The organism is Streptomyces sp. NPDC059897, assembly GCF_042730865.1.
Classification (GTDB): domain Bacteria; phylum Actinomycetota; class Actinomycetes; order Streptomycetales; family Streptomycetaceae; genus Streptomyces.
In genome coordinates this window covers 1-57,671 of the sequence record NZ_JBHWKQ010000011.1, presented here as the reverse complement: position 1 = coordinate 57,671, position 57,671 = coordinate 1, and the positions used below count along the sequence as shown (strand labels likewise).

45 protein-coding genes are annotated in these 57,671 nt (G+C 71.5%); 21 read left to right on the top strand and 24 right to left on the bottom strand.

Features of this window, described 5'->3' with window-relative positions; genetic code table 11:
- Positions 1–18: 18 nt before the first annotated feature.
- The 3 genes from ACFV9W_RS14845 to ACFV9W_RS14835 are packed head-to-tail and all read left to right on the top strand — an operon-like array spanning position 19 to position 4,248.
- On the top strand, positions 19–1,494 hold the full coding sequence (locus ACFV9W_RS14845; RefSeq protein ID WP_385760006.1) for a sodium:solute symporter: 1,476 nt from the start codon (positions 19–21) through the stop codon (positions 1,492–1,494).
- A 55-nt stretch (positions 1,495–1,549) separates the two neighbouring features.
- Entirely contained in the window at positions 1,550–2,542 is a 993-nt protein-coding gene (gene speB, locus ACFV9W_RS14840) for an agmatinase (protein ID WP_385760003.1), read from the top strand.
- Positions 2,543–2,574: 32 nt separating this feature from the next.
- Positions 2,575–4,248 carry a thiamine pyrophosphate-binding protein gene (locus ACFV9W_RS14835; protein ID WP_385760001.1) on the top strand — a complete coding sequence of 558 codons (1,674 nt, stop codon included), beginning with the start codon at positions 2,575–2,577 and terminating at the stop codon, positions 4,246–4,248.
- A gap of 15 nt (positions 4,249–4,263) precedes the next feature.
- Here the strand turns inward: ACFV9W_RS14835 and ACFV9W_RS14830 are convergent, their stop codons facing one another.
- Both ACFV9W_RS14830 and ACFV9W_RS14825 read right to left on the bottom strand, forming a co-directional pair.
- Positions 4,264–5,061, bottom strand: a complete 798-nt coding sequence (locus ACFV9W_RS14830; protein ID WP_385759999.1) for an endonuclease I family protein — start codon at positions 5,059–5,061, stop codon at positions 4,264–4,266.
- 160 nt (positions 5,062–5,221) lie between these two features.
- Complete coding sequence (locus tag ACFV9W_RS14825; RefSeq protein ID WP_385759996.1) at positions 5,222–7,453, bottom strand: ArnT family glycosyltransferase; 2,232 nt, start codon at positions 7,451–7,453, stop codon at positions 5,222–5,224.
- A gap of 170 nt (positions 7,454–7,623) precedes the next feature.
- On the opposite strand from ACFV9W_RS14825, the gene ACFV9W_RS14820 reads away from it, so the two are divergent.
- The 3 genes from ACFV9W_RS14820 to ACFV9W_RS14810 all read left to right on the top strand — a co-directional run bounded on the left by ACFV9W_RS14820 (position 7,624) and on the right by ACFV9W_RS14810 (position 13,241).
- Positions 7,624–8,637, top strand: coding sequence for an esterase-like activity of phytase family protein (locus tag ACFV9W_RS14820; protein WP_385759994.1), 1,014 nt, complete (start codon positions 7,624–7,626; stop codon positions 8,635–8,637).
- Positions 8,638–8,735: 98 nt separating this feature from the next.
- On the top strand, positions 8,736–12,509 hold the full coding sequence (locus tag ACFV9W_RS14815; RefSeq protein WP_385759992.1) for an ABC transporter ATP-binding protein: 3,774 nt from the start codon (positions 8,736–8,738) through the stop codon (positions 12,507–12,509).
- A 315-nt stretch (positions 12,510–12,824) separates the two neighbouring features.
- The gene (locus ACFV9W_RS14810) at positions 12,825–13,241 is read left to right on the top strand and encodes a hypothetical protein (protein WP_385759988.1); all 417 of its coding nucleotides are present in this window, start codon (positions 12,825–12,827) and stop codon (positions 13,239–13,241) included.
- Positions 13,242–13,256: 15 nt separating this feature from the next.
- On the opposite strand, the gene ACFV9W_RS14805 is transcribed toward ACFV9W_RS14810, so the two are convergent.
- The 3 genes from ACFV9W_RS14805 to ACFV9W_RS14795 all read right to left on the bottom strand — a co-directional run bounded on the left by ACFV9W_RS14805 (position 13,257) and on the right by ACFV9W_RS14795 (position 17,080).
- Positions 13,257–13,871, bottom strand: a complete 615-nt coding sequence (locus tag ACFV9W_RS14805) for a hypothetical protein (RefSeq protein WP_385759985.1) — start codon at positions 13,869–13,871, stop codon at positions 13,257–13,259.
- 127 nt (positions 13,872–13,998) lie between these two features.
- On the bottom strand, positions 13,999–15,807 hold the full coding sequence (locus tag ACFV9W_RS14800; protein WP_385760382.1) for a glycoside hydrolase family 3 protein: 1,809 nt from the start codon (positions 15,805–15,807) through the stop codon (positions 13,999–14,001).
- Positions 15,808–16,156: 349 nt separating this feature from the next.
- Positions 16,157–17,080 carry a LysR family transcriptional regulator gene (locus tag ACFV9W_RS14795; RefSeq protein ID WP_385759982.1) on the bottom strand — a complete coding sequence of 308 codons (924 nt, stop codon included), beginning with the start codon at positions 17,078–17,080 and terminating at the stop codon, positions 16,157–16,159.
- A 95-nt stretch (positions 17,081–17,175) separates the two neighbouring features.
- Here ACFV9W_RS14795 and ACFV9W_RS14790 point away from each other — a divergent pair, with 95 nt between their 5' ends.
- Positions 17,176–18,228, top strand: coding sequence for an EamA family transporter (locus ACFV9W_RS14790; protein ID WP_385759980.1), 1,053 nt, complete (start codon positions 17,176–17,178; stop codon positions 18,226–18,228).
- Between the two features lie 64 nt (positions 18,229–18,292).
- Here the strand turns inward: ACFV9W_RS14790 and ACFV9W_RS14785 are convergent, their stop codons facing one another.
- The 3 genes from ACFV9W_RS14785 to ACFV9W_RS14775 all read right to left on the bottom strand — a co-directional run bounded on the left by ACFV9W_RS14785 (position 18,293) and on the right by ACFV9W_RS14775 (position 20,798).
- Positions 18,293–19,093, bottom strand: coding sequence for a sugar phosphate isomerase/epimerase family protein (locus tag ACFV9W_RS14785; RefSeq protein ID WP_385759978.1), 801 nt, complete (start codon positions 19,091–19,093; stop codon positions 18,293–18,295).
- Positions 19,094–19,110: 17 nt separating this feature from the next.
- Positions 19,111–20,046 (bottom strand): GNAT family N-acetyltransferase, encoded by a 936-nt coding sequence (locus tag ACFV9W_RS14780; protein WP_385759975.1) that lies wholly within the window; start codon positions 20,044–20,046, stop codon positions 19,111–19,113.
- Positions 20,047–20,153: 107 nt separating this feature from the next.
- Complete coding sequence (locus ACFV9W_RS14775) at positions 20,154–20,798, bottom strand: TetR/AcrR family transcriptional regulator (protein WP_385759972.1); 645 nt, start codon at positions 20,796–20,798, stop codon at positions 20,154–20,156.
- A 145-nt stretch (positions 20,799–20,943) separates the two neighbouring features.
- On the opposite strand from ACFV9W_RS14775, the gene ACFV9W_RS14770 reads away from it, so the two are divergent.
- Complete coding sequence (locus ACFV9W_RS14770; RefSeq protein WP_385759969.1) at positions 20,944–21,255, top strand: HGxxPAAW family protein; 312 nt, start codon at positions 20,944–20,946, stop codon at positions 21,253–21,255.
- 6 nt (positions 21,256–21,261) lie between these two features.
- Here the strand turns inward: ACFV9W_RS14770 and ACFV9W_RS14765 are convergent, their stop codons facing one another.
- Positions 21,262–22,308 carry a LacI family DNA-binding transcriptional regulator gene (locus tag ACFV9W_RS14765; RefSeq protein WP_385759966.1) on the bottom strand — a complete coding sequence of 349 codons (1,047 nt, stop codon included), beginning with the start codon at positions 22,306–22,308 and terminating at the stop codon, positions 21,262–21,264.
- A gap of 207 nt (positions 22,309–22,515) precedes the next feature.
- Here ACFV9W_RS14765 and ACFV9W_RS14760 point away from each other — a divergent pair, with 207 nt between their 5' ends.
- Genes ACFV9W_RS14760 through ACFV9W_RS14750 form a run of 3 tightly spaced genes read left to right on the top strand, consistent with a single transcriptional unit; the run spans position 22,516 to position 25,666 of the window.
- The gene (locus tag ACFV9W_RS14760; protein ID WP_385759964.1) at positions 22,516–23,673 is read left to right on the top strand and encodes a Gfo/Idh/MocA family protein; all 1,158 of its coding nucleotides are present in this window, start codon (positions 22,516–22,518) and stop codon (positions 23,671–23,673) included.
- Positions 23,670–24,824 (top strand): dihydrodipicolinate synthase family protein, encoded by a 1,155-nt coding sequence (locus ACFV9W_RS14755; RefSeq protein WP_385759961.1) that lies wholly within the window; start codon positions 23,670–23,672, stop codon positions 24,822–24,824. Before ACFV9W_RS14760 ends, ACFV9W_RS14755 begins: the two co-directional genes overlap by 4 nt.
- Positions 24,821–25,666, top strand: coding sequence for a sugar phosphate isomerase/epimerase family protein (locus ACFV9W_RS14750; protein ID WP_385759958.1), 846 nt, complete (start codon positions 24,821–24,823; stop codon positions 25,664–25,666). Before ACFV9W_RS14755 ends, ACFV9W_RS14750 begins: the two co-directional genes overlap by 4 nt.
- 173 nt (positions 25,667–25,839) lie before the next feature.
- On the opposite strand, the gene rbsD is transcribed toward ACFV9W_RS14750, so the two are convergent.
- The 5 genes from rbsD to ACFV9W_RS14725 form a co-directional block, all read right to left on the bottom strand.
- On the bottom strand, positions 25,840–26,229 hold the full coding sequence (rbsD, locus tag ACFV9W_RS14745) for a D-ribose pyranase (protein WP_385759955.1): 390 nt from the start codon (positions 26,227–26,229) through the stop codon (positions 25,840–25,842).
- The gene (gene rbsK, locus ACFV9W_RS14740; RefSeq protein ID WP_385759952.1) at positions 26,226–27,218 is read right to left on the bottom strand and encodes a ribokinase; all 993 of its coding nucleotides are present in this window, start codon (positions 27,216–27,218) and stop codon (positions 26,226–26,228) included. Before rbsK ends, rbsD begins: the two co-directional genes overlap by 4 nt.
- Positions 27,219–27,291: 73 nt before the next feature.
- Complete coding sequence (locus tag ACFV9W_RS14735; RefSeq protein WP_385759949.1) at positions 27,292–29,238, bottom strand: substrate-binding domain-containing protein; 1,947 nt, start codon at positions 29,236–29,238, stop codon at positions 27,292–27,294.
- The gene (locus tag ACFV9W_RS14730; RefSeq protein ID WP_385759945.1) at positions 29,228–30,766 is read right to left on the bottom strand and encodes a sugar ABC transporter ATP-binding protein; all 1,539 of its coding nucleotides are present in this window, start codon (positions 30,764–30,766) and stop codon (positions 29,228–29,230) included. The genes ACFV9W_RS14735 and ACFV9W_RS14730 overlap by 11 nt, the downstream gene beginning before the upstream one ends.
- Positions 30,763–31,791 (bottom strand): LacI family DNA-binding transcriptional regulator, encoded by a 1,029-nt coding sequence (locus ACFV9W_RS14725; protein ID WP_385759942.1) that lies wholly within the window; start codon positions 31,789–31,791, stop codon positions 30,763–30,765. Before ACFV9W_RS14725 ends, ACFV9W_RS14730 begins: the two co-directional genes overlap by 4 nt.
- 342 nt (positions 31,792–32,133) lie before the next feature.
- Here ACFV9W_RS14725 and ACFV9W_RS14720 point away from each other — a divergent pair, with 342 nt between their 5' ends.
- The 3 genes from ACFV9W_RS14720 to ACFV9W_RS14710 all read left to right on the top strand — a co-directional run bounded on the left by ACFV9W_RS14720 (position 32,134) and on the right by ACFV9W_RS14710 (position 36,539).
- Positions 32,134–32,712: a hypothetical protein gene (locus ACFV9W_RS14720; protein WP_385759939.1), complete on the top strand. Its 579-nt coding sequence runs from the start codon at positions 32,134–32,136 to the stop codon at positions 32,710–32,712.
- A gap of 70 nt (positions 32,713–32,782) precedes the next feature.
- Complete coding sequence (locus tag ACFV9W_RS14715) at positions 32,783–35,044, top strand: ATP-dependent RecD-like DNA helicase (RefSeq protein ID WP_385759937.1); 2,262 nt, start codon at positions 32,783–32,785, stop codon at positions 35,042–35,044.
- A gap of 184 nt (positions 35,045–35,228) precedes the next feature.
- Entirely contained in the window at positions 35,229–36,539 is a 1,311-nt protein-coding gene (locus tag ACFV9W_RS14710; protein ID WP_385759934.1) for a citrate synthase, read from the top strand.
- A 672-nt stretch (positions 36,540–37,211) separates the two neighbouring features.
- Here ACFV9W_RS14710 and ACFV9W_RS14705 read toward each other — a convergent pair.
- From ACFV9W_RS14705 to ACFV9W_RS14690, 4 genes are all read right to left on the bottom strand, one after another.
- The gene (locus ACFV9W_RS14705) at positions 37,212–37,511 is read right to left on the bottom strand and encodes a heavy-metal-associated domain-containing protein (RefSeq protein ID WP_385759931.1); all 300 of its coding nucleotides are present in this window, start codon (positions 37,509–37,511) and stop codon (positions 37,212–37,214) included.
- 53 nt (positions 37,512–37,564) lie between these two features.
- Complete coding sequence (locus tag ACFV9W_RS14700) at positions 37,565–38,515, bottom strand: PrsW family intramembrane metalloprotease (RefSeq protein ID WP_385759928.1); 951 nt, start codon at positions 38,513–38,515, stop codon at positions 37,565–37,567.
- A 127-nt stretch (positions 38,516–38,642) separates the two neighbouring features.
- Positions 38,643–38,840: a MerR family transcriptional regulator gene (locus ACFV9W_RS14695; RefSeq protein WP_351343131.1), complete on the bottom strand. Its 198-nt coding sequence runs from the start codon at positions 38,838–38,840 to the stop codon at positions 38,643–38,645.
- Positions 38,841–39,076: 236 nt separating this feature from the next.
- Positions 39,077–39,979: a sugar phosphate isomerase/epimerase family protein gene (locus ACFV9W_RS14690; RefSeq protein WP_385759925.1), complete on the bottom strand. Its 903-nt coding sequence runs from the start codon at positions 39,977–39,979 to the stop codon at positions 39,077–39,079.
- Between the two features lie 144 nt (positions 39,980–40,123).
- On the opposite strand from ACFV9W_RS14690, the gene ACFV9W_RS14685 reads away from it, so the two are divergent.
- From ACFV9W_RS14685 to ACFV9W_RS14665, 5 genes are all read left to right on the top strand, one after another.
- Positions 40,124–41,050 (top strand): deoxyribose-phosphate aldolase, encoded by a 927-nt coding sequence (locus ACFV9W_RS14685; protein WP_385759923.1) that lies wholly within the window; start codon positions 40,124–40,126, stop codon positions 41,048–41,050.
- 15 nt (positions 41,051–41,065) lie between these two features.
- On the top strand, positions 41,066–41,884 hold the full coding sequence (iolB, locus tag ACFV9W_RS14680; RefSeq protein ID WP_385759920.1) for a 5-deoxy-glucuronate isomerase: 819 nt from the start codon (positions 41,066–41,068) through the stop codon (positions 41,882–41,884).
- Positions 41,881–43,764 carry a 3D-(3,5/4)-trihydroxycyclohexane-1,2-dione acylhydrolase (decyclizing) gene (gene iolD / locus ACFV9W_RS14675; protein WP_385759916.1) on the top strand — a complete coding sequence of 628 codons (1,884 nt, stop codon included), beginning with the start codon at positions 41,881–41,883 and terminating at the stop codon, positions 43,762–43,764. Before iolB ends, iolD begins: the two co-directional genes overlap by 4 nt.
- A gap of 31 nt (positions 43,765–43,795) precedes the next feature.
- Entirely contained in the window at positions 43,796–45,304 is a 1,509-nt protein-coding gene (gene mmsA / locus ACFV9W_RS14670; protein ID WP_385759913.1) for a CoA-acylating methylmalonate-semialdehyde dehydrogenase, read from the top strand.
- A 313-nt stretch (positions 45,305–45,617) separates the two neighbouring features.
- Positions 45,618–47,021 carry an APC family permease gene (locus tag ACFV9W_RS14665; RefSeq protein ID WP_385759910.1) on the top strand — a complete coding sequence of 468 codons (1,404 nt, stop codon included), beginning with the start codon at positions 45,618–45,620 and terminating at the stop codon, positions 47,019–47,021.
- A 123-nt stretch (positions 47,022–47,144) separates the two neighbouring features.
- Here the strand turns inward: ACFV9W_RS14665 and ACFV9W_RS14660 are convergent, their stop codons facing one another.
- From ACFV9W_RS14660 to ACFV9W_RS14635, 6 genes are all read right to left on the bottom strand, one after another.
- Positions 47,145–48,464, bottom strand: a complete 1,320-nt coding sequence (locus tag ACFV9W_RS14660) for a Gfo/Idh/MocA family oxidoreductase (RefSeq protein ID WP_385759907.1) — start codon at positions 48,462–48,464, stop codon at positions 47,145–47,147.
- Positions 48,465–48,468: 4 nt separating this feature from the next.
- Positions 48,469–49,488: a LacI family DNA-binding transcriptional regulator gene (locus ACFV9W_RS14655; protein ID WP_385759905.1), complete on the bottom strand. Its 1,020-nt coding sequence runs from the start codon at positions 49,486–49,488 to the stop codon at positions 48,469–48,471.
- A 158-nt stretch (positions 49,489–49,646) separates the two neighbouring features.
- Positions 49,647–50,270 (bottom strand): hypothetical protein, encoded by a 624-nt coding sequence (locus tag ACFV9W_RS14650; protein ID WP_385759902.1) that lies wholly within the window; start codon positions 50,268–50,270, stop codon positions 49,647–49,649.
- 5 nt (positions 50,271–50,275) lie between these two features.
- The gene (locus tag ACFV9W_RS14645) at positions 50,276–51,127 is read right to left on the bottom strand and encodes a carbohydrate ABC transporter permease (protein WP_385759898.1); all 852 of its coding nucleotides are present in this window, start codon (positions 51,125–51,127) and stop codon (positions 50,276–50,278) included.
- Between the two features lie 2 nt (positions 51,128–51,129).
- Positions 51,130–52,098: a carbohydrate ABC transporter permease gene (locus ACFV9W_RS14640; protein ID WP_385759895.1), complete on the bottom strand. Its 969-nt coding sequence runs from the start codon at positions 52,096–52,098 to the stop codon at positions 51,130–51,132.
- A 54-nt stretch (positions 52,099–52,152) separates the two neighbouring features.
- Entirely contained in the window at positions 52,153–53,454 is a 1,302-nt protein-coding gene (locus ACFV9W_RS14635) for an ABC transporter substrate-binding protein (RefSeq protein ID WP_385759892.1), read from the bottom strand.
- A 489-nt stretch (positions 53,455–53,943) separates the two neighbouring features.
- On the opposite strand from ACFV9W_RS14635, the gene ACFV9W_RS14630 reads away from it, so the two are divergent.
- Together ACFV9W_RS14630 and ACFV9W_RS14625 are read left to right on the top strand one after the other, a co-directional pair.
- On the top strand, positions 53,944–56,691 hold the full coding sequence (locus ACFV9W_RS14630) for an alpha/beta fold hydrolase (protein ID WP_385759889.1): 2,748 nt from the start codon (positions 53,944–53,946) through the stop codon (positions 56,689–56,691).
- Entirely contained in the window at positions 56,688–57,581 is an 894-nt protein-coding gene (locus ACFV9W_RS14625; RefSeq protein WP_385759886.1) for an ABC transporter permease, read from the top strand. Before ACFV9W_RS14630 ends, ACFV9W_RS14625 begins: the two co-directional genes overlap by 4 nt.
- Positions 57,582–57,671 lie beyond the last annotated feature (90 nt).

Sequence of the window (57,671 nt, the reverse complement as noted above, 5' to 3'; positions counted from 1 at the left end):
ACGAAGGAGGACAGCCCTATGGCCGTCGACTACATCGTGATCGTCGTCTACCTGGCAGGCATGCTGGCCATGGGCTGGTGGGGCATGCGCCGCGCCAAGTCCAAGAGCGACTTCCTGGTCGCGGGCCGGCGCCTGGGCCCCGCCATGTACTCCGGGACCATGGCCGCTGTCGTGCTCGGCGGCGCCTCCACCATCGGCGGTGTCGGCCTCGGCTACCAGTACGGGCTGTCGGGCGCGTGGTTGGTGTTCACCATCGGCCTCGGCATCCTCGCCCTGTCGCTCTTCTTCTCGGCGCGCATCGCCCGCCTGAAGGTCTACACGGTCTCCGAGATGCTCGACCTGCGCTACGGCGGCGGCAAGGCCGGGATGATCTCCGGCATCGTGATGTGGGCGTACACGCTGATGCTCGTGGTCACGTCCACCATCGCGTACGCGACGATCTTTGATGTCCTCTTCGACGTGCCGCGCACCCTGGCGATCATCGTCGGCGGCACCATCGTCGTCGCCTACTCGACGCTCGGCGGCATGTGGTCGATCACCATCACCGACATGGTGCAGTTCGTCGTGAAGACCATCGGCGTGCTGCTGATCCTGCTGCCGGTCGCCATCGTCAAGGCGGGTGGCTTCAGTGAGATGAAGGCCCAGCTGCCCACCTCGTACTTCGACCCGCTGGGCATCGGCGGCGAGACGATCTTCACGTACGTGCTGATCTATACGTTCGGCCTCCTCATCGGGCAGGACATCTGGCAGCGCGTCTTCACCGCCCGCAACGACAAGGTGGCCCGCTGGGGCGGCACCGTCTCCGGCGTCTACTGCCTGCTCTACGCGATCGGCGGCGCGGTCATCGGCACCGCCGCCAAGGTTCTCTACCCGAAGGGGCTCGGCCAGGCCGACGAGGCGTTCGCGCAGATCGTCAAGGACCAGCTGCCCGTCGGTGTCCGCGGGCTCGTGCTCGCCGCCGCCCTCGCCGCCGTCATGTCGACGTCGTCCGGAGCGCTCATCGCCTGCGCCACCGTCGCCAACAACGACATCTGGAAGCGGCTGCGCGGCGTCAAGACCGAGGCGTCCGAGGAGAGCGAACACGACGAGGTCAAGGGCAACCGGATGTTCATCCTGGGCCTCGGCATCGTCGCGATCGTCATCTCGATCCTCCTCAACGACGTCGTCGAGGCGCTGACCGTCGCGTACAACCTGCTCGTCGGCGGGCTGCTCGTGCCCATCATCGGCGGGCTGATCTGGAAGCGCGGCACGGGCCCTGCCGCCCTCGCCGCCGTCGCCGTCGGCGGCCTCACCGTCATCGGCGCGATGTGGCACTACGGAATCCTCGCCAACGAGCCCGTGTACTACGGCCTCACCGCGTCACTCGTCGTCTACGTCGTCGTGTCCCTGGCCACGAAGCCCACCGACGCCGCCGTCCTCGCCAACTGGCGCGAGCGGCTCGCCGGGCGCGGCGCCGAGGAGCCCGAGCCGGCCGCCGTCGCCGCACCGCAGTAACCCCCCGTACGACACCCGATTCGTACGCACTCGCAGGAAAGAAGGCATGCGCGCAATGAACAGCAACGAGACGCCCCGCGTTCCCAACGGCCCCACGGGCGCCGTCGGACCGGTCGACTCCTCCCGGGTCCCGCGCTACGCGGGTCCGGCGACGTTCGCCCGCCTGCCCCGGCTCGACGAGGTGGGCGCCGCCGACGTGGCGGTCGTCGGCGTCCCCTTCGACACCGGTGTCTCCTACCGGCCCGGCGCCCGCTTCGGCGGCAACGCCATCCGCGAGGCCTCCCGCCTGCTGCGCCCGTACAACCCGGCGCAGGACGCCTCCCCGTTCTCGCTGGCCCAGGTCGCGGACGCCGGTGACATCGCGGCCAACCCGTTCAACATCAACGAGGCCGTCGACACCATCGAGGCCGCCGCCGACGACCTGCTCGGCTCCGGCGCCCGCATGATGACGCTCGGCGGCGACCACACCATCGCGCTGCCGCTCCTGCGGTCCGTCGCCAAGAAGCACGGCCCCGTCGCGCTGCTGCACTTCGACGCGCACCTCGACACGTGGGACACGTACTTCGGCGCCGAGTACACGCACGGCACCCCGTTCCGCCGGGCGGTGGAGGAGGGCATCCTCGATACGTCGGCGTTGTCCCACGTGGGTACGCGCGGCCCGCTCTACGGCCGCTCCGACCTCACCGAGGACGAGAAGCTCGGCTTCGGCATCGTCACCTCCGCCGACGTCTACCGGCGCGGCGCCGACGAGGTCGCCGACCAGCTCCGCCAGCGCATCGGCGACCGCCCGCTGTACATCTCCATCGACATCGACTGCCTCGACCCGGCGCACGCGCCCGGCACCGGCACCCCGGAGGCGGGCGGCATGACCTCCCGCGAGCTCCTCGAGATTCTTCGCGGCCTTTCTTCGTGCAACCTGGTGTCCGCGGACGTCGTCGAGGTGGCGCCCGCGTACGACCACGCGGAGATCACGTCCGTCGCCGCCTCGCACACCGCGTACGAGCTGACGACGATCATGTCCCGCCAGATCGCCGACGCACGCGCGTAAGACCTACGCGCTCAGAAGGAGACGGGCACCAAGTGACGCACGACCACGACCTGGAACTGACGCCCACCCCCGCGCAGACCGAGGCGGCGCTCAACCCGCCGGCCGGCCGCAACGGCGGTGACCTCGTCGTCGAGACCCTGCACGGCCTCGGCGCGTCCACCGTCTTCGGCCTGCCGGGGCAGCACGCGCTCGGCATGTTCGACGCGCTGCGCCGGTCGTCGCTCAGGTACGTGGGGCTGCGTGTCGAGAACAACGCCGGGTTCGCGGCGGACGCGTACGGCCGGGTGACGGGGGAGGTCGCACCGCTGCTGCTGTCGACCGGCCCTGGCTCACTCATGTCGCTCGCCGCGCTCCAGGAGGCGGCCGCCGCCTCCGCCCCGGTGCTCGCGATCGGCAGCCAGATCCCGGTCGCGGGGCTCGGCGGTGGCCGCCACGGCTATCTGCACGAACTCCGAGACCAGCAGGCGTCGTTCCGGGACGTGGTCAAGTCCGTCCACACCGTCCGTACGCAGTCCCAGATCCCGTCGGCGATCGCCGCGGCCTGGGAGTCCGCGCTGAGCGCCCCGCACGGACCGGTGTGGGTGGAGATCCCGCAGGACGTGCTGCTCGCCGAGACGATCCTGCCGGTCGTCACGGCCGTCGACGCGACCCCGCACGACCTCGTGCCGCGGCCCGAACTCACCGCGGTGGCCGCCGACCTGCTCGCTCGCGCCGAACGCCCGGCGATCATCGCGGGCGGCGGCGTCGTCCGCGCGGACGCGACGGGCAAGCTGCGCGCGCTCGCCGAACGGATCAACGCGCCCGTCGTCTCCACCTTCGGCGGCAAGGGCGCCTTCCCGTGGGAGCACCCGCTGTCGCTCCAGTCCTGGATGGAGGACCGGCACACGACGGACTTCCTGGAGGACGCCGACGTCCTGCTCGTCGTCGGCTCGGGGCTCGGCGAACTCTCCTCGAACTACCACACGTTCAAGCCGCGCGGACGCGTCATCCAGATCGAGGCCGACGCCGGCAAGCTGGAGTCCAACCACCCGGCCCTCGGCATCCACGCGGACGCCCGCCTCGCGCTCCAGGCCCTCGCGGAGACGGTCGCCGAGCGCCCGGACGACGGGGCGCCCGCGCGCGTCGCCGCGGTCCTGAAGGCCGTACGGGAACGCATCGACGCGCAGGAACTCACCCTGGAACAGCAGGTGTTGACGTCGGTGCGCGAGGCGCTCCCGGCCGCTTCCCCGTCCTTCTGGGACATGACGATCCTCGCCTACTGGGCATGGTCCGCGTGGCCCGGCGTCATGCACTCGGCGCAGGGCGCGGGCGGCCTCGGCTACGGGTTCCCGGCGGCGCTGGGCGCGGCGGCGGCCGACCCGACGACGCCCGTCCTCGCGGTCTCCGGCGACGGCGGCGCCATGTACTCCATCGCCGAACTCGCCACGGCGAAGCAGTACGACCTGAACGTCACCTGGCTGATCGTCGACGACGGCGGCTACGGCATCCTCCGCGAGTACATGACCGACGCCTTCGGCGAGGCCACCGCGACGGAACTGGCCCGCCCCGACTTCGTCGCCCTCGCCGAGTCCTTCGGCGTCCCCGGCGTCCGCACGACCCCGGAGACCCTCCGCACCGACCTGACCGAGGCGTTCGCGGCGCCGGGACCGCGCGTGGTGGTGCTCCCGGCGCTGCTCAGGATGTTCGCGCCGACCCATCTGGGCTGACGCGGACCATCGCGCCTACCAGATCGACCCGACCCACTCCGGGTGGTCGATGAACGGGTTCCGGTTGTGCTGGTAGGTGTCGAAGATGACCTCGTTGCGGTTCTGCTCGAAGGCGTCCGGCGGGTCCTCGTCGCTCCACTTCTTCAGGACGGAGAGCTTGCCGATGTACGGCGCGCTGCCGTTGTCGACCGAGTCGTTGGGCTCCAGGTCGGCGAAGGAGTCGTTGCCCTCGTAGCGGACCGCCATGTAGAGGATCATCCGCGCGACGTCGCCCTTGACGGCGTCGCGCGGCTCGAACGAGTCGTCGTCCGTGAGGTTGCCGGGGGCGCCGTCGACCGCGCTGCCGCCCGCGTCGAAGTCCTTGTTGCCGCGGATCGAGTTGACCGTGACGTCCTCGGGGCGCAGATGGTGCAGGTCGGTGCCGGGGCCCGTCGCGGTGCCGAAGTCGCCGTGCGACTTGGCCCAGACGTGCTCGCGGTTCCAGTCCCCGCTGTCACCGCCGTTGGCGGACTTCGCGCGTGAGGTGCCGCTGTAGAGCAGGATCACGTTGGAGCTGTTGTCCGGGTCCTGGTCGGTGGCCTTCAGGGCGTCCCAGACGGCGTCGTAGGAGAGCTTCGTCTGGTCGCTGATGATCGTGTGCAGTGCGCTCTTGAGTTCGGCGCCGGTCTTGCCCTCGGCGTCCTGGTAGTACGTGTCGTCGTACGCGGCGGTGGCCACGGGGGCCGGGTTCGCCGTCGCCGCCGTGGGGAGGGCGAGGGCGGCCAGTACGGTCGCGGTGGTGAGGGCGAAGGTGCGTATGTGGATTCCGGGCATGTGGGGTGTCCGTCCGTTCTACGCGGGTTGAGTGGTGGAACGGAGCGTGACATGAACACGTATGGATTGGGTGAATGCCGGGCGTCGGTTCTGTGACGACAAGGGCCCCTGACTGGGTGTCAGGGGCCGTTGGGGTGGGTTGAGTTCTGGTGGTCTTGGGTCAGTTCACGTCGGACGGGTCCAGGCGGTACAGCGACTGGGAGTCGGTCGAGCTGCTGGACTTCTTGCTGTACTCGCTCGACTTCACCGCCGTGCCGTGCTTCTTCACCCACTTCGTGACGGCGGAGCTGACGTCGTTGCCGCCGCCCATGGGGCCGCCCATGCCGCCCTCGCCGACCTGGATGTAGTGCAACTGGCCGCTCTTCACCAGCTTCTTGAGCTTGGCGACGGTCATGCCCTTGTCGGAGCCGGTGAAGCCGTACATGGAGATGACGGGCTTCTTGGTGGACAGGATGAGCTGGGCCGCGGATTGTGAATTGGACACCGCGAGCAGCCACTTGGCGCCGTCCTGGTGCTTCTCCAGGTACGAGACCAGGTCGCTGTCGACGGAGCCGCCCATGCCGCCGCCCATACCGGCGGGGCCGCCGCGCATGGTGCCGCCGCGCTGGCCGGATTCCTGCTTGCCGGAGCCGGAGCCGGAGCCGGATTCCTGGCCGCCGCCCGGCATCTCGCCGCCTCCCGGGAAGCCCCCCTCGGGGGCCTGGCCGCCACCGGGCATCTCGCCACCACCGGGCATCTCGCCACCACCGGGCATCTCGCCGCCGCTCGGCATCTGGCCGCCGCCCTGCTGCGAACCGCCCTGCCGCGAACCGCCGCCGCCCGGCATCTCGCCCCCACCCGGGAAGCCGCCTCGGCCACCGCCGCCGCCCGGTCCGCCCATGCCGCCGCCCGTCGAGGGCCCGGCCGTCGGGTTCGTGCCGCCCATGCCGCCGCCCGCTCCGGAGGAGAACGGCTCCGCGAAGGAGTACGCCGCCGGGCCCGCCACCGACGCGACGACGGCGGCCGCCACGGCCACCGCGAGCAGCCGCAGCCGGCGGCCCGTCGACGTACGGAAGACGAGCAGACCCGCGATGGCCGCCGCCATCACGAGCGCGACCACCGGCCACAGCCAGCCGTTCCAGCCGGAGGCGCGGCGCAGCAGCACGACCGCCCAGATGCCGGTGACGGCGAGCGCCACGGGCAGCACCCACGCCCACCGCTTGTCGTCGCGGAACGCGCGCAGCAGCATCACGCCGCCGCCCCCGCACAGCGCCGCGATGCCGGGGGCGACCGCGGTCGTGTAGTACGGGTGCATGGTGCCCTCGGCGGTGGCGAAGGTGACGTAGTGGAGCAGGAGCCAGCCGCCCCACAGCACCAGCGCAGCGCGCGTGACGTCGGTGCGCGGGGCGCGGCCGCGCAGTACGAGGCCGCCGATCAGGGCGATCACCGCGAACGGGATCAGCCAGGAGATCTGGCCGCCGAGCGTGTCGTTGAAGAGGCGGCCGAGGCCCGCCGTGCCGGAGAAGCCGCCGCCTCCGCCGCCACCGCCCCCGCCGTTGCCCTCGCCGCCGAGGATCCGGCCGAAGCCGTTGTAGCCCGTGATCAGGTCCCAGGCGGAGCCGTCCGTCGAGCCGCCGATGTAGGGGCGCGAGTCGGCCGGGACCAGCGAGACCGCCGTGGCCCACCACAGGCTGGAGACCGCGAGCACCACGGCGGCGAGCGCCAGATTGCGGATCTTCCTGCCCCAGCCCAGGTTCGAGGCGTACACGTACACGACGAAGACCGCGGGCAGCGCGATGTAGCCCTGGAGCATCTTCGTGTTGAACGCGAGGCCGAAGCACGCCGCCGAGGCGAGCAGCGGCAGCAGCTTCCCGTCGCGGGTGGCGCGCAGCGCGAGGGCCGCGCCGCCCACCATCAGCAGGACGAGGAGGGTGTCCGGGTTGTTGTCCCGGTTGATGGCGACGGTGATCGGGGTCAGCGCCAGGACCAGCGCGGCGATCGCGGCGGCCGCGTGCCCCCACACCCGCTTCACGGAGGAGTGCAGGATCCAGATCGTGCCGAGCCCGGCCGCGATCTGCGGCAGCATCATCTGCCAGGTGCCGAAGCCGAGGATCCGGCTGGACAGGGACATCGTCATCAGGGAGAGCGGCGGCTTGTCCACGGTCATGAAGTTGCCCGCGTCGATGGACCCGAAGAACCAGGCCTTCCAGCTCTGCGTGCCGCTGTAGACGGCGGCGCTGTAGAAGCTGTTGAGGCCGGACGAGGACAGGCTCCAGGCGTACAGCACCCCGGCGAGCACGAGGATCGCGAGCAGCGCCGGCAGGGACCAGCGGGGCGCGCGGTGCGCGGTCGCCGGGTCCGCCGGGGGCGGTGGCGCGGGAGCGGGGGAGAGCGGTTCGGTCGCAGTGGTCACCACTGCACCGTGCACGGCCGTCGTGGGCGCACGCTGTGCCGAACCTGGGGGCCACCTGTGGATGCGGCCGATGGCCCGGACCGGCGCCCCGAACCGGCCAGGGGAATCCCGCCCGCATCGTTAAGGAGAAGTCCGCTCGGGCGTCGCCGGGCCCGTCCTACGGTGACCCCATGTCGCGCAGATCAGTACGTTCCGTGCTCGCCCTCGCCGCCCTGTCGGCCGCCTGCCTGACCGTCTCGGGACCGGCCTCCGCCGCCGCCTCGACGGCCACCGGGAACTGCTCCCCGTCCGTCTCGGTCACCGGCTACTCCGACGCCCTCGACAAGACGACGTACGACGGCACCTTCGTCGGCAACATCTCGGCGCTCGCCACCGACCGGGGCGGGCGCCTCGCCGCGCTGTCCGACCGCTCGGCCCTGTTCGGGCTCGACCGGAAGACCCTCGCGCCCCGCTCCGTGGCGCCGCTCGCCGACGAGAAGGGGGCCGCGCTCGACTCCGAGGGCCTGGTCGTCGACCGCGACGGCACGTATCTCGTCACGTCCGAGACCGAGCCCTCGATCCGCCGCTACGACCGCTCGGGCGCCCGGATCCTCGACCGCCTCCCGGTCCCGGCCGCACTCCAGGAAAGGGCCCGGACCAACGCCTCCTTCGAGGGCCTGACCCTGCTGCCCGGCGGCCGCACCCTCCTCGCCTCCATGGAGTCCCCGCTCACCGGCGACGAGGTCAACCGGCTCCAGACCTGGCGGCGCACGCCCACCGGCTCCTTCGCACCCGCCGCCCAATACGGCTACCGCACCGACCCGAACCTCGGCATCTCCGAGGTCACCGCGGCCCCCGACGGCCGCCTCCTCGTCCTGGAACGCGGCTTCACCGCCGGCGTCGGGAACACGGTCCGGCTCTACGCCGCCGATCTCCGCGGCGCCGCGGACACCGCCGGCACGGACACCATCGGTTCCGGCACCCGCCTCGCCCACAAGACGCTCCTCGCCGACCTGGCGCACTGCCCTTCGCTCGGCGCGCCCGCCCACCAGCCGCAGCCCAATCCGCTGCTCGACAACATCGAGGCGATGACGGTCACGGGGCGTGGCCCGCACGGCGCGCTGCGCCTGCTCCTGGCCAGCGATGACAACCAGAGCGCGAACCAGATCACCCGGTTCTGCTCACTGACCGTGTCCGGGCGCTGATCCGGACAGATTGTTACAGCGGGATGAAATCCGCTCCCGGTCGCGTTGGCCCTTCGGCAGCTCAGGGCGAGAGGTCAAGCGAGCGGGAGGCGGCACGAGTGGCGGAACAACGGGGCTGGGCGAAACGGCTTGCGGGATACGCGTGGCGTCATCCCAAGGACGTCGTCCTCGCGCTCGGGGCCTCGCTCGGCGGCATGGGCGTCATGGCGCTCGTACCGCTGATCACGAAGGTGATCATCGACGACGTGATCGGGAACCACTCCCGGTCGATGGCCGTGTGGGCGGGCGCCCTCATAGGTGCGGCCGTGATCGTCTACGTCCTCGCGTTCGTCCGCCGCTACTACGGCGGCCGGCTCGCCCTCGACGTCCAGCACGATCTGCGCACCGAGATGTACGGCTCGATCACCCGGCTCGACGGCAGGCGTCAGGACGAGCTGTCGACCGGCCAGGTCGTCGGGCGCGCCACCAGCGACCTCCAGCTGATCCAGAGCCTGCTCTTCATGCTCCCGATGACCATCGGGAACGTCCTGCTGTTCCTCATCTCCCTGGTGATCATGGCGTGGCTGTCGCCGCCGCTGACCCTGGTCGCGCTCGCCGTCGCCCCCGCCATCTGGTTCATCGCCAAGCGCAGCCGCTCCCGGCTGCACCCCGCCACCTGGTACGCGCAGGCGCAGGCCGCCGCCGTGGCCGGGGTCGTCGACGGGTCGGTGAGCGGCGTCCGCGTCGTCAAGGGCTTCGGGCAGGAGGAGCAGGAGACCGGGAAGCTCAGGACGGTCGGCCGCAGGCTCTTCGCGGGGCGCCTTCGCACCGTCCGGCTGAACTCGAAGTTCACCCCCGCCCTGCAGGCCGTGCCCGCCCTCGGGCAGGTCGCCATGCTGGCCCTCGGCGGCTGGCTCGCGGTGCACGGGCAGGTCACGCTCGGCACGTTCGTCGCGTTCTCCTCGTACCTCGCCCAGCTCGTCGGCCCGGTCCGGATGCTGGCCGTCGTGCTCACCGTCGGGCAGCAGGCCCGCGCCGGTGTCGAGCGCGTCCTCGAACTCATCGACACCGAGCCGAGCCTCGTCGACGGAACCAAGGAACTTCCCGCGGACGCGCCCGCGACCGTCGAGTTCGACGACGTGTCCTTCTCGTACGCGGACGCCGAACACCCCGTCCTCGACGGCCTCTCCTTCGAGATCCGGGCCGGTGAGACCCTCGCCGTCGTCGGCTCCTCCGGCTCCGGCAAGTCCACCGTCTCGCTGCTGCTGCCGCGCTTCTACGACGCCACGCACGGCGCCGTCCTCGTCGGCGGCCACGACGTGCGCGAGCTGACGACGGCGTCCCTGCGCTCCGCGATCGGGCTCGTCCCCGAGGACTCCTTCCTGTTCTCCGACTCCGTGGGCGCCAACATCGCGTACGGGTTCCCAGGGGCGACGCGGGAGCAGATCGAGACGGCCGCGCGTGCCGCGCAGGCCCACGGGTTCATCAGCGCGCTGCCAGAGGGCTACGACACCAAGGTCGGCGAGCACGGCCTCACGCTCTCCGGCGGCCAGCGCCAGCGCGTCGCGCTCGCCCGCGCCATCCTCACCGACCCCCGCCTCCTCGTCCTCGACGACGCGACGTCCGCCGTGGACGCCCGCGTCGAGCACGAGATCCACGAGGCGCTCGCCCACGTGATGGCGGGCCGCACGACGCTGCTCATCGCACACCGCCGCTCCACCCTCGGCCTCGCCGACCGGATCGCCGTGCTCGACGGCGGGCGGCTCGCCGCGATCGGTACGCACGAGGAGCTGGAGGCCGCCTCGCCGCTCTACCGGCGGCTGCTCACCGACCCCGACGAGCTGGGCGGGGTCTCGCCGGGACACACCGCGCCCGCCGCCGGGGAGCCGGTGGAGGACACCTCCGTACGCGCGGAGCTCGACGCCGAGTTCGACGCCGAGCGGGGCGTCACCCCCAGGCTGTGGACGGGCGACCGGGAGCCGCGGGACGCCGCGCTCGCCGGGACGCCCGCGACACCGGAACTCCTCGCGCAGGTCGACGCGCTGCCGCCGGCCACCGACACCCCCGACATCGACGAGACGCGGGCCGTCACGCCCGAGGAGTCGTACGGGCTGCGCCGCCTCCTGCGCGGCTTCGGGGCCCCGCTGCTGATCAGCCTCGCGCTCGTCGCCGTCGACGCGGGCATGGGCCTGCTGCTGCCGATCCTGATCCGGCACGGCATCGACGAGGGCGTCTCGCAGCTCGCGATCGGCGCCGTGTGGGCGGCGTCGGCGCTCGCGCTCGCGGCGGTGCTCGCGCAGTGGGCCGCGCAGTTCGGCGAGACGCGGATGACGGGACGCACCGGCGAGCGGGTCCTCTACTCGCTCCGCCTCAAGATCTTCAGCCAGCTCCAGCGGCTCGGGCTCGACTACTACGAGCGGGAGCTGACGGGTCGCATCATGACCCGCATGACGACGGACGTCGACGCGCTGTCGACGTTCCTGCAGACCGGGCTCGTCACGGCGTTCGTCTCGCTCGTCACGTTCTTCGGCATCATGGTCGCGCTCCTTGTGATCGACGTACAGCTCGCGCTCGTCGTCTTCGCGACGCTGCCGCCGCTGATCATCGGCACGTTCTTCTTCCGCCGCTCCAGCGTCAAGGCGTACGAGCTGGCCCGTGAGCGGATCTCCGTCGTGAACGCAGACCTTCAGGAGTCGGTGGCCGGGCTGCGCATCGTGCAGGCGTTCCGGCGCGAGAAGGACGGCGGCGAGAAGTTCGCGGCGGGCAGCGCCAGTTACCGCGAGGCGCGCGTCCGCGGCCAGTGGCTGATCTCCGTGTACTTCCCGTTCGTGCAGCTCCTGTCGGCGGTGGCGACGGCGGCCGTCCTCGCGGTCGGCGCGCACCGGATCGACGCGGGCACCCTGACGACCGGCGCGCTCGTCGCCTACCTCCTGTACATCGACCTGTTCTTCGCGCCCGTGCAGCAGCTCTCCCAGGTCTTCGACGGCTACCAGCAGGCCACCGTCTCGCTCGGCCGCATCCAGGAACTGCTGCGCGAGCCGACGTCGACGAAGAACGCCGAGCGGCCCCGCGAGGTGCCGTCGCTGCGCGGCGAAATCGCCTTCGAGGACGTGGACTTCGCGTACGGCTCCGCCGACAAGCCGGAAGTCGCCCTGAGCGATGTGGACCTGCGCATTCCCGCGGGCCAGACCGTCGCGTTCGTCGGCGAGACCGGCGCGGGCAAGTCGACGCTGGTCAAGCTCGTCGCCCGGTTCTACGACCCGACGGGCGGCCGCGTCACCGCCGACGGCATCGACCTGCGCGAACTCGACCTCACCGGCTACCGGCACCGCCTCGGCGTCGTCCCGCAGGAGGCGTACCTGTTCCCCGGCACGGTCCGCGACGCCATCGCCTACGGCCGCCCCGACGCGAGCGACGCCGAAGTGGAGGCGGCGGCCCGCGCGGTCGGCGCGCACGAGATGATCGCGACGCTCGACGGCGGCTACCTCCACGAGGTCGCCGAGCGCGGCCGCAACCTCTCCGCCGGGCAGCGGCAGCTGATCGCCCTGGCCCGCGCCGAACTCGTCGACCCGGACATCCTCCTGCTCGACGAGGCGACCGCCGCCCTCGACCTCGCCACCGAGGCCCAGGTCAACCAGGCCACGGACCGCATCTCCGGCAAGCGCACCGCCCACCCGTCGCCCGACCACCGCCCCCCGACGAGCGCTGGCGCGCGCACCACCTTGATCGTCGCCCACCGCCTGACGACGGCGGCCCGCGCGGACCGCGTGATCGTGATGGACCACGGCCGCGTCGCCGAGGACGGCACCCACGACGAACTCCTGGCCCTGAACGGCAAGTACGCCACGTTGTGGCGGACCTTCCTGGGGGAGGCCGCGCCTGCCCGCACCTGACGGCGGTGCCGGACTGCTGCCGAGCCCCGGGCGCCGGACGGAGTCCGGCCAGTCGCCCGAAGCCCGGGAGGCCCGCCAGGGCCGAGCGGTGCGAGGGCGACATCGGGAGGTTCAGCCCACGGCCGCGTCGCCGAGGACGGCACCCACGACGAACTCCTGGCCCTGAACGGCAAGTACGCCACGTTGTGGCGGACCTTCCTGGGGGAGGATGCCGAGGTCGGGTCCTCGGCGTGAGGGGCCGGGGCGCAACCGCCCGGCCGGTCCGGTGCGTCAGTTCAGCAGTACGCTGGTGCCGATGTGACGGGAGGGGCTGCGGTGCGCGGACAGGGGGCTGGGCAGGACGGCATACGCGGGCCGCGCCGGGGGCTCGCGCCAGTGGTGTCGGTCCTGGTCGCGGCGGCTGTTCTGGTTCTCGGCGGGCCCGCCGTCGGCAGCGCGCAGGCCGCCTCGCTGTGCGGCGGCCACCAGGCCCGCACGCTGCGCTTCGAGACGGGCCGCGTCGCCCTCTACAAGAACAACGGCTACGTCTGCGCCGTCACCTACGCCAAGCGCCCCGGCGCCCGCCGCACCATGTCCGTGAGCGTCCAGGCCCGCGGCAACCGGGCCGTCGTCGACAAGGGCCGCTACACCCGGCACGCGGGCCCGATCACCGTGCACGCCGGACACCGCTGCGTCCGGGTGAAGGGTGCCGTGGGCTCGAAGTCGGTGCGCAGCGGCTGGATCCTGTGCTGAACGGGGCACCGCTTCTCACACCGTGACCGCGCACCCCACCGGCCTGCTGCCGCCCAGGGTCACGTAGAGCGTGGTCGACGGCGGGCACGCCGAGCGGGAGAGCACCGCCGTGACCACCCGGTACCGCGGGGCGCGCCCGCCCGTCGCGGCGCAGGCCGTCTCCCGCACCTGGCCCTTGCCCGCCTCCGTGAGGCAGTCGCCGACGATCGTGCGCGGGCCGCCACCGCCGCCCGGGTCGCCGGGGTGCGGCGCGTCCAGGTTGCGCATGCAGGCGTAGCCGCGGTCCACGGACCCGTCGCCGTTCTCGTCGGCCGCGGGCCGGTTCTCGCTGATGTGCAGCACGAAGTCGGTACGGGCCGGGCAGGCGGGCCCCTCCGACGTCTCCCCGTCGTGCCGGGCGAGGACCCGCGCCACCGCCCGCTCGCTGCGGCACGGCACCTCGTTGAACGACGCGCGCCCGCGCGAACTGCATTCGTCCGCCGCGAGGAACACCGCCCCGTACCCGGTGGCGGACGCGCGCGAGGACGGCTCGTCGCCGCTGCCGGCGGAGCCCCGTGAGCCCAGGCAGCCGGCGAGCGCCAACGCCAGCAGCGGCACCGCGCACACCGCACCGACCGACCGCCCAAGCATGGCAGAACCCCCCGATATCCCGACCAGCGTGGCCCGTGGCTGCGGGCGCACGCCAGGTGTGCGGGGGGCTTTGCGCCAGTTGGGGGTGGCGCACGCCGATCATGGCGTACGCCCCCCTACGGACGGGTCAGTACGTCAGCCCGTAGCCGATCGGGTAGAGGACCTGCGCGGGGTCGTCGGCCTTCTGCACGGGCACCGGCAGCTTCCCGCGCGGCTCCGCCTTCCCGGCCAGCACCCGCACGGCCGCCCGCAGTTCGACGTCGATCCACGAGTACGCCGCCACGTGCGCGTCGGCGGCGGACAGCTGCGCGACGTCGTACGGATTGCGCATGGACAGCGTCACGACGGGCACGCCGGTCGCGGCCACCGCGTTCACCAGGGACTGCTGCGCGCTGCCCTTGGCGACGTTGTACGTGCCGATCACCACGGCGTCCTTGCCCTCGGCCGCCGCCACCGCCTGCGCGATCGTCGCCTGGCTGGGCGCCGTGCCGGTCGCGAGGACCGTGGCGGTGAAGCCGAGTTCGGTGAGCGCCGCGCCGATCACGGTGGTCGGCGGCCCGTCGCTGAGGGAGGGGGAGGCCGGATTCGCGCCGAGCACCAGCACGTTCTTGTGCGTGCGGCGGGACAGCGGCAGCAGGCCCTCCTTGTTGACCAGGAGCGTCGTCGTGCGCTCGGCGATCCGGTCGGCGGTGGCGAGGTGCGCGGGCGTGCCGACGGTCTTGTCGACGCCGCCGTGGGAGACGTACGGGTCCTTGAGCAGCCCCAGCTTCGACTTCAGGCGCAGGACGCGCAGGATCGACTCGTCGAGCCGCGCCTCGGTCAGCTCGCCGCCGCGTACCGCTTCGAGTACCGCGTTCCACGAGACCGACAGGTCCGGCGGGTTGAGCAGCTGGTCGACGCCCGCCTTGAGCGCGAGCACGGGGACCCGCTCGTCGCCGTACTTCGTCCGCACGCCCTCCATGCCGAGCGAGTCGGTCACCACGACGCCGTCGTAGCCGAGCTGTTCGCGCAGGATGCCGGTGAGGATGGGGCGGGAGAGCGTCGCCGGGTCCTCGCTCGGGTCGAGTGCGGGGACGACGATGTGCGCCGTCATGATCGAGTCGATGCCGGCCGCGATCGCCGCCCTGAACGGCGGCGCGTCCAGCTGCTCCCACTGCTCGCGGGTGTGCGAGATGTATGGGATGCCGGTGTGGCTGTCCGTCGCTGTGTCGCCGTGCCCGGGGAAGTGCTTGGCCGTCGAGGCGATGCGTGCGGACTCGTAGCCCTTGACCTGCGCCGCCACAAGCCCCGCGACGGCCTTCGGGTCCGCGCCGAACGAGCGCACGCCGATGACGGGGTTGGCCGGGTTGACGTTGACGTCGGCGTCGGGGGCGTAGTCCTGCCGGATGCCGATGGCGCGCAGCTCGGCCCCGGCGATCTGCCCTGCCCTGCGCGCGTCGTCCCGGGAGCCGCCGGCTCCGAACGCCATCGCGCCGGGGAAGAGGGTGGCGGGTTTGCCGACCCGGGCGACGATGCCGTGCTCCTGGTCGGTGGAGATCAACAGCGGGATGCGGGAGGGCTGTTGCAGCCCCGCCTTCTGGATCCCATTGCTGAGATCGGCGATCTGATGCGGGTTGCGCACGTTGTGCGCCCAGGCGAAGTAGATGATGCCGCCGAGCTTGTACTTCTCGATGAGCTCGGCGGCGGTGCGCACGCCGAGCTCCTTGAGGTTGGCGTCGATGTCGGCCTGGTCGGGCTCGGTGGCCGAGTGGCCGTAGACCCGCATGACGAAGAGCTGGCCGACCTTCTCCTCCAGGGACATCCCGGAGATGATCTTCTTGAGGGCCTGGTCGGACGCGGGGGCGCCCGCGGCCCGTGCGGCGGGGGCGGTGAGGCCGACCGCGGCGGCGCCGACGGTGGCGGCGGCGAGCACGGTACGTCTGGACAGTGGCACGATCGCTCCTTCCGGAGGAGGCGCGGACCCTGAAAATAACTTCCGCGCGCAACGAGTATCCGGAAAATTTCTGCCAGTCAAGAGTCCGCGCACGCACGGGAGTTGGCGGACATCCGCCCTGGGGAAGGGGCCGCCACCGGCACTTTGGAGGGGGCGCACCGGTGACGGCGACGCTGCCGGCCGCAGGCGGCGGAGAGGGTTTGTCAGCGTTCGCAGCCAGCAGCGATGCCGACACCGCACTGCGGTGACTCTCCGGCAGCGTGTCCTTCTGACGGAAGCATGCTGGCAGGGGTTCCCGGAATTCGGGGATTTCGTGAAATAGGTGCGCAGGTGGTGAACGAGGCGGCCGTGGTCAGGCCTTCTCCACCGCTCGCACCAGGCAGCCGTCCCCCTGCTCACGCAGCGCCTCCACGACCGCCCGGACCGCCGGACGGCGCGCCGTTCCGCCCCGCCACAGCGCGTACAGCCGCCGCCGCGGCACCGGATCAAGCCGCACCGCCACCACCCCGTCGGGCAGCGGGCCACGCCCGAGCCGGGGCAGCACCGCGACGCCGAGACCCGCCGCCACGAGCGCGGCCAGCGTCGGATTCTCCTCGGCCTGATGCGCGATGAGCGGCTCGAAGCCCGCCGCCCGCATCGTCCGCAGCAGCCAGTCGTGGCACACGCGCCCCGGCGGCTGCGACACCCACCGCTCACCCCCGAGCTCCTCGCGGCGCACCGCCGCCCGCCCGGCCAGCGGATGCCCGGCGGGCACCACGAGATCGCACAAGTCGTCCCCGATGACGGCCTGTTCGACCCCGGCAGGGGCGGGCAGCGGCGCGATGTCCCAGTCGTGCGCGACGGCGAGGTCCACGGCGCCCTTCGCCACGAGGTCCACCGACAGATGCGGGTCGACCTCGCTGAGCCGGGTGTCGAGCGCGGGATGCCGCGCCGCGAGCTCGGCGAGCGCGCCGGGCAGCAACCCCCGCGCGGCCGAGGCGAACGCGGCGATCGTCAGACGCCCCGCAGGCACCCCGCGGCGCTCCTCAAGACCGGTCTCGGCGCGCTCCATGATGGCCATCAACTCGCGCGCGGTATCGGCCAGTTGCAGCGCCTCGTCGGTGAGCCGGACGCCCCGCCCCTCCCGTTCGAGCAGCACCGTGCGGGTCTCCCGCTCCAGCTTCGCGATCTGCTGCGAGACGGCGGACGGCGTATAGCCGAGCGCGGTCGCGGCGGCGCCGACCGTGCCGTGCACGGAGACGGCGTGCAGCGCGCGCAGCCGCTGAAGATCCAGCACCCCGGCCTCACTCTCATTTTCGTTAGCAGTGCTTCATCCAACCATGCAGCAACCTTCGCTGGTGCTAAAGGGTCGTGGTCGGTGATCCTCGAGGCATGAAACCCGCGCACACCGCCCTCGCCGTCCTCGTGGCGGCCCTGTGGGGAGTCAACTTCGTCGTCATCGACATCGGCCTCGACCACTTCCCGCCGCTGCTCTTCTGTGCCCTGCGCTTCCTGCTCGCGGCGCTGCCCGCGATCTTCCTCGTGGGGCGGCCGCGGGTGGCGTGGCGCTGGGTCGTGGGGGTGGGGCTCGCGCTCGGCGTGGGCAAGTTCGGGCTGCTCTTCGTCGGCATGAACGCGGGGATGCCGGCGGGTCTTTCCTCCCTGGTCCTCCAGGTCCAGTCGGTCTTCACGGCGGTCCTCGCCTTCGCCTTCCTGCGCGAACGCCCGGGTCCCGTACGGGTGGTGGGCATGGTGGTGGCGCTCGCGGGCATCGCCGTGGCGGCGGTCGACGAGGGCGGCTCGGGCCCGCTCGGCGCGTTCGCGCTCGTCCTGGTCGCGGCGGCGTTCTGGGGCGTGTCGAACGTCCTGACCCGCAAGGCGTCGCCCGAGGCCCCGTTCGCGTTCATGGTGTGGACGAGCGCGGTCCCGGTCCTGCCGCTGCTCGCGCTGTCGCTGCTGTTCGAGGGCCCGCGGCGCGACGCGGAGGCGCTGGCCGCGCTCGACCTGACCGGGGTCGGGGCGATCCTCTTCGTGGCGCTGGTGACGACGTTGTTCGGTTTCAGCGCGTGGAGCCGGCTGCTGCGCCGCTACCCCGCGTCCACGGTGGCCCCGTACACCCTCCTGGTCCCGGTCTTCGGCATGTCGTCGGCGGCGCTGTTCCTCGCGGAACCGGTGAGCGGGCTTCAGTGGTGCGCGGCTGCGCTCCTGGTGGGCGGAGTGGCGTTGACGTCACGGGGCTCCGCCCCGGACCCCGCTGGCTCTCGTCCAAAAGCGGGGCTCAATTTTGCCCACCCGCCGCGGGGGCTCAATTTTGCGCACCCATCCCAGGGACTCAATTCTGCGCACGCACCCCAGGGGAGCGATGCGCTCGACCCACCCCAGGGGCGTGATGTGCTCCATCCGCCGCGGGCGCGTGTAGGCAAATCAAGCCCCGCCGGCGATTGAGGCGCGGGGGCCGGGGCAGAGCCCCGAGGCGTAGGGGGACGGTGGGCGCAACGAGACGACCGGACTAGGCCGACTCGTTCAGCAGACGCGCGACGTGCTCCCGCCCCCCGCCAAGAATCCCCGGCAGGGGAGCCGCGGACGGATACCACCGCGCCTCGTACTCCCAGCACAACCACCCGTCCCACCCCTCCCGACTCAGCACCTCCACACACTCGGCCAACGGAAGCACCCCGTCCCCGAGCGGCAGCGGCACCGTGTCGTCGGGGCCCGCGATGTCCTTGACCTGTACGTATCCGAGGTAGGGGGAGAGCGCCGCGTACGACACCATCGGCTGCTCGCCGCCGAGCCACGTGTGCATCACGTCCCACAGCGCGCCCACGTTCCGGTGCCCGACGACCCCGAGGATGCGGGACGCCGCCGCCCCGGTCCGATGCGAGTCGTGCGTCTCGACGAGCACCCGCACACCACGGTCGGCCGCGTACTCGGCGGCGACGCCGAGGCGCCGCGCGGCGGTGGCGTCGGCCTCCTCCGGGCCCTGCTCGTCGCCCCCACCGGGGAACACCCGTACGTAGGGAGCGCCGAGGTCACGGGCGAGGTCCACCAGGGCCCGCACCTCGTCGAGCACGGGGCCGTCCTCGCCGGGCGCCGCCACGCGCGCGTACCCGGCCACGCCCAGGACCTCCACGCCCGCCTTCTTGAACCGGGCGGCGACGTCCGCCCGTTGCTCCCGGTCGAGGCCCGGATGCACCGGCTCCTCTGGGTGGGCGCGCAGTTCGACGCCGTGATACCCGTGCGCGGTGGCGAGCGCGAGCACGTCGTCGAGGGGGAGACCGGGGACACCGAGTGTGGAGAACGCCAGCTTCATGGCCCGGACCCTACCCGTCAGTCCGCCGTCCTATGGAGGGCCATTTTCCAGTCCTGGCCGATCAGGTCCGCGCCGAACGAACGGTGCGGTTTCTCGCCGACGAGGACGAACCCGTGCCGCTGGTAGATCGAACGGGCCGACTTCAGCACGTCGTTCGTCCACAGCACCATCTCCCGGTACCCGACCCCGCGCGCGAAATCGACGCAGGCCTGTACGAGGCGGTCCCCGATCCCGAGGCCGCGCGCCTCCGGCTCGACCAGCAACAGCCGCAGCCGCGCCGTGCCCGGGGCCTCGTCGCGTACGCACATCACGCAGCCCACCGGACGGCCGTCCAGCTCGGCGATCCACACCCGCTCCAGATGCGGGTCGTGGTCCTCGGCGAAGTCGGCGACGATGCGGGCGACCAGGCCCTCGTAGTCCGTGTTCCAGCCGAACTCGGCGGCGTACAGCGCCGCGTTGCGCGCCACGATCCAGCCCAGGTCGCCGGGCCCCGGCTCGCGCAGCAGGACGTTCTCGGGGTGCGGGGCGGCTCGGCCGTCGCCGAGCACCTCGCGCACCGTGCGCAGCGCCTCGGAGAGCCGGTCGCGGTCGGCGGCGGGGACGGTGCCGAGGAGCGCGCCGACGGTTTCCCGGGAGCGCTCCTCCAGCAGCTCGGAGGTGGTGCGGCCGCGCGCGGTGAGGGTGATGCGGCGGCGCCGCGAGTCCCGCTCGGAGGAGCCGCGCTCGACGAGCCCGTCCCGCTCGAACTTGCCCAGGATGCGGCTCAAGTACCCGGCGTCCAGGCTGAGCCGGACGCGCAGGTCGGCCGCGTCGACCTTCTCCGTGTGCGCCAGCTCGTACAGCACGCGGGACTCGGTGAGGGTGTACGGGGCGTACAGGTGGCGGCTGTAGTCGAGCGCGCCGATGACGTTCGTGTAGAAGCGGTTGAAGGACCGGATGTCGTGCACGGTCATGGGCCACCTCGCGGCTCGGACAGTTGACTCAGTCAGAGGTTCGGGGTGCTGCCCACAGTACGCCGGGGGTGCGGGCGCGTCCACGCGCTGCGCCCGCCCGGCCGGTGTCAGTCCCGGGCTCCCGGCCACGCCGCCAGCGCGAACTCGGCCACCTGCGCCAGCTCCCGCGCGTCGGCGCCGTCCCGCGCGCGCTGCGACAGCCCCTGCACCACGGCGGCGAAGTACGAGGCGAGCGCGGCCGTGTCGGTGTCCTTCGGCAGCTCGCCCGCCGCCCGCCCCTGGCGCAGCCGCTCGTCGAAGGAGGCGACCCCGGCGTTGCGGACGTCGCGCAGGAAGGCGGCGACCTCGGCGTCCTGCTCCGTCACGTTGGTGGCGGCGCTGTTGGCCAGGCAGCCCGCCGGGTGCGAGGGGTCCGCGTAGAGCTGGGCGGCCTCGCGCAGGATGCGGGCGAACGCCGCGTACGCCGTCGCCTCCTCGGCGAGCGCCACGCCGACGAAGGCGCCGACGGGGGACCGTCCGTAGACCTCGACGGCCTCCTTGAACAGCGACTTCTTGTCGCCGAACGCGGCGTACAGGCTGGCCGGGCGGATGCCCATGGCGGCGGTCAGCTCGCCGACCGATGTCGCCTCGTAGCCCCGCTCCCAGAACAGCCGGACGGCCACGGCCAGCGCGGCGTCGCGGTCGAACGTGCGCGGGCGTCCGCGCGGCCGGGTCCTGCCCTCAGTCGTACCGCCAGTCATGCCGCCAGTCATGCCGTCACTGTACCGACTCTTCTTGAGCGAGCACTCAAGAACAGTGCCAACAGTGCTACGGTCCTCTCGGATTGTTCTTGAGTCATCGCTCAATAAATAATCGCTCGCCAAATATGGGCGACCACAGGATTGGGGGCATGGGCACATGGTTGCTACGGACGAAGGGCACACCCTCGCGGGCTGGACCGGCTGCGCGCTCGCCGCGGTCGGGGCCGCGGCCACGGGCGTGGGGATCATCGGCTGGCGGCCCGGCCTCTGGCTCGGCCCCGCGGTGCTGGCTCTGGCCGCGCTGCTCGTCTGGGCCCTGCATCTCGCGGGCTGGGGAAAGCCGCCGGGGCCGCGGCCGGCGGGCCAACACCCCGTCGGCGTAAGGGACATGACCGCCCGTGAAGGTCACGCGGACTGCGTCGGGTGCCGGCTGGCGGGGCGCCGGCCCCGCGCCGCCGTCTCCGGGTAGCGGTGGCTACGCGCGCGGCTTCCCCGTCGACCCGCGCACCACCAGCTCCCCGCGCACCTCCACGATCCGCCCCTTGGGTGTCGCCTCCCGGCCCATCGCGATCCGGCCCGCCCGCGCGGCGGCCTCGGCGAGCGGGAGGTGGAACGTCGTCAGCGGCGGCGCCGCGTCGATGCTGAAGGGGAGGTCGTCGAAGCCGACCACCGAGACGTCCTCCGGGATGCGCAGGCCCGCCTCCCGCAGGGCCGCGCACGCGCCGAGCGCCACGCTGTCGTTCGCCGCGACGACGGCCGTCAAGTCCGGCTCGCGGCGCAGCAGTTCGGCCGTCGCCTCGTAGCCCGACGTGCGGTCGTACGAGCCGTGCGCCACGAGCCCGTCCGACTCGTCCACCCCGGCCGCGGCCAGCGCCTCGCGGTGGCCCTCCAGGCGGTGGCGGGTCGTCGTGCGCTCCTCGGGGCCGGCGACGTAGCCGATCCTGCGGTGCCCGAGCCCCAGCAGATGCTCCGTCAACTCCCGTGCCCCGCCCCGGTTGTCGAAGGTCAGCGCCACCGCGTCGGTGTCCGGCACAGGCGGCCGCCCGCACAGCACCACCCGTGTCCCGGCCTCCGCGAGCCGCCGCAACTTGCTCGCGACGGCGGCGACATGGGCCTCGTTCTCGATCGCCCCTCCGGTGAGCACGACCGCCGCCGCGCGCTGGCGCTGGAGCAGGGTGAGGTACGTCAGCTCGCGCTCCGGCTCGCCGCCCGTGTTGCAGACCACCGCGAGCCGCTCGCCGCCCGCCCGGCCGCCGGGCCCGACGATCTCCGACTGCACCGCCGAGGCCATGATCCCGAAGAACGGGTCGGCGATGTCGTTGACCAGCACTCCGACCAGGTCGGACGTGGCGGCGGCCAGCGCGCTCGCCGGACCGTTCAGCACGTAGTCCAGGTCGTCCACGGCCTTGAGCACCCGCTCGCGCGTGGTCGCGGCGACGGGGTAGTTCCCGTTCAGCACGCGCGAGACGGTGGCGGGGGACACCTGCGCGCGGGCGGCCACGTCCGCCAGGGTCACGGTCATCGAGTCAGCCTCCGGGAGGGGTCCCGGGTCCGCGGTAAGGCCTCCGTGGACCCCGGTCTCGTATCCGCTCTTGTCCGAGCGGCAGTCCAGAGGCTAGCTTCTTCTTACGTAGAAAGCGCTTGCTACGAAAGATTCGGCGGGCGCCGCCTCGCGTATGCCGCAGTACGTGGGGCACGAGTGGCCGGTCGGCCGGAGGAAGGGACTCACGTGACACGCAAGACGGTGCGCATCGCCATGAACGGTGTGACGGGGCGCATGGGCTACCGCCAGCACCTCGTCCGCTCCATCCTCGCGCTGCGCGAGCAGGGCGGGCTCGACCTCGGCGACGGCACGGTGCTGTGGCCGGAGCCGGTCCTCGTCGGCCGCCGCGAGCACGCCCTGAAGGCGATCGCCGAGCAGCACGGCCTCGACCCGGCCAACATCTCCACCGACATCGACGCCGTCCTCGCCGACGACAGCGTCGACATCTTCTTCGACGCCGCGATGACCCACACCCGCGAGGACTTCCTCAAGAAGGCGATCGCCGCCGGAAAGCACATCTACACCGAGAAGCCGACCGCCACCGGCCTGGAGGGCGCCGTCGAGCTGGCCCGCCTGGCGCGCGAGGCGGGCGTCAAGTCCGGTGTCGTGCAGGACAAGCTGTTCCTGCCGGGCCTGCTCAAGCTGAAGCGGCTCATCGACGGCGGCTTCTTCGGCCGCATCCTGTCCGTGCGCGGCGAGTTCGGCTACTGGGTCTTCGAGGGCGACTGGCAGGAGGCCCAGCGGCCGTCCTGGAACTACCGCTCCGAGGACGGCGGCGGCATCGTCGTCGACATGTTCCCGCACTGGGAGTACGTCCTTCACGAGCTGTTCGGCCGCGTGACCTCGGTCAACGCCCTCGCCTCCACGCACATCCCGACCCGCTGGGACGAGAACGGCAAGCCCTACGAGGCCACCGCCGACGACTCCGCGTACGGCATCTTCCAGATCGAGGGCGGCATCGTCGCGCAGATCAACTCCTCGTGGGACGTGCGGGTCAACCGCGACGAGCTGGTCGAGTTCCAGGTCGACGGCACGGAGGGCTCCGCCGTCGCGGGCCTGCGCAACTGCCGTGTGCAGCACCGCAGTTCGACGCCGAAGCCGGTCTGGAACCCGGACCTCCCGGCGACGTACTCCTTCCGCGACCAGTGGCAGGAGGTGCCGGACAACAGCGAGTTCGACAACGGCTTCAAGGTCCAGTGGGAGCTGTTCCTCAAGCACGTGTACGCGGGCGCCGACTACCACTGGGACCTGCTCGCCGGTGCGCGCGGCGTGCAGATGGCGGAGCTGGGGCTCAAGTCCTCGGCGGAGGGCCGTCGCCTCGACGTTCCGGAGATCTCGCTGTGACCCTTCATCTCCCCAACGCGGCCGGTGAGTTGACGGCCTACGAGCCGCGCGCCGAGCCCCTCACCTTCGACACCGGTGCCCCGCTCGCCTCGCGTGTCGTGTTCTCGGCGGCGCACGTCGTCGCCGACCCGCTCGCCGACACCACCCCGGACTCCGCGGCCGCCGTCGACTGGGACGCCACCCTCGCCTTCCGCCGCCACCTGTGGTCGCACGGCCTCGGCGTCGCGGAGGCCATGGACACCGCGCAGCGCGGCATGGGCCTGGACTGGGCGGGCGCCGCCGAGCTGATCCGCCGCTCGTCCGCCGAGGCCAAGTCGGCCGGCGGCCGGATCGCGGTCGGCGTCGGCACCGACCAGCTCGCGCCCGGCGCATCCCTCGCCGAGGTCAGGGCCGCGTACGAGGAGCAGCTCGCGGTCGCCGAGGAGGCCGGCGCCCAGGTCATCCTCATGGCCTCCCGTGCGCTTGCCGCCGCGGCGTCCGGGCCCGAGGAGTACGCCGAGGTCTACGGCCACCTGCTGCGGCAGGCCGCCGAGCCCGTCGTCCTGCACTGGCTCGGCCCGATGTTCGACCCGGCCCTGGAGGGCTACTGGGGTTCGGTCGACCTCGACGCCGCCACCGACACCTTCGTCGAGATCATCAAGGCGCACTCCGACAAGGTCGACGGCATCAAGGTCTCGCTCCTGGAGGCGCGGCGCGAGATCGACATCCGCCGCCGCCTCCCGAACGGCGTGCGCTGCTACACCGGCGACGACTTCAACTACCCGGAGCTGATCGCGGGCGACGAGCGCGGCTTCAGCCACGCGCTGCTCGGCATCTTCGACCCGCTGGGCCCGCTCGCCGCGAAGGCGGTGCGCGTCCTCGACACGGGCGACGTGGCCGGATTCCGGCAACTCCTCGACCCGACCGTCGAGTTGTCCCGCCACCTCTTCCAGGCGCCGACCCGCTTCTACAAGACCGGCGTCGTGTTCCTCGCCTGGCTCTCCGGCCACCAGGACCACTTCGCGATGGTCGGCGGCCAGCAGTCCTCGCGCTCCCTGCCGCACTTCGCGCGCGCCTATCAACTCGCCGACCAGCTGGGCCTGTTCCCGAAGCCGGAGCTGGCCGAGGCCCGCATGAAGAACCTGCTCGCCCTGTACGGAGTGACCTCATGAGCGCCGAGAAATCCGTCGCGGACCCCCGCTTCTCCATCAACCAGATGACGGTCAAGCAGCTCGGACTCCCCGAACTGGCCGCCGCCTGCCGCGAGTTCGGTGTCCAGCACCTCGGCACCTGGCGGGCGCCCGTCCAGGAGTACGGCGTCGAGGCCGCGGCGAAGCTCCTGCGGGACAACGGCCTGAACGTCACCACGCACTGCCGCGGCGGCTTCCTCACCGCGCTCGACGAGACCGAGCGCAAGGCCGCCGTCGAGGACAACAAGCGGGCCGTCGACGAGTGCGTGACGCTCGGCACCGACGTCCTGGTGCTCGTCTCGGGCGGCCTCCCGGCCGGCTCGTACGATCTGGGCGCAGCCCGTGAGCGCATCGGCGACGCGCTCGTCGAGCTCGCCCCGTACGCCGCCGAGCGCGGCGTCCGGCTCGCGATCGAGCCGCTGCACCCGATGTACGCGTCCGACCGCTGCGTCGTCTCGACGCTCGCGCAGGCCCTCGACATCGCCGAGAACTTCCCGGCGGAGCAGGTCGGCGTCTGCGTCGACACGTACCACATCTGGTGGGACGACCGGGCGCCCGCGCAGATCGAACGGGCCGGGGCCCAGGGCCGTATCGCGACGTTCCAACTCGCCGACTGGACCACGCCGTTGCCCGAGGGCGTCCTCAACGGGCGCGGCCAGATCGGCGACGGCGCCATCGACATGCGGTACTGGCGCGGTCTCGTCGAGGCGCAGGGGTACACGGGGCCGATCGAGGTCGAGCTGTTCAACGACGGTCTGTGGGCCCGCGACGGCCGCGAGGTGCTGGCGGAGACCGCGGAGCGGTTCACGGCTCACGCCGCTTAAAAGTTTTCTTCGCAACCACGTACAACCCTCGGCGCGGGCCGAGTGTCGTACTGGGTGTCGGAACACCCAGGGGGGAGATCTGGGGGGATCGGGGGGTTCCGGCTCAGGAGGGGGAAAGCCCGAGGGGCCCGGTCCGCGGACCGGGCCCCTCGCAGCGCTTCACAGACAGCCGATCAGAAGAAGACCCCGCAGCGCAGCAGCACGTTCGCGTACGGGCGCGCCTCTCCCGTGCGGACGACGAGGCGCGCGTGCGCCGACAGCGCCTTCAGCTCCTCGTGCGTGACGAAGCCGAGCGGCTGCAGCCGGGTCCGGAGCAGCTCGGCGGTGTCCGGGTTCGCGTCCCTGACCTCGCGGGCCGCCGTCGCCGCCTCCACCACCAGCTCGTCGAGCAGCCCGTCGAGGACCTCCGCGAAGGACGGCACCCCGGCCCGGAAGGCCAGGTCGACGACGCGCGGCCCCGCCGGGATCGGCATGCCCGCGTCGCAGACCAGCACCCCGTCGCCGTGCCCCAACTCGGCGAGGGCGCCCGCGAGATGGCGGTTGAGTATTCCGGCTCGCTTCACTGGGACCCACCTCGTCCGGCGTTGCCCTCCAGACCGTCGGGCCCGCTCTTCCGGCCGGGGGTCCGGGGGTTGTCCCCCGGGAAGACACAGCACAGGGCGGCGACCTCCTCGGCGGTCGGGTACGAGGCCTGCGCGCCCTCCTTCGTGACCGCCACGGCGCCCACCTTGGCGGCGTAGGAGGCGGCCTCGGCGAGCGACTCGCCAGTGCCGAGCCGCCACGCGAGCGCCGCCGTGAACGCGTCACCGGCGCCCGTCGTGTCGACGGCCTTCACCTTCACCGCCGCGATCCGCCGCGAGCCCGCCGCGTCCGCGACAAGTGCGCCCTCGGAGCCGAGCGTGACGACGACCGAGCGGGGGCCGAGCGTCAGCAGCTGCCGTGCCCAGTCCTCGGGGGCGTCGCCGAGGTCGGTACCCGCGATGACCTTCGCCTCGTGCTCGTTGACGATCAGCGGGTCGCAGGCCGCGAGGACCTCGTCGGGGAGCGGGGCGGGCGGCGAGGGGTTGAGGACGAGCCGCGCGTCGTCCGACAGGCTGCGCGCGACCTCCGCGACGGTCTCCAGCGGGATCTCCAGCATCATCGAGACGACCCGCGCGTTCGCGAACAGCCCGCCCGCCGCCCGTACGTCCTCGGGCGTGAGCCGCCCGTTCGCCCCCGGCGACACGACGATCGAGTTGTCGCCCGACGGGTCGACGGTGATCAGCGCGACCCCGGTGGGCGCCCCGCCGACCAGCACGCCGGACGTGTCCACGCCCGCCGCCTCCATCGAGTCGCGCAGCAGCCTGCCGTGCCCGTCGTCGCCGACCCGCGCGAGCAGCGCCGTACGGGCCCCCAGCTTGGCGGCGGCGACCGCCTGGTTGGCGCCCTTGCCGCCGGGGTGGGTCGTCAGGTCGGAGCCGAGGACGGTCTCGCCCGCGGCCGGCCGCCGGTCGACGCCGATCACCAGGTCGGCGTTGGCCGACCCCACGACGAGCAGGTCGTACGTGTTCATCCTGTGCCTTTCTTCGTACGTCACGCCAAAGGGTACGAGTGCGTTCAGTACGAGTGCGTCCCGTACGAGTGCGTCACTTGAAGTCGGCGACGTTCTTCGCCGTGACGACCTTCACCGGCACCTTCACGGCCGAGGAGATCTTCTTGTCCTTCGCCGCGGAGATCGCGTTCTGCACGGCCATCTTCCCCAGCTCGCGCGGCTGCTGGGCCACGGAGGCGTACAGCGTGCCCGCCTTGACGGCCTTGAAGCCGTCGGGGGTGCCGTCGAAGCCGATGACGGGGACGGACTTGCCGGCCTTGGAGCCGAGCGCCTTGATCGCGCCGAGCGCCATCTCGTCGTTCTCGGCGAAGACGCCGTCGACGTCGGGGTGCGACTGGAGCATGTTCGTCATGACGTCGAGGCCCTTGGTGCGGTCGAAGTCCGCGGGCTGCTTGGCGACGACCTTGATGCCCGGGTACTTCTTGAGCCCGGCGGCGAAGCCCGCGCCGCGCTCGCGGCTGGCCGACGTACCGGCCTGGCCCTGCAGGACCGCGATCTTCCCCTTGCCGCCCAGCTTGTCGGCCATGACCTTCGCGGCCTGCTTGCCGCCCGCGACGTTGTCGGAGGCGACTAGGGTCGCGGCCTTCGCCTTGTTGACGCCTCGGTCGGCGGCGACGACGGGGATGTCGGCGTCGTTGGCGGTGCGCACGGACGGGCCGACGGCGTCGGAGTCGACCGGGTTCACGATGACGGCGCTCATGCCCTCACTGGTGAAGTTCTGCAGCTGGTTGGCCTGCTGAGAGGCGTCGTTCTGCGCGTCGGTGACGGTCAGCTCGACGCCCTGCTTCTTCGCCTCGGCCTGCGCGCCCGCCCGCATCTCCGTGAAGAACGGGTTGTTGAGCGTGGACACGGCCATGCCGAGCTTGAGGTCCTTACTTCCGCCGGAGCCGCCGGTGTTGTTCCACACCGCGAGGCCGCCGACGATCGCGACGGCGACGACGGCCGCGATCAGGTACTGCATCCGCTGCTTGGGTCCGCCGGTCCCGGCGCCCGCGGCGGCGGGCTGCGCACCGGCCTTGCGGCGCGCGGTGTCGAGCAGCACCGCAAGGGCGATGACGACGCCGATGACGACCTGCTGCCAGAACGCGGACACGGAGAGGAGGTTGAGGCCGTTGCGGAGCACGGCGAGGATCAGCGCGCCGATGAACGTGCCCGACGCCTTGCCCGTGCCGCCCGCGAGGGAGGCGCCGCCGATGACGACGGCGGCGATGGCGTCCAGCTCGTAGCCGTTCGCGGCCTGCGGCTGCGCGGAGGCGAGCCGGGAGGCGAGCACGATGCCCGCGACCGCGGCGAACAGGCCCGACAGGCCGTAGATGACGAGCTTCTGCCGCTTGACGCGCAGACCGGAGAGGCGGGCCGCCTCCTCGTTGCCGCCGATCGCGTACATGGACCGGCCGATGAACGTACGGCCGAGAACGACCGCGGTGATGAGGCCCATCACGATCATCACGATGACCGGCACGGGCAGCCAGCCGCCGAGCGTGTCACCGAGCTTGGAGACCGAGTCGGGGAACGGGATCGGCGAACCCTGCGAGATCACGAGCGAGAGCCCGCGCCCGACCGACAGCATCGCCAGCGTCGCGATGAACGGCGGCAGCTTCCCGTACGAGATGAGCAGGCCGTTGACGAAGCCGCACGCGATGCCGGTGACGACGGCGAGCAGCACGGCTATGACGACCGGCACGCCCTCGCTGGTGGCCGCCCACGCGAGGACGGTCGCGGACAGGGCCGCCACCGACCCGACGGACAGGTCGATGCCCGCCGAGACGATGACGAAGGTGACGCCGAACGCGAGGATCGCGGTGACGGCCGCCTGCACGCCGACGTTCAGCAGGTTCTGCGTGGTCAGGAAGTCGCCGGACATCAGCGACATGGCGATGACCAGGACGACGAGCGCGGTGAGCGCGCCGTTGTCGAGGAGCAGCCGCAGCAGGCCCCCGCTGTTCTTGGCCTGTGTCTTCTTGAGCGTGTCAGTGGTCACGGGAGCCCTCCTCCTCGAAGGCGCTGTGCTGCTGGTTGCTGACGGCGAGTGCCATCACGGAGTCCTGGGTGGCTTCCTCGGCGGTGAGTTCACCGGCGATGCGTCCCTGCGCCATCACAAGGACCCGGTCGCTCATGCCGAGCACTTCGGGCAGATCGCTGGAGATCATGAGCACGGCGTGCCCGGCGGCGGTCAGCTCGTTGATGAGCTGGTAGATCTCGACCTTCGCGCCGACGTCGATGCCGCGCGTCGGCTCGTCGAGGATCAGCACCTTGATGTCGGCGAGCAGCCACTTGCCGATGACGACCTTCTGCTGGTTGCCGCCGGACAGGGTGCGCACGTGCTGGCCGAGCCCGGCCATCCGGACGCCCAGCTGCTTCGCGATCCGCTCGGCGGCCTCGTGCTGGCCCTGCCGGTCGACGAACCCGGCGCGGGTCGCCGTCCGCATCGTGACGAGCCCGAGGTTCTCCTCCACCGACTGGTCGAGGACGAGGCCCTGCCCCTTGCGGTCCTCGGGGACGAGCCCGACCCCGGCGGCCATCGCGGCGATGACGTCGTGCCGGGGGAGCGCGCTGCCCGCGACCTCGACGGTGCCGGAGTCGTACGGGTCGGCGCCGAAGACGGCCCGTACGACCTCGGTACGGCCCGCGCCGACGAGGCCCGCGATGCCGACGACCTCGCCGGCCCGCACCTCGAAGCCGACGTCGTGGAAGACGCCGTCGCGGGTGAGCCCCTCGACCTTCAGGAGCGCGCGGGCCGTGTCCTGTCCGTCGGGTCGCTCGCGCGGGTACTGCTGGTCGATGGAGCGCCCCACCATGAGGCGGACGAGCTCGTCCTCGGGCGTGGAGGCGGGCACCTGCCCGACACTGCGCCCGTCGCGGATCACGGTCACCCGGTCCCCGAGAGCGGCGATCTCCTCCAGGTGATGGGTGATGAAGACGACGCCGACACCGTCCTCACGCAGCTGCCGCACGATCGCGAACAGCTTCTCGACCTCCTCGGAGGTCAGCACGGCGGTCGGCTCGTCCATGATCAGCACGCGCGCGTCAAGGCTGAGCGCCTTCGCGATCTCCACCATCTGGAGCCGGGCGATGCCCAGTTCGCGCACCCGCGCGCGTGGCGACACTCTCACGCCCACGCGCGCGAGGAGCTTCTCGGCGTCGGACTCCATCGTCTTCCGGTCGATGAGCCCGAACCGCCTGGGCTGGCGCCCCAGGAAGATGTTCTCGGCGACCGTCAGATCGGGAACGAGATTGAACTCCTGGTAGATCGTCGCGATCCCGAGCCGTTCGGCGTCCTGCGCACCGCTGATACGGACCTGCTCGCCGCCGACGGTGATCCGGCCCTCGTCGGGCGTATAGGCACCGGAGAGCATCTTGATCAGCGTGCTCTTGCCGGCCCCGTTCTCACCGAGCAGGACGTGCACCTCCCCGCGCCGCAGGTCGAAGTCGACGCTGTCGAGCGCGACCACGCCGGGGAAGGTCTTCCGTATCCCTTCGATTCGCAGCAACTCTTCGGAGCTGCTCATCCGTTGCTCCTCTCCATTGAGGTGGGCGTCTGTGGGGGTTCGCCGCAGGAGCGCCGTACGACGAGGTGGGCGGGGAGGGCGACCGACTCGGGCACCCGCCCCTCGATGCGGTCGACCAGGGCGCGCACGGCGGCCCGGCCGAGATCCTTGGTGGGCTGGGCGATCGCCGTGATCGGCGGATCGGTGTGCACGAACCACGGGATGTCGTCGAACGCGGCGACCGCGATGTCGTCCGGGACGCGCAGCCCGCGCGCGCGGACGGCGTCGAGCGCGCCGAGCGCCATCAGGTTGTCGGCCGCGAAGACGGCCTGCGGCGGCTCCGGCAGATCGAGGAAGGCCTCGGTGACGCGCCGCCCGCTGTCGGCCTGGAAGTCGCCCTGCCCGATGTACGCGTCGGGCAGCTCCAGCTCGTACGAGGCGAGGGCCTCCCGGAAGGCGTCGACGCGCTCGCTGCCGGTCGTCGTGGCGGCGGGCCCCGCGATGATCGCGAGCCGCCGGTGCCCGAGCGCGTGCAGATGCGCGACGAGGTCCCGCACGGCACCGCGCCCGTCGGAGCGCACGACCGGGACGTCCACGCCGGGGATCCACCGGTCGACGAAGACCATGGGCGTCCCGGCCCGCGCCGCGTCCAGCATCAGCGGCGAGGCGCCGTCGGTGGGGGAGACGAGCAGCCCGTCGATGCGCCGGTCGAGCAGCGTGCGTACGTGGTGGTCCTGGAGCTCGGGCCGTTCGTCGGCGTTGCCGATGATCACGCTGTAGCCGAGCCCGCGGGCCTCGTCCTCGACGGCCCGCGTCAGCTCACCGAAGTACGGATTGAGCACGTCACTGATGACGAGCCCGAGCGTCCGCGTCTGCGCGGTGCGCAGCGAACGGGCCACGGCGTTGGGCCGGTACCCGAGCGATTCCACGGCGGCCAGCACCCGGGTGCGGGCGTCCGGGCTGACGGACGGATGGCTGTTCAGGACGCGGGAAACCGTGGCAACGGAAACCCCGGCCGCGGCCGCGACATCCTTGATACTCGCCATCGCGCCACCTCCTTGTGGCTCCATGGAATCGATTACACGGAGGATTGGAATCGATTACACGGGGCTGGGGCAAGAGGGGTCGGGGTGGTCGTAACGGGATCGTGATGGGGGATGGGGCTCTGAGCGCCAGGTGAGCAATTCAAGCCCCGCTCTTGGACGAGAGCCCGCGGGGTACGGGGCAGAGCCCCGATCCTTTGAAGCCCCGCCGGCGATTGAGGCGCGGGGCCCGGGGCGGAGCCCCGCGACCGCAACCACGTCACGGGCCGAACGGAATTGTCGGTGCCGCGTGCGAAGGTGGAGGAACCGCAACGCACCACGGATGACGGAGACGGAGCCCAGGACGTGAACCACGCGCAGCTCACCGCACTCGGCAGAGCCCTCCGCGTACTCGGCGAGCACGGCGAGAAGCTGACCGGCGACACTCCGGACGACGTGCTGCACGAGATCCGCGGCGACCTGACCCGCGCCCTCGACCAGCTCGACGACGCGGTGTCCGGCGACAAGCCGACGACCCGCTGCAAGGAGCACCCCTACGGCCCGGTCGAGGAATCCGCCCCCGACCTGTGCCTGTTCTGCGAGACCCGCCGCCGCAAGGCCCGCCGCTCCCAGATCTCGGGCGAGCCGGGCCCGGCCGCCCGCCCGACCGCGGAGCGCCCCGTGCTCTCCCGCTACGGCACCCGCGAGGACCGCCCGCAGCCCCAGCAGCGCTGGATCCCGGAGATGTGGAACGGGCAGGTGTGGCAGCTCTGCGGCACCCCCCGCCACGACCGCCGCGAGGCGGACCTCTACCTGGCGGCCCAGCGCCGCCGCCCGGACGCGGCGATGGCGTACCGCCTGGTCCACGAGTTCACGGACTACGAGGTCGTCCGGGTCTGGGGCACCCCCGTGCGCGTCGACCCGGAGCCGATGGGCGGCATCTGAGCCCCACCCCCTCGGAGCGGGGCCCGGCGGCCCCTCCCGCGTTGTCGGACCCGCCCGCTAACGTCGGATCATGGCGAACCAGCAGGCGGCTGCCGGCGCGCGGCAGATGGCGCGGCTCGAGGGTGTCCTCGAGCGGATCACGTACGCCAACGAGGAGACGGGGTACACGGTCGGCCGGGTCGACACCGGCAGAGGCGCGGGGGATCTGCTGACCGTCGTCGGCTCGCTGCTCGGGGCGCAGGTGGGGGAGTCGCTGCGGATGGAGGGCCGTTGGGGCTCCCACCCGCAGTACGGCAAGCAGTTCACGGTCGAGAACTACACGACGATCCTCCCGGCCACGATCCAGGGCATCCGCCGCTATCTCGGTTCCGGCCTGGTCAAGGGCATCGGCCCGGTCTTCGCCGACCGCATCACGCAGCACTTCGGGCTCGACACCCTCGACATCATCGAGCAGGAGCCGAAGCGCCTCATCGAGGTGCCGGGCCTCGGCCCCAAGCGGACGAAGAAGATCGCCGACGCCTGGGAGGAACAGAAGGCCATCAAGGAGGTCATGGTCTTCCTCCAGTCGGTCGGCGTCTCGACCTCCATCGCCGTGCGCATCTACAAGAAGTTCGGCGACGCCTCCATCTCCGTCGTGAAGAACCAGCCGTACCGGCTCGCCGCCGACGTCTGGGGCATCGGCTTCCTCACCGCCGACCGCATCGCCCAGTCCGTGGGCATCCCGCACGACAGCCCGGAGCGGGTCAAGGCCGGTCTCCAGTACGCCCTTTCGCAGTCCACCGACCAGGGGCACTGTTTCCTGCCCGAGGAGCGGCTCATCGCGGACGCCGTGAAGCTGCTCCAGGTGGACACCGGCCTCGTCATCGACTGCCTGGCCGAACTGGCCCTGCCCGACGAGGATTCCGGCGAGCCCGGAGTGGTACGCGAGACGGTGCCGGGCGAGGACGGTCAGCCGGTCACCGCGATCTACCTGGTCCCCTTCCACCGGGCCGAACTCTCCCTCTCCGCCCAGCTGCTCAGACTGCTGCGCACTCAGGAGGACCGGATGCCCGCCTTCCAGGACGTGGCGTGGGACAAAGCGCTCGCCTGGCTCGCCGACCGCACGGGCGCGCAGCTCGCGCCCGAGCAGGAGGAGGCGGTCAAGCTCGCGCTCAGCAAGAAGGTGGCCGTGCTCACCGGCGGCCCCGGCTGCGGAAAGTCGTTCACCGTACGGTCCGTCGTGGAGCTGGCCCGCGCCAAGCGCGCCAAGGTCGTGCTGGCCGCGCCCACGGGCCGCGCCGCCAAGCGGCTCGCCGAGCTGACCGGGGCCGAGGCGTCCACGGTCCACCGCCTCCTTGAGCTCAAGCCCGGCGGGGACGCCGCGTACGACAAGGAGCGGCCGCTCGACGCCGATCTTGTCGTGGTCGACGAGGCCTCGATGCTGGACCTGCTGCTGGCCAACAAGCTGGCGAAGGCGGTGCCGCCCGGGGCGCACCTGCTGTTCGTGGGGGACGTGGACCAGCTGCCGAGCGTCGGAGCGGGGGAGGTGCTGCGCGACATGCTGGCCGAGGAGAGCCCCGTGCCGGCCGTGCGGCTGACGCGGATCTTCCGGCAGGCCCAGGAGTCCGGCGTCGTCACGAACGCCCACCGCATCAACTCCGGTACCCAGCCGATCACTTCGGGACTCAAGGACTTCTTCCTGTTCGTCGAGGACGACACGGAGGAGGCGGGCCGGCTGACCGTCGATGTCGCGGCCCGCCGGATCCCCGCCACGTTCGGCCTCGACCCGCGGCGCGACGTCCAGGTGCTCGCGCCGATGCACCGGGGTCCCGCGGGCGCGGGCAATCTCAACGGACTGCTCCAGCAGGCGATCACGCCCGGCCGCCCGGACCTCCCCGAGAAGCGCTTCGGCGGCCGCGTCTTCCGGGTGGGCGACAAGGTCACCCAGATCAGGAACAACTACGAGAAGGGGGCCAACGGCGTCTTCAACGGCACGGTCGGCGTCGTCACGTCCCTCGACTCCGAGGAGCAGAGACTCACCGTCCGCACGGACGAGGACGAGGAAGTCCCCTACGACTTCGACGAGCTGGACGAGCTGGCGCATGCCTACGCTGTGACCATCCACCGCTCCCAGGGCAGCGAGTACCCGTGCGTGGTGATCCCCGTCACGACCGGGGCGTGGATGATGCTCCAGCGCAATCTCCTGTACACGGCGGTCACCCGCGCCAAGAAGCTCGTCGTTCTGGTCGGTTCGCGCAGAGCGATCGGCCAGGCGGTGCGTACGATTTCGGCTGGTAGGCGGTGTACCGCCCTGAATTTCCGGCTGTCAGGCGCTGCCGTTCAAAAGATTTGATCGATCAGATGCGTCACGAAGGTCACAAGCACTTCCGGAACCAGGGCGAAGGGGGCAGGATGAGCAAGTTGGCGGCACTGAGTGCCGTCGATGAGCCCAATGGGCGACCCCGAGTGCACTCTGCTGGGCCAAGTGGGGGAAGGTAGAGACAGTCAGGGCACCTCGAAGAAGAGGCACTACGTCGGTGAGGGATGACGTGAGCGAGCAGAACGAGAAGGCTGTAGTACTCCAGTACGGCGACGACGAGTACACCTACCCGGTGATCGACAGCACCGTGGGCGACCAGGGCTTCGACATCGGGAAGCTGCGGGCCCAGACGGGCCTGGTGACCCTCGACAGCGGATACGGCAACACCGCCGCCTATAAATCCGCGATCACTTATCTCGACGGTGAGCAGGGCATCCTGCGTTACCGCGGCTACCCGATCGAGCAGCTGGCCGAGAGCTCGACCTTCACCGAGGTCGCCTACCTGCTGATCAACGGCGAGCTCCCGACGGTCGACGAGCTCTCCACCTTCAAGAACGAGATCACCGGGCACACGCTCCTGCACGAGGACGTGAAGCGGTTCTTCGACGGCTTCCCGCGGGACGCCCACCCGATGGCCATGCTGTCCTCCGTGGTCTCCGCGCTGTCCACCTTCTACCAGGACAGCCACAACCCGTTCGACGAGCAGCAGCGTCACCTCTCGACGATCCGGCTGCTCGCGAAGCTGCCGACGATCGCGGCGTACGCCTACAAGAAGTCGATCGGCCACCCGTTCGTCTACCCGCGCAACGACCTCGGCTACGTCGAGAACTTCCTGCGCATGACGTTCTCCGTGCCGGCCCAGGAGTACGTGCCGGACCCGGTCGTCGTCTCCGCGCTCGACAAGCTGCTCATCCTGCACGCGGACCACGAGCAGAACTGCTCGACGTCCACGGTGCGCCTGGTGGGCTCGTCGCAGGCCAACATGTTCGCGTCGATCTCCGCCGGTATCTCCGCGCTGTGGGGTCCGCTGCACGGTGGCGCCAACCAGTCGGTGCTCGAGATGCTCGAGGGCATCCAGCGCGACGGCGGCGACGTCGACGCCTTCATCCGCAAGGTGAAGAACAAGGAAGACGGCGTGAAGCTCATGGGCTTCGGGCACCGCGTCTACAAGAACTTCGACCCGCGGGCGAAGATCATCAAGGCGGCGGCGCACGATGTCCTCTCGGCGCTCGGCAAGTCCGACGAGCTGCTCGACATCGCCCTGAAGCTGGAGGAGCACGCGCTCTCCGACGACTACTTCGTCGAGCGCAAGCTCTACCCGAACGTCGACTTCTACACCGGCCTGATCTACCGGGCCATGGGCTTCCCGACCGAGATGTTCACGGTCCTCTTCGCCCTCGGCCGGCTTCCGGGCTGGATCGCCCAGTGGCACGAGATGATCAAGGAGCCGGGCTCCCGCATCGGCCGCCCGCGCCAGATCTACACGGGCGTCGTCGAGCGCGACTTCATCCCGGTCGAGCAGCGCTAGTTGATCTTCACCCGGCGTCGGTTCGGCATATCAAGCCCCTCCGGCGATTGAGGAGCGGGGTCCGGGGCAGCGCCCCGAAACCGTAACCCCGCCCCACCGCAACGAAGCCGGGTCGAGCTGCGCAGCAGAAAGCGCCCCGCTGTCGGTCCCCCCACGGGCCGACAGTCGGGGCGCTTTCCTTTACCCGGGTCGGATTCCCCCCACGGGATCCGGCCTGGGGGTCTGTGATGCGTAGGCCGCCGGAACACGTACCGACGGGCGGGCCGCTCAAGCTTCCCGGCGCACGTGCCCCGGCCAACGCTGTCGGGACCGCCCCCCAAGGCGGGCCCTCCGGTGCGGAAACGTCCCCCAAGACGTTCCTGCATCGCCCCCTTAGACTCACGAGAGCCGCAAAGGGTTACGTCCAGACCAGTGTGATCTGCGTCTCTTGCATATGTCCCGTGCGTGCGCAAGAGGTCCGATATGGGGATATCGGCCTCTGTGGGGGAGTGCTGCAATTGTGCCGTGTGGATTGTGTGGAGGTCCAGAGCTCTCTGGGTCCTCTCTAGGAGTCTCTAGGGCTCTCTAGGTGAATTTGCGTCGCGGTGGGCTGTTTGTCGCCGCAAAGCCCGGCGGAAAGACCAACGCCGCGCCCGCCTCTGAACGGCGGGCGCGGCGATGGGTGCCGAGGGCTCAGACCAGTTCGTAGCCCGCCTCGTCCACCGCCGCGCGGACCGCCTCCTCGTCGAGCGGGGCCGTGGAGGCGACCGTGACCTGGCCCGTCGCGGCGGAGGCCTGGACCGAGGTGACGCCGTCGAGCTCGGAGATCTCGCCGGCGACCGCGCCCTCGCAGTGGCCGCACGTCATGCCCTTCACCTCGTACACGGCCGTGAACGCGCCCTCGGTGGCCGCGGTGTCGCTGTGGCAGGCGCCGCCGCAGCAGGAGCCGGTGGACTCGACGTCGGCCTGGGGGAGTTCGGTGTGGGCGCTCATGGCGTACTCCTTGGTGATGAGGGGCGTCTCTTGATGCGCTCGACCCTATACCCCTAGGGGGTACTTCTCCAAGAAGGATCCCGGCGTGCGAGTGAACGCACCCAGGTGAGTGCCAGGAGCGTGATGACGGCCAGTCCGCCGACCGAGAAGAGCGTGAACAGGTGCTGCTGGGCCTCGGTGGGCTCGGGAATGTAGCCCTCCGCGAAGAGGCTGCGGTCCAGGCCGGAGGTGGTCAGCCTGGCCACCAGCCAGAGCGCGATGCCGTGCATCGAGTCCCAGAGCGCGTGCAGGAGCGCGACGCCCAGGTAGGTGCCGATGACCGGCGCCGCGAGGCGGTAGCGGCCGTCCGGGCGGCGGAAGGAGAGCAGGACCGCTCCGGAGATCGCCGTCCACAGGCCGTGGCCGAAGGGGGCGAGCAGTCCGCGCAGCACCTCCGTCTCCAGGAGGGCCCGCAGGTCGATGCCCTTCATGGTGATCGCCGCGTTGAACGCGTAGCCCGCGCTCTCGAAGGCCGCGAAGCCGAAGCCGACCGTGGCGCCGAGCACCAGGCCCGCGCGCAGCCCGCTGATGCGCGGGTGGCGGTGCAGTACGTAGACGAGGGCGAGCAGCTTGGCCGCCTCCTCGATCAGGCCGACGGCCACGAACATCCAGGCCGAGGGGTGGACGAGGTAGTACTCCATGACCGAAGCGCCGAGCACGCCGAGGATGCCGCCCACCAGGAAGCAGCCCAGGATCAGGCTCACGCCCAGGTCGCGGCCGTGCCGCTCGTACGCCCACAGGACGAAGACCGCCGGCGTGAGGAAGCTGCCCAGCAGGATGAGCGTGGGCAGCAGCGTGGTGTTCTGCGTGGCGTACGTGACAATCGCCGTCAGGACCCACAGTGCCAGGCCGCCCCAGAGGCAGCGCTTCCAGAGGCCGGGGCGGATCTGCGGTCCTGGTGGGGGTGGCTGCTGGGGGATGCGGGCCTGAGGTGCCCCGAAGGGCGGCTGGGGCTGCTGCGTCACTGGGGTCCCTCCGGCGTGCCGGCAACTTTCGGTCACCTTGGGTGATTTGTCCCGAAGTTTATGGCGGGGCCGGAGGTGTCGCAGTGTGAGCGCCGGGCCGCGCGTCCGTACGGCCCGGCGCCCGTGGTCAGTCCTTGCGGCCCCGGTTGCTCGGGCGGGAGGCCACCCAGGCGCGCACCGTGTCGGCGTACCAGTAGGGCTTGCCCGACTCCACGTGGTCCGGCGGGGGCAGCAGACCGTGCTTGCGGTACGAGCGGACGGTGTCGGGCTGCACGCGAATGTGTGCGGCGATGTCCTTGTACGACCAGAGCCTGCGGTCGCTCATCGGTGGCTCCTCCCTGGCGGTGCTCACGGCGGCCGGGGGTGCCGCCCGTGATCAACTCAGCCTGTGCCCGGAGAACGAGGTGACCCGGGATGAAGGGAGGGCCTGTGGGGCCTCTGTGACGCAGAACCCGCGTAGGCCTGACATGTGTGACGCGATGCGGGCGTTTGTGACGCGAATGATGCAAAGGGGGCGCGTCGCAGGCGCATACTCCGGCGTGCGAGTGGACAGGAGGGGCGTCAAACCCCGCAGGAGCGCAGGTAGCGGCGTGTGCGGTCGGCGACCGGGAAGGGGCGGTCGGGTTCGCACGGGTACATGTCCTGCTCGACGATCGCGAACAGGTCGATGTCCAGCCTGCCCGCCGCGGCCAGGACCGGCTCCAGTTCCGGCACGCCGCGCGGGGGCTCCACCATGACGCCCTGCGCCACGGCCGGGCCGAACGGGGTGCCCTGCTCGCGGACCGTGGCGAGGACCGCCGGGTCCACCTGCTTCAGGTGCAGATAGCCGATCCGCTCCCCGTACGTCTCGATGAGCTTGACGCTGTCGCCGCCGCAGTACGCGTAGTGGCCCGTGTCCAGGCACAGCGACACGAGGTCCGGGTCGGTGGCGTCGAGGAGCCGCGTGACGTTCTCCTCCGAGTCGACGTGCGTGTCGGCGTGCGGGTGGAAGACCAGCTTCAGCCCGTAGCGGTCGCCGATCTCGCGGCCGAGGCGTTCGGTCTGGGCCGCCAGGTGGCGCCACTGCTCGGCGGTCAGGCGCGAGTCCTCGAGCACCTCGCCCGTCTTGTCGTCGCGCCAGAAGGACGGGATGACGACCAGGTGCTCGGCGCCCATCGCCCGGGTGAGCTCCGCGATGGACGACACGTGCTCCCACGTCTTCTCCCACACCGCCGGGCCGTGGTGCAGGCCCGTGAACACCGTGCCCGCCGAGACCTTGAGGCCGCGGCTGCCCGTCTCCTCGGCGAGGACGCGCGGGTCCGAGGGCAGATAGCCGTACGGCCCCAGCTCGATCCACTCGTACCCGGCCTCGGCCACCTCGTCGAGAAAACGCCGGTACGGGACCTGCTGCGGGTCGTCGGGAAACCAGACGCCCCAGGAGTCGGGGGCCGAGCCGATGCGGATGCGCGCGGGCGTGGTCGTCATGAAGCCAGCCTCAAGCTGTCCGGAGAGAGGTGTCAAGGCGTCGTCCGAATGTCAGGACAAAGTCTTGACAGGGGGGTCGTGCGGGTCTAGATCTGTCGGGCGACGGACGTTGCGGAGTGTCGCCCCGAAGGGGAGGAGCCGGGCTTGAGTGACGCAGAGGGCGTGGACCTCCGGTGGCTTGCCCGCGTCCGCGCCGAGGAGCCGGAGGCCGTCGCCGAGGCCGCGGGGCGGCGGAAGCGGCGGGCGCTGCTCGGCGCGGGGCGGCGGCTGATGATCGTGGCCGCCGACCATCCGGCCCGGGGCGCGCTCGGCGTCGGGGACCGCGCCTACGCCATGGCCGACCGGGCCGATCTGCTGCGGCGGCTGTGCGTCGCGCTGGCCCGGCCGGGCGTGGACGGCGTGCTGGCCTCCGCCGACGTCGTCGAGGACCTGCTGCTGCTCGGCGTCCTCGACGGCAAGCTCGTCATCGGCTCCATGAACCGGGGCGGGCTCGCCGGGGCCTCCTTCGAGCTCGACGACCGGTTCACCGGATACCGGGCCGAGGACCTGGAGCGCTTCGGCCTCGACGCCGGGAAGCTGCTGCTCCGCCTCGACTACGACGACCCGGGCTCCGGGTCCGTCCGCACGCTTGAGGCCGCCGCCCGCGCCGTCGACGCCATGGCCGCGCGCCGGCTGCCCCTGTTCGTCGAGCCGTTCCTCAGCCACCGCGACCCCGAAACCGGTCTGCTGCGCGCCGACTTGAGCCCCGGGAGCGTCACCACGTCGATCGCCGTCGCCTCGGGCCTCGGCGGCACCTCCGCGTACACCTGGCTGAAGCTCCCGGTCACCGACGACCCCGACGACATGGCCCGGGTCATGGAGACCTCCGCCCTGCCCGCCGTGCTGCTCGGCGGCGACATCAAGGACGGCGACCAGGACGCCACGTACGAGAAGTGGCGGGCCGCGCTGCGACTGCCCACCGTTCAGGGGCTCGTGGTGGGCCGCTCGCTGCTCTACCCGGCCGACGGCGACGTGGCCGGCGCCGTCGACACGGCCGTCGGCCTGCTGCGCAGCACACGTACGGACGCCTAGGAGGAGAGTAGAGGGATGACGCACCTTCCACGCGGCAGCGCCGCCGACGGGCCCTACGCCCTGTCCGTCGACCCCGACAAGGTCGGCTGGTCCCGGGCCGGGCTGCGGATCCTCGAACTCGGGGCCGGGCAGACGCACGCCTTCGACACCGGGGAGAGCGAGTGGATCGTGCTGCCGCTGTCCGGCGGATGTTCCGTCCGCGCGGAGGGGATGAACCTCGAACTGGCGGGCAGGGGCAGCGTATTCAGCTCGGTGAGTGACTTCGCCTACGTACCGCGCGACAGCAGCGTGGAGATCTCCTCCGGTGCGGGAGGCCGGTTCGCCCTGGCAGGAGCGAAATGCGGTCGACGACTCCCCGTCCGCTACGGCCCCGCGCCGGAGGTTTCCGTCGAGGACAGGGGCGGCGGGCAGAGCGCGCGCCAGGTGCGCAACTTCGCCTCCGCCGACGCCTTCGACTGCGATCAGCTCATCGCCGTGGAGGTGATCACCCCCGGCGGGAACTGGTCCTCGTACCCGCCGCACAAGCACGACGAGCGCCGGCCCGGCGAGGAGACGCTGCTCGAGGAGATCTACTACTTCGAGATCGAGGGGCGCGAGGGCGGCCCCGAGGGGTACGGATATCAGCGCGTGTCCCCGTCCAGGCCCGGCGGCACCGATCTCCTCGCCGAGGTCCGCTCCGGTGACACCGTGCTCGTCCCCGACGGCTGGCACGGACCTTCGATCGCCCAGCCGGGGCACGCCATGTACTACCTGAACGTCATGGCGGGCCCGGGGGACGAGAGGGAGTGGAGGATCTGCTTCCACCCCGATCACGCCACGGAGGGATACCGATGACGACCCGAACGGTACGGCTCACCGTCGCCCAGGCCCTCGTCCGCTTCCTCGGCGGCCAGTACACGGAGCGCGACGGCGCCCGGCGGCGGCTGATCGGCGCCACCTGGGGCATCTTCGGCCACGGCAACGTCGCCGGGCTCGGCCAGGCGCTCCTCCAGTACGGCGACGACATGCCCTTCCACCAGGGCCGCAACGAACAGGCGATGGTGCACGCCGCCGTCGGCTACGCGCGCCAGTGCGACCGCCTGTCCACGCACGCCGTCACCACCTCGATCGGCCCCGGCGCCACCAACCTCGTCACCGGCGCCGCCCTCGCCACCATCAACCACCTGCCCGTACTCCTGCTCCCCGGCGACGTGTTCGCGACCCGGCCCGCCGATCCGGTGCTCCAGCAGCTCGAAGTCCCGTACGCGGGCGACGTGTCGGTCAACGACTGCCTGCGGCCGGTCTCCAAGTACTTCGACCGGATCGAGCGTCCCGAGCGGCTGATCCCGGCCGCGCTCCAGGCGATGCGCGTGCTCACCGACCCCGTCGACACGGGCGCGGTCACGCTGGCGCTGCCGCAGGACGTGCAGGCGGAAGGCTTCGACTGGCCGGAGGAGTTCTTCCGGGACCGGGTGTGGGTCGTGCGTCGCCCCGCACCGGACGCGGAGGAACTGGCCAACGCCGTACGGGAGTTGAAGCATGCCCGCCGCCCGCTCCTCGTCGCCGGTGGCGGCGTCCACCACAGCGGCGCCGAGGACGCGCTGAAGGACTTCGCCGACGCCACCCGCATCCCCGTCGCCTCCACCCAGGCCGGCAAGGGCTCGCTGCTGCACGACCACCCCGCCGACGTCGGCGGCATCGGCCACACCGGCACCGCCACCGCCAACGAGCTGGCCCGCACCGCCGACCTCGTGATCGGCGTCGGCACCCGGTACACGGACTTCACGACGGCCTCCGCCACCCTCTTCGCGAACCCCGACGTCCGCTTCCTCAACCTGAACGTCGCCGCCTTCGACGCCCACAAGCTGTCCGCGAAACCGCTCGTCGCCGACGCCCGCACGGGGCTCACCGCACTGCGCGGGGCGCTCGACGACGACTGCCGCGCCGAGCCCGCGTACGTCGCCGAGTACACCGAGGACAAGGAGCGCTGGGAGCACCGCGTCGACGCCTGCTTCACTGCCGAGGACGAGCTCGTACGCCCCACCCAGACCCAAGTCCTCGGCGTACTCGACGAGTTGGTGACCGGCGACGACATCCTCATCAACGCCGCGGGCTCCCTCCCCGGCGACCTGCACAAGCTGTGGCGGGCCCGCTCCCGCGACCAGTACCACGTCGAGTACGGGTACTCCTGCATGGGCTACGAGATCCCCGCCGCGCTCGGCGTCGCGCTCGCCGCGCCCGGCCGGCCCGTGTGGGCGCTCGTCGGCGACGGCACGTATCTGATGCTGCCGACGGAGATCGTCACCGCGGTCCAGGAGAACATCCCGGTCAAGATGGTCATCCTGCAGAACCACGGGTACGCGTCCATCGGCGGCCTCTCCGCGTCCGTCGGCGCCGAGGGCTTCGCCACGCAGTACCGGTTCGCGGGGGAGAAGGGCGCGTACGAAGGGGCTCCGCTGCCCGTCGACCTCGCCGCGAACGCGGCCAGCCTCGGGATGACGGTGCACCGCGCCAAGACCGTGCGTGACCTGCGCGAAGCGCTCGCCGCGGCGCGCGACGCCACCCGCCCCACATGTGTCTACGTCGAGACCGAAACGGCAGACACAGTGTCGGGCCCGCCTCCCGCACAGGCGTGGTGGGATGTTCCTGTGGCCGAGACGGCGGAGCGCAGCGCCGCGGTCGAGGCCCGGGAGGAGTACGACCGGCATGCCGCCGGTCGACGCCGCCACCTCTGAGAAGTACGCAGCCGTCACAGGAGTCGCCCGTATGTCTGACACGAAGTTGGTCCACCACTGGATCGGCGGCAAGACCGTCGAGGGCGCGTCGGGCAATCACGGCCCGGTGACCGACCCGGCGACCGGCGCCGTCACCACGCACGTCGACTTCGCGAGCGTCGAGGAGGTGGACACGGCCGTCGCCACCGCCAAGGAGGCGTACAAGTCGTGGGGCCTGTCCTCGCTCGCCAAGCGCACCGAGATCCTCTTCCGGTTCCGCGCGCTGCTCGACGCCAACCGTGACGCGATCGCCGAGCTGATCACCGCCGAGCACGGCAAGGTGCACTCGGACGCGCTCGGCGAGGTGGCCCGCGGCCTGGAGATCGTCGACCTGGCCTGCGGCATCAACGTGCAGCTCAAGGGCGAGCTGTCGACGCAGGTCGCCACGAACGTGGACGTGTCCTCGATCCGCCAGCCGCTGGGCGTCGTCGCGGGCATCACGCCGTTCAACTTCCCGGCCATGGTGCCGATGTGGATGTTCCCGATCGCCATCGCGACCGGCAACACCTTCGTGCTCAAGCCGTCCGAGAAGGACCCCTCGGCCGCCGTCAAGATCGCCGAGCTGCTGTCCGAGGCCGGTCTGCCCGACGGTGTGTTCAACGTCGTGCACGGTGACAAGGTCGCCGTCGACCGCCTCCTGGAGCACCCGGACGTCGCCGCGGTCTCCTTCGTCGGCTCGACCCCGATCGCGAAGTACATCCACGCCACGGCCTCCGCCAACGGCAAGCGCGTACAGGCCCTCGGCGGCGCCAAGAACCACATGCTGGTGCTGCCGGACGCCGACCTGGACGCCGCCGCCGACGCCGCGGTCTCGGCCGCGTACGGCTCGGCGGGCGAGCGCTGCATGGCGATCTCCGCCGTCGTCGCCGTCGGCTCGATCGCCGACGAGCTCGTCGCGAAGATCAAGGAGCGCGCCGAGAAGATCAAGATCGGTCCCGGCAACGACCCGACGTCCGAGATGGGCCCGCTCATCACGGCCGCCCACCGCGACAAGGTCGCCGGTTACGTGAAGGGCGCGGCGGCCGAGGGCTGCGAGGTCGTCCTCGACGGCAGCGACTACACGGTCCCGGGCTTCGAGAACGGCCACTGGGTGGGCCTCTCGCTCCTCGACAACGTCCCGACGACCGCCAAGGCGTACCAGGACGAGATCTTCGGCCCGGTCCTGTGCGTGCTGCGCACGGAGACGTACGAGGAGGGCGTGGCCCTCATGAACGCCTCCCCGTTCGGCAACGGCACCGCGATCTTCACCCGCGACGGCGGCGCCGCCCGCCGCTTCCAGCTGGAGATCGAGGCCGGCATGGTCGGCGTCAACGTCCCGATCCCGGTCCCCGTCGGCTACCACTCCTTCGGTGGCTGGAAGGACAGCCTCTTCGGCGACCACCACATCTACGGAAACGACGGCACGCACTTCTACACCCGCGGCAAGGTCGTCACCACCCGCTGGCCGGACCCGGCCGACGCCCCCGCGGGCGTGGACCTGGGCTTCCCCAGCAACCACTGAAGCAACCACTGAGCGCGGCCCGCGCGTCCGGAGTACGGACAGTTCCCTGTGGACTTCCGCGCTCCGGCTGCGGTTCCCGTACGTAGGGGACGAACCGGGTGGCGTAAGTCGACTCCCGTAGATGACCTTGGATATGAAGGTCATCTACGGGAGTCGCTGCGTCTATGGCGGTTGACTTTGCGAACACCTTAAGAATCGCGCGCAGTTGGTGGAAACGGTACTGCGGATTCCGAAGGGAAACGGGCGTTGACGTTCGGATATCGGCGGGGTTGCATGGCGCAGCCCTGTCGCACGAGTCGATCGGAACCGCTTCATGACCGACACGCTTCGCTCCGCCGCCCCCTCGGTGGAGCCCCTGCCGGATCCGGCGTCCGAAGGTTCTCCCCAGAAGCTCAAGCGTTCCATCGGCGTCGTCGGAGGCACCCTGCTCACGCTCTCCTGCGTGACGCCGGCCTCCTCGCTCTTCGTCGTCGTCCCCGACCTGTTCGGCAGCCTCGGCACCGCCACCGCCCTGACCATCGCCATCGGCTCGCTGATCTGTATCGGCGTGGCCTTCCTCTACTCGGAGCTGGGCACCCTCATCCCCAGCGCCGGCGGCGAGTACGCGATGGTCTCGACGCTGGCCGGACGCCTCGCCGGCTGGCTGGTCTTCGTCCTGTCCCTGCTCGTCGTCTTCATCGTCCCGCCGGTGATCGCGATGGGCACGGCGGACTACCTGGAGCCGCTGATCCACCTCGACCCGGCGATGACGGGCGCGGGCGTGATGCTCCTGTCCACCCTCGCGGGCCTGCTCGACCTGCGCGCCAACGCGTGGATCACCGGCATCTTCCTCGTCCTGGAGGTCATCGCGGCGGCCCTGGTCGCCGTCCTCGGCTTCGCGCACAGCGAGCGCGGCGTCGACTCGCTCGCCTCGATGCAGGTCGCGGGGGAGAACGGCCACTCCGACGCCGTGACGGGCATGCTCGTCGTCTCCGGCCTCGCCATCGCCCTCTTCGTCACCCAGGGCTTCTCCACGGCCGTCTACCTCTCCGAGGAGCTGGAGAACCCCCGCAAGTCCGTGGCCCGCACGGTCCTCGCCACCCTCGGGATCTCCGCCGTCGTCATCCTGGTCCCGGTCGTCGCGATCACGATGGGCGCCAAGGACCTCTCCGCGCTCACCTCGGGCGACATCAGCAGCATGGTCGTGGCCTGGTCGAACTCGGCGGTCGGCACGTTCGTCTCGCTGTGCGTCGCGCTCGCCATCATCAACGCGGGCATCGTCATGGTCATCCAGAACTCCCGCGTCCTGTTCGCATCGGCCCGCGACAAGGCCTGGCCGGGCCCGGTCAACAACGCCCTCTCCCGCCTCGGCCGCTTCGGCTCCCCGTGGGTCGCGACCCTGGCCGTCGGTGTCCCCGGCGCGGCCCTCTGCTTCGTCAACCTCGACACCCTGTACGGCGTGACGGGCGTCTCCGTCACCGGCATGTACCTCCTGGTCGCCGTGGCCGCCCTGTTCGCCCGCCGCGGCGCCCACAAGGACCAGCCGGCCTGGCGGATGCCGCTGTGGCCGGGGGTCCCCGTGGTCCTGATCGCGCTGATGATCTACATCCTGATCGAGCAGGAGGTCACGTACCTGCTGTGGACGGGCGGCATCATGGCGGTCGCGACGCTGTACTGGGCCCTGTACCTGCGACCGCGCCAAGAGACACGCTGGCTCGTGTCCGTGCCGACTGATTGAGCGGGGCCGGGGCCGGGGCCGTACGGGGGCGCTGCCTGCGCCGGGGTGCCGCCTTGCCCACCCTGCCGCCCCTGGCGGCAGATTGCCCAAGGCGGGACGGCGTCGGGCGGAGCCCCGAGTCGTTCACCACAGGTGACCGGTCGCCACCGGAAGGCCGGTCGCCAACGACTCGTTCCCGGCCACGCCGACCGCGAGGGCGAGCGCGCCGTCGCGGGCGGTGGCGCCCTTGCCCGCGGCCGGCGCCGCCCCGTCGTCGGACCCGTCACCCAGGGGACCGAACAGCTCCTTCAGCATGCGGAGGTCGCCGCCGCCGTGGGATCCGGCCGACCACTCGTACGGGATCTCCCGCGGCGCCTCCCACAACGGCCGCAGCAGGATGGACGTACGGCCGGGCCGGTCCATGACCACCCCGCCGTGCGACGCGGCATCCCCGCCCACCGTGACCTTCGGGGGCTGCCAGGTGTTCTCCTCGACCTCCAGCTCCAGGCGGCCCGCCGTGCCGTTGAACATCACGCGGTAGCCCTCCCAGGGGGAGTACGCCGTGAGGTGGTACGTCATCGTGGCCCCGGAGTCGTACCGCACCAGCACCGACAGATCGTCCTCGACGTCGATGGCGTCGCCGAAGACGTTCCGGTCGCGGACGTAGTCGGAGTCGCCTGCCGCCTCGGCGTCCGTGTAGAGGGACTTGAGGTTCGGGTCGTCGGCGAGGTGGATCGCGTACGGGTCGTCGGCCGCCGCGTCCGAACCGTGCGCCCGCACGTAGTCGCGGCGCAGGCCGGTGCGTTCGCCGTTGTCGCGGCCGTAGAAGACGAGGCCGCCCTCCGCGTGGACGCGGGAAGGGGCGGCGCCCAGCCACCAGTTGACCAGGTCGAAGTGGTGCCCTGACTTGTGGACGAGCAGTCCGCCGCTGTGCCGCTTCTCGCGGTGCCAGCGGCGGAAGTAGTCGGCGCCGTGCCGCACGTCGAGCAGCCACTCGAAGTGGACCGAGCGGATCTCGCCGATCGCACCGTCGTGGAGGAGCTGCCAGACCTTCTCGTGGGCCGGGTTGTAGCGGTAGTTGAAGCCGACGGACAGCTCGCCGCCGGTGCGGTCCACCGTGTCGAGGATCGACCGGCACTTCGCCGCGTCCGTGGTCATCGGCTTCTCCGTCACCACCCGGCAGCCCGCTTCGAGCGCCGTGTTGATGTACGTGTGGTGGGTCGCGTCGACCGTGGTGACCACGACCTCGTCGATGCGGTGCGCGCGCAGGGCGGCCCCGAAGTCCGACGGGTCGCAGGCGGCCGCCTCCGGGCTGCCGAGCGAGCCGAGCAGCCGGTTGTGGTGGGCGATACGGGTCGGGCTCGGGTCCGCGAGGAGGGCCACGTCGTAGTGGGGGCGGGCGGCCAGGGCCCTGGTGTACATCTGGGCGCGGTGACCGGTACCGATGATCGCGGCACGCTTCATGAGGTCAGGATTCCTTTCGCGGGGCTGGTCCTGTGGAGCGGCGGACTATCAACTCGCTGTCCAGGGAGAGCTGTTCGGGTACGCGGTCCGGTTCGTCGAGGCGGCGCAGCATCAGGTCGACGGCGCGTTCGCCGAGCGCGTCGAGCGGGATGCGGACCGAGGTGAGCGCCGGGGTGGCCGTCGTGGCGAGGAGGGTGTCGTCGGCGCCCACCACGCTGACGTCGTCGGGCACCCGCACCCCCCGTTCGGCGAGGCGGGACAGTACGCCGAGCGCCATCAGGTCGTTGTGCGCGACGATCGCGGTGGCACCCGCCGCCAGGGCCAGGTCGGCGACCTGCGCGCCCGTGTGGAACTTGGGCTCGTGCGGGCCGAACTCGGTGACCTTCAGCTCAAGTTGCTCGGCGGCGTACCGCACGGCGTGGCCGCGCTGCTCGCTCGACCAGGAGTTGCGGGCCCCCAGGATGAGGGCGAGGTGGCGGTGGCCGAGCGCTTGCAGATGCGCCACCGCCTGGCGCAGCCCGTCCTCGCTGGGCGCGACCACGGACGGCACGCCCGACACGCTCCGATTCACGGCGACGCTCGGCACCTGCCGGACGACCTCGGCGAGCCGGGCGCCCTCCATCCTCGGAGCGACGAGCAGCAGCCCGTCCACCTGGCGGGCCAGCGTCAGCGCCAACTCGTACTCGTCGTCGGGGTGTTCGTCGGTGTCCGCGAGGAACACCGCGTAGTCCTTGCGGCGGGCGCGGGCCTGCACGGCCTTCACGATCACCGCGAAGAACGGATTGGCGATGTCGGGCACGATCAGCCCGAGCGTGCGGGTGCGGCCCTCGGCGAGCGACCGGGCGATCCGGCTGGGCCGGTACCCGAGCCGTTCCGCCGCCGCGAGGACCCGGGCGCGGGTCTCGGGCCGCACCTGATGCGGGGAGGCGAAGCAGCGGCTGACGGTGGAGGGGGACACGCCGGCGGCCTCGGCGACGTCCTCGGCACCGGGGGCTGCGCCGCTCGGGTGGTCGTTATTACGCATGACGTGTTCCCTCACGTGGTCGTCCCCGCGTGTGCGGAGTGGGTGGGCCTGTCTCGTTGGCGGCTGCTGTCGCGCTGTGGTTTGCGCAGTTCCCCGCGCCCCTGAAATGCCGACTTCCGTCGGCAATCCGGGGCGTTGCGAGCGCAGGGCCGGCCAAATCAAGCCCGCCTTTCGGACGAGAGCCCGCGGGGTCCGGGGCGGAGCCCCGTGGCGTTGCGGCGGTCGACTGCCACCGCGGCCAGCGCCAGGACACCCATCACCAAGGGCGCCAGGATCGGCAACTGCCATATGCACACCGCCGACACGAGCACTGCACCCCCGAGCATCGCCATACCCGAAGGGTCACGGACGGGACGGGACCAGCGGCCCGTCGACGACCAGTTCGCCGCCATCCGGACCTGGTAGACGACCACCGCCCCCGCCGCCCCGGCGATCACCACCGCCAGTACGGCGAAGAGCGGCACGTCGCCCGCGACCGCCGCCAGGCGGAGGTCCGCGCCCAGGAAGCCGAGGGCCGCGAGCCCCACCGCCCCCACGGCGGAGCCGCCCCGCAGTGCCGCCCGCCAGTCCGACACGAACCGCCGCGCCGTGCCGGGCGAGGGGCCGTCCGGCACGCACCGCCGTACCGCCGCGCACCCCGCCGCCATCGCCGCGGGCCACGTGACGACGAGCAGGGACCCCGCCGCCACCAGCACCCCGATCCACAGCACCTCAGCGAAGAGCGTGAACCGCTCGCCGTACGGGGTGTCGCGCCGTGTCACCGAACCCGTGTCCGCCGCCATGCCGCTCATCCCTTCATCCCGGAGGTCGCGGCGCCCTCGATCAGCAGCCGCTGGAACGCCACGAAGAACGCGATCACCGGCAGCAGCGAGAGGACCGACATGCCGAGCATCGCCCCGTAGTCCTGGCTGCTCGTCGAGTCGACGAACAGGCGCAGCGCCACCGGCAGCGGGTACTTCTCCGGCGACTGGAGGTAGATCAGCGGGGCGAAGAAGTCGTTCCAGGACCAGATGAAGGTGAAGATCGCCGTGGTGATGAGGGCCGGGCGCAGCAGCGGGAGCACGATGTGGCCGAAGATCCGGAAGTGCCCGCAGCCGTCGATCAGCGCCGCCTCGTCGAGACTGCGCGGCAGGTTGCGCACGAACTGCACCATCAGGAACACGAAGAACGCGTCCGTGGCGAGGAACTTGCCGAGCAGCAGCGGCACATACGTGTCGACCAGGCCGACCTTCTGGAACATCGTGTACTGCGGGATGAGCAGCAGATGCGTCGGCAGCAGGATCGTGCCGATCATCACCGCGAACATCGCGCCGCGCCCCCGGAACCGCAGCCGCGCGAAGGCGTAGGCGGCGATCGAGCACGACAGTACGTTGCCGATCACCGAACCCACCGCGAGCAGCAGGGAGTTGCTGAAGAAGCGCCAGGCCGGGACCTCGGCGATCCCTTCGAGCGCCGTGCCGAAGCCGCTCCAACTCACTTCGGAGGGCAGCAGGTTGAAGCTGGAGATGATCTCGTCGGCGGGCTTCACGGACGCCGTGAACACCCAGAACACCGGGTAGAGGAGGACCAGCAGCAGGGCGACGGCGCCCACGTGCCACAAGGTCGAACGGGTGCCGGCCGTGGTGGTGGTCGAAGCCATCGTCACTTCTCCTCGCCCGCGTAGTGGACCCAGCGGCCCGAAGTCTTGAAGAGCAGCGCGGTGATCACGCCGACGACCAGCAGCAGCACCCAGGTCAGGGCCGCCGCGTAACCCATCCGGAAGTCGTTGAAGCCGAGTTCGTACAGGTACATCGAGTAGACGTGGGTGGAGCCCGCGGGGCCGCCGGTGCCGTTGGAGAGCACGAACGCCGAGTTGAACATCTGGAAGGCGTGCACCATCTCCAGGACCAGGTTGAAGAAGATCACCGGGGAGAGCATCGGGACCGTGACCGAGACGAAGCGGCGCCAGGGGCCCGCCCCGTCGATCTCGGCGGCCTCGAACAGATCGCGCGGGATCTGCTGCAGCGCCGCCAGGAAGATCACCATGGGTGCGCCGAACTGCCAGACCGACAGCGCGACCAGCGACATCAGCGACCAGTCGGGGTTGGAGATCCAGCCGCCCGTGTGGATTCCGAACGCGCCGAGGAACTGGTCGACGACGCTGCCGGAGGAGAACAGCAGCCGCCACACGATGGCCGCGCCGACACTCGCGCCGATCAGGGACGGCATGTAGAAGGCGGCGCGGTAGAAGTTGCGGCCCTTGCGGCGGGTGTGGAGCAGCAGGGCGACGCCGAGCGCCGCGATCAGCTTCAGGGGTGTCGCCACGACGACGTAGAGCAGTGTCACGCCGACGGTGTCCCGGACCTCGGGGTCGTCGAACAGGATCCGCTTGTAGTTGTCGAGGCCGATCCAGCGCGGGGCGTCGAACAGGTTGTAGTCCGTGAACGACATGTAGAGCGAGAACAGCATCGGCCCGAGCGTCAGCACGGCCGCGCCGATCATCCACGGGGTGAGGAAGACGTACGCGGAACGGTCGTTCGCGGTCCGGCGGCGTTTTCCGGGCGGGGGCGCGGGGGAGTCGCCGCGGCGGGCGCGGGGCACCGCGGCGTCGGTCGTCGTCGTAGAGGCCATGAGGGCTCCGTACGTTTTCGAGGGGGAGGGGACAGCCTGGTGCGGGTCCCGCCGTCAGGCGAGGACGACCTCCGACTGGTCGAAGTAGAGATCCACGGCCTGGTCCACGGAGACGGTGCCGTAGAAGAGCTTCTCGGCGACGCGCTGCAGATAGACGTTGAGGGACGCGCCGCCGTCGGCGGGCGGCGGCGGGGTCGGCGCCAGCGTCTTCGCGACCCGCTTCTCGTACGCCTGGACCTGGCGCACCTTCGGGTCGGAGGTGTCGGCCGCGCCCTGCTGGCTCGTGGTGGGCGGCATGCCGATGTTGGTGCCGAGGATCTTCGCCACCCGCCGGTCGTTGACCATGAAGTCGATGAATCGCGCGCTCTCGCTCGGGTACGGGCTCTGCGCGGCGGCGGCGATGAGCATGCCCGGCTTGGCGTAGATGCCGGAGCGGCCGGTGTCGCTGGGGACCGTGCCCAGCGAGAGCGTGCTGCCGCGCATGTCGCTGCGGCCGCCGACCTGGTTGTCCCACTCCAGGTAGGAGGCGGCCCTGCGGGTGGTGATGGGGAAGCCGGGCAGCGATTCGAGTACGGCGGCGGGGCCGGCCAGCGCGCCCTCCTTGCGCCAGCCGTCGACCAGGGTGAGGTAGCGGCGCATGTCGTCCCGGTCGAAGCCGAGCGCGCCCTTGTCGGTCCACATCTGGAGGCCCTGCTGGCGCATCCAGACCTCAAGGCCCATGTAGTTCTGGCCGGGGTTGTCCATGCCGTACTGCACGGGGCTGCCGTGGCGCCTGCCGTACTGGGTCACCTTGAGGGACTGCTCCATGAACGCGTCCCAGCTCATCGGGCCCGTCGGCTCGCGGGCGCCGGCCTCGGACCAGGCCTTGGCGTCGTACATCAGGGACACGCAGTTGGCACCCAGGGGCAGGGCGACGCGGCGGCCGTCCACCTCGCCCGCCGTACGCAGCGAGGGGATCACCGTGGACGCGTCGATCTCCTTGCCGGAGCCGGTGTGCGGGCCCAGGTCGGCGAGCACGCCGTGCTCACCGAGGGTGCGGATCCAGGCGTAGTCGACGTGCATCACGTCGGGCGGGTTGCCGCCCGCGGCGGCGGTGCTGAGCTTGGGCCAGAAGGCGTCGAACGCGGCGAAGCTCGACTTCACCTTGATCTTCGGATGCTCGCGTTCGAAGACCGCGATGCACTTGTTGATCAGTTCGGCCCGGCCGCTGTCGCCCCAGAAGAAGTAGCGCAGCGTCACGGCGCCGCCGGCACCGACGGACCGCGCGGGTCCTCCGCAGCCGGTCAGCGCGGCGCCGAGGCCGGAGGCGAGCAGGGCGGACAGGGTGGTGCGACGGGAGGGGGCGGCACTGCCCATAGGGGGCCTCCACGAGCGGCTAGGTGGTGGGGGCGGTTCGTGGAGGGACGTTTGCATGCGCTCGCAGACCGGTCAATGGGTTGCGCAGCGTTTTCCGGAACGGTTCCTTCCCGCCAACTCCTATGGCTACGCGGCCTCTTGACGGCTGCTGCGAGCGCTTGCAGGATATTGCGGCAACCGGGCTGGGGCCCTCGTTCTCGGCGCGCGGCACCGGGCGCCGCCTTGCCCACCCTGCCTTCCCCAAGCTCTCCGACAAGCTCCGAGCAGGGGAGACCCCATGAGGCGGCAGATTGCCCAAGGCGCGGTCGGCATGATCAAGCCCCGCCGGCGTTTGAGGCGCGGGGGCCGGGGCGGAGCCCCGTGGCGTGGGGACGGTTGGGCGTACTGCGGTCGTGGTACGCGGCAGCGATGTCGTACGCCACAAGGAGGTCGCAGGGGTCAGACCACCGGATGCGGTGGTTGTCGGCGCCTGCGCATACCGTTGAGCGCATGTCTTTTCGACGGCGCGCAAGGCGCGAGCGAATCCGCGGGTGGCCGCGACGGTGGACAGCCGTCACGGCGGCCCTCGTGGTACTCGCGGGAGCGGGGGCGGGTTCGGCGGCCGCTGCGTCGGACTCCGGCGGGGAGACCGCCGTGCACCGGCAGGACCGGATGATGTCGATGGGCGGCGGGGTGCGCATCGACACCTCGTACTTCACGGCGGGTGATCCGTCCCACAAGCGGCCCGCGGTCCTGCTCACGCACGGCTTCGGCGGCAGCAAGGCCGACGTCCGCGCCGAGGCGGAGAAGCTCGCCGCCCACGGGTACGCGGTCATGACCTGGTCGTCCCGCGGCTTCGGACGCTCCGGCGGAAAGATCGGCCTGAACGACCCGAAGCACGAGGTGGCCGACGTCTCACGGATGATCGACTGGCTCGCGAAGCGCCCCGAGATCGAGCTCGACCGCCCCGGCGACCCGCGCGTGGGCGTCACCGGCGCCTCGTACGGCGGAGCGGTCTCGCTGCTCGCGGCGGGCCACGACGAGCGGGTCGACGCCATCGCCCCGCAGATCACGTACTGGAACCTGGCGGACGCGCTGTTCCCCGACGGCGTCTTCAAGAAGCTGTGGGCCGGCGCCTTCTTCACCTCCGGCTCCGCGAAGCTCGGCACGCGCACCAGCGAGGCAGGGCTCGCCTGCGGCCGCTTCGAGGAGAAGCTGTGCGACATGTACAAGCGTGTCGCCGTCTCCGGCAAGCCGGACGACGCGGCACGCAAGCTCCTGGAGGAGCGCAGCCCCGTCGCCGTCGGCGACCGCATCAAGGTCCCGACGTTCATCGCCCAGGGCCAGACCGACTCGCTCTTCCCCCTCGGGCAGTCCGACGCGATAGCGCGCCAGGTCAAGGCGAACGGCGCGCCGGTCCAGGTCGACTGGCTGAACGGCGGGCACGACGGCGGCGACATGGAGCTCGACCGGCTGCACGGCCGCGTGCAGTCCTGGTTCGACCGCTACCTGAAGGACGAGAACGTCGACACGGGCCCCGCGTTCCGCGTCACCCGCACCGGCGGCGTCGACTCCACGGACGGCGCGGCCACCCTGCGCGGCGCGAGCGGCGACCTGTACCCGGGCCTGCGCGGCGAGCGGCGCACGGCGGTGCCGCTGAAGTCGGCCACCGAGACCTTCCAGAACCCGCCGGGCGGCGGACCGCCGTCGATCTCCTCGGTGCCGGGCCTCGGCAACCTGTCGAACCTGTCGACTTCGCTCGGCACCGGATTCTCCCTGGAGTACCCCGGCCAGTTCGCGCGCTTCGACTCGGCGCCGCTGAAGAAGTCGATGCGCATCACCGGCTCCCCGACGGTCACCGCGCACGTGAAGTCCTCCACCGGCACGGCCGTGCTGTTCGCGAAGGTCTACGACTCCGGGCCCGACGGGACACGCCAGGTGCTGCCCTCGCAGCTCGTGACGCCGCTCAAGGTGACCGGTGCGGACGGCGCGGGCAAGGACGTGAGGATCACGCTCCCGGCCGTCGACCACGAGGTGCAGAAGGGCCACAAGCTGCGGCTCGTGCTCTCCGCGACCGACCTCGGCTACGCGTCGCCGAACGAGCCGGCGACGTACCAGGTGTCCATGCACGACAGCCTGAGCGTGCCCACCGCCCCCGACGTGAAGACGGCGGCGACGCCGCTGCCCGCCTGGGTGTGGTGGCTGCCGGCCGGGGCGGTCGCCGTCGCGGCGGCGCTGCTCCTCACGGCCCGGCGGCGGACCGCGGCGCCCGCTCCCGACCCGGCGCTCGCCGAGGTGCCGCTCCAGATCACGGACCTCAGTAAGAAGTACGCGGGCTCCACGGACCGGTACGCCGTGCGTGACCTGTCCTTCCGTGTCGAGCAGGGCCAGGTCCTCGGCCTCCTCGGGCCGAACGGCGCGGGCAAGACGACGACGCTGCGCATGCTGATGGGCCTGATCCGCCCCGACGAGGGCGGCATCCGGGTCTTCGGCCACGCGATCAGGCCCGGCTCCCCGGTCCTGTCCCGCGTCGGCGCCTTCGTCGAGGGCGCCGGCTTCCTCCCGCACCTCTCCGGGCGCGAGAACCTGGAGCTGTACTGGAAGGCGACAGGACGCCCCGCCGAGGACGCGCACCTCGACGAGGCCCTGGAGATCGCGGGCCTCGGCGACGCCCTCGCGCGCGCCGTGCGCACGTACTCGCAGGGCATGCGCCAGCGCCTCGCCATCGCCCAGGCCATGCTCGGCCTCCCGGACCTGCTCATCCTCGACGAGCCGACGAACGGGCTGGACCCGCCGCAGATCCGCGAGATGCGCGAGGTGATGATCCGCTACGCGCGCGAAGGCCGCACGGTCATCGTCTCCAGCCACCTCCTCGCCGAGGTCGAGCAGACCTGCACGCACCTCGTGGTGATGGACCGCGGCCGGCTCGTCCAGGCGGGCCCCGTCGCGGACATCGTCGGCTCCGGCGACACGCTGCTCGTCGGCATCGCCGGTGAGGTCTCCGACGCGCTCGTGGAGAAGGTGGGCGGCCTCGAAGGCGTGGCATCGGTGGTGCGGGTCGACGACGGCCTGCTCGTCAGCCTCATACCGGAACGCGACCGGGACCGGGGCCCCGACCCGGACCCGGTCACCGGTTCCGACCCGGCCGCCAGGCTGGTCGCGGAGCTGGTGCGCCTCGACGTACCGGTGCGCTCCCTCGGCCCGCACCGCCGCCTGGAGGACGCGTTCCTGACCCTGATCGGAGGGACCCCGGCATGACGACGACCGGAGCCGAGACCGGGGCGCGCGACGTGCCCGAACTCGCCCACGGCTACCGGCCGCGGCGCACGCTCCCGCTCCGCGTGGAGCTCGTACGCCAGGTGAAGCGGCGGCGCACGCTCGTGATGGGCGCGGTGCTCGCGCTGCTCCCGTTCGTGCTCGTCGCCGCGTTCGCGATCGGCGGGGAGCCGGGCGGGGGCGGCGACGGCGGCGGGCAGCGCGTGAACCTGATGGACACCGCCACCGCGTCGGCGGCGAACTTCGCGGCGACGAGCCTGTTCGTGTCCGCCGGGTTCCTGCTGGTCGTCCCGGTGGCCCTGTTCTTCGGCGACACCGTCGCCTCCGAGGCGAACTGGTCGAGCCTGCGCTATCTGCTGGCCGCGCCGGTGCCGCGGGCCCGCCTGCTGTGGTCCAAGCTGGCCGTCGCGTTCGGGCTCAGCCTCGCCGCGATGCTGCTGCTCCCGCTGGTCGCGCTCGGCGTCGGCACGGTGGCGTACGGCTGGGGACCGCTGGACATCCCGACCGGCGGGGCGCTGCCGGCGGGCACGGCGGTGCAGCGGCTGCTGCTGATCGTCGCGTTCATCTTCGTGTCCCAACTGGTCACGGCGGGGCTCGCGTTCTGGCTGTCCACCAAGACGGACAACCCGCTGGGCGCGGTCGGCGGCGCGGTCTTCCTGACCATCGTCGGCAACGTCCTGGACGCGGTCACCGCGCTCGGCGACTGGCGCGACTTCCTGCCCGCGCACTGGCAGTTCGCGTGGGCGGACGCGATCCAGGCGCAGCCCGAGTGGGGCGGGATGATCCAGGGGGCGTCGGTGTCCGTGGCGTACGCGGTGGTGCTGTTCGCGCTGGCGTTCCGGGGGTTCGCGCGCAAGGACGTGGTGTCGTAGCGGGGCAGGTATGGGGACCCGACGACCAGAGGGGTGTAGATCTCGGTGGTCGGCGCTCGCGGCCCGTGCGGAGCTGCTCGAGGCGCCGCC

Coding starts and splice junctions, on each gene's coding strand:
- ACFV9W_RS14845 (WP_385760006.1), top strand. CDS start 19: ATGGCCGTCGACTACATCGTGATCGTCGTCTACCTGGCAGGCATGCTG.
- speB (WP_385760003.1), top strand. CDS start 1,550: ATGAACAGCAACGAGACGCCCCGCGTTCCCAACGGCCCCACGGGCGCC.
- ACFV9W_RS14830 (WP_385759999.1), bottom strand. CDS start 5,061: ATGCCCGGAATCCACATACGCACCTTCGCCCTCACCACCGCGACCGTA.
- ACFV9W_RS14820 (WP_385759994.1), top strand. CDS start 7,624: ATGTCGCGCAGATCAGTACGTTCCGTGCTCGCCCTCGCCGCCCTGTCG.
- ACFV9W_RS14805 (WP_385759985.1), bottom strand. CDS start 13,871: ATGCTTGGGCGGTCGGTCGGTGCGGTGTGCGCGGTGCCGCTGCTGGCG.
- ACFV9W_RS14790 (WP_385759980.1), top strand. CDS start 17,176: ATGAAACCCGCGCACACCGCCCTCGCCGTCCTCGTGGCGGCCCTGTGG.
- ACFV9W_RS14785 (WP_385759978.1), bottom strand. CDS start 19,093: ATGAAGCTGGCGTTCTCCACACTCGGTGTCCCCGGTCTCCCCCTCGAC.
- ACFV9W_RS14780 (WP_385759975.1), bottom strand. CDS start 20,046: ATGACCGTGCACGACATCCGGTCCTTCAACCGCTTCTACACGAACGTC.
- ACFV9W_RS14775 (WP_385759972.1), bottom strand. CDS start 20,798: ATGACTGGCGGCATGACTGGCGGTACGACTGAGGGCAGGACCCGGCCG.
- ACFV9W_RS14770 (WP_385759969.1), top strand. CDS start 20,944: ATGGTTGCTACGGACGAAGGGCACACCCTCGCGGGCTGGACCGGCTGC.
- ACFV9W_RS14765 (WP_385759966.1), bottom strand. CDS start 22,308: ATGACCGTGACCCTGGCGGACGTGGCCGCCCGCGCGCAGGTGTCCCCC.
- ACFV9W_RS14750 (WP_385759958.1), top strand. CDS start 24,821: ATGAGCGCCGAGAAATCCGTCGCGGACCCCCGCTTCTCCATCAACCAG.
- rbsK (WP_385759952.1), bottom strand. CDS start 27,218: ATGAACACGTACGACCTGCTCGTCGTGGGGTCGGCCAACGCCGACCTG.
- ACFV9W_RS14730 (WP_385759945.1), bottom strand. CDS start 30,766: ATGAGCAGCTCCGAAGAGTTGCTGCGAATCGAAGGGATACGGAAGACC.
- ACFV9W_RS14725 (WP_385759942.1), bottom strand. CDS start 31,791: ATGGCGAGTATCAAGGATGTCGCGGCCGCGGCCGGGGTTTCCGTTGCC.
- ACFV9W_RS14715 (WP_385759937.1), top strand. CDS start 32,783: ATGGCGAACCAGCAGGCGGCTGCCGGCGCGCGGCAGATGGCGCGGCTC.
- ACFV9W_RS14705 (WP_385759931.1), bottom strand. CDS start 37,511: ATGAGCGCCCACACCGAACTCCCCCAGGCCGACGTCGAGTCCACCGGC.
- ACFV9W_RS14695 (WP_351343131.1), bottom strand. CDS start 38,840: ATGAGCGACCGCAGGCTCTGGTCGTACAAGGACATCGCCGCACACATT.
- ACFV9W_RS14690 (WP_385759925.1), bottom strand. CDS start 39,979: ATGACGACCACGCCCGCGCGCATCCGCATCGGCTCGGCCCCCGACTCC.
- iolB (WP_385759920.1), top strand. CDS start 41,066: ATGACGCACCTTCCACGCGGCAGCGCCGCCGACGGGCCCTACGCCCTG.
- iolD (WP_385759916.1), top strand. CDS start 41,881: ATGACGACCCGAACGGTACGGCTCACCGTCGCCCAGGCCCTCGTCCGC.
- mmsA (WP_385759913.1), top strand. CDS start 43,796: ATGTCTGACACGAAGTTGGTCCACCACTGGATCGGCGGCAAGACCGTC.
- ACFV9W_RS14665 (WP_385759910.1), top strand. CDS start 45,618: ATGACCGACACGCTTCGCTCCGCCGCCCCCTCGGTGGAGCCCCTGCCG.
- ACFV9W_RS14660 (WP_385759907.1), bottom strand. CDS start 48,464: ATGAAGCGTGCCGCGATCATCGGTACCGGTCACCGCGCCCAGATGTAC.
- ACFV9W_RS14655 (WP_385759905.1), bottom strand. CDS start 49,488: ATGCGTAATAACGACCACCCGAGCGGCGCAGCCCCCGGTGCCGAGGAC.
- ACFV9W_RS14650 (WP_385759902.1), bottom strand. CDS start 50,270: ATGGCGGCGGACACGGGTTCGGTGACACGGCGCGACACCCCGTACGGC.
- ACFV9W_RS14645 (WP_385759898.1), bottom strand. CDS start 51,127: ATGGCTTCGACCACCACCACGGCCGGCACCCGTTCGACCTTGTGGCAC.
- ACFV9W_RS14640 (WP_385759895.1), bottom strand. CDS start 52,098: ATGGCCTCTACGACGACGACCGACGCCGCGGTGCCCCGCGCCCGCCGC.
- ACFV9W_RS14635 (WP_385759892.1), bottom strand. CDS start 53,454: ATGGGCAGTGCCGCCCCCTCCCGTCGCACCACCCTGTCCGCCCTGCTC.
- ACFV9W_RS14630 (WP_385759889.1), top strand. CDS start 53,944: ATGTCTTTTCGACGGCGCGCAAGGCGCGAGCGAATCCGCGGGTGGCCG.
- ACFV9W_RS14625 (WP_385759886.1), top strand. CDS start 56,688: ATGACGACGACCGGAGCCGAGACCGGGGCGCGCGACGTGCCCGAACTC.